This window comes from Methylobacterium planeticum (genome assembly GCF_008806345.1).
Lineage (GTDB): Bacteria > Pseudomonadota > Alphaproteobacteria > Rhizobiales > Beijerinckiaceae > Methylobacterium > Methylobacterium planeticum.
The window spans coordinates 222,777-277,555 of the sequence record NZ_VZZJ01000003.1 but is presented as its reverse complement, the minus strand read 5'-3'; the positions used below and the strand labels follow the sequence as shown (position 1 = coordinate 277,555).

Annotated in this window: 54 protein-coding genes (1 of these 54 only partly in view); 28 read left to right on the top strand and 26 right to left on the bottom strand. The window is 71.0% G+C overall.

All coding sequences use genetic code 11. The features are described 5' to 3' along the window. The 4 genes from metF to F6X51_RS05045 form a co-directional block, all read left to right on the top strand. Positions 1-33: the 3' portion of a methylenetetrahydrofolate reductase [NAD(P)H] gene (gene metF, locus F6X51_RS05060; protein ID WP_150962130.1), read on the top strand. Its footprint begins 888 nt before the window's first position; only the last 33 of its 921 coding nucleotides appear in the window; its start codon lies off the left edge, out of view; it ends in the stop codon at positions 31-33. Positions 34-242: 209 nt separating this feature from the next. Beyond that, entirely contained in the window at positions 243-3,995 is a 3,753-nt protein-coding gene (metH, locus tag F6X51_RS05055) for a methionine synthase (protein WP_150962129.1), read from the top strand. A gap of 313 nt (positions 3,996-4,308) precedes the next feature. Beyond that, on the top strand, positions 4,309-6,021 hold the full coding sequence (locus F6X51_RS05050; RefSeq protein ID WP_150962128.1) for a methyl-accepting chemotaxis protein: 1,713 nt from the start codon (positions 4,309-4,311) through the stop codon (positions 6,019-6,021). 95 nt (positions 6,022-6,116) lie between these two features. Then, positions 6,117-6,569, top strand: a complete 453-nt coding sequence (locus tag F6X51_RS05045; RefSeq protein WP_150962127.1) for a hypothetical protein — start codon at positions 6,117-6,119, stop codon at positions 6,567-6,569. Between the two features lie 6 nt (positions 6,570-6,575). Here F6X51_RS05045 and F6X51_RS05040 read toward each other — a convergent pair whose 3' ends face one another. Then, positions 6,576-6,797 carry a hypothetical protein gene (locus F6X51_RS05040; protein ID WP_150962126.1) on the bottom strand — a complete coding sequence of 74 codons (222 nt, stop codon included), beginning with the start codon at positions 6,795-6,797 and terminating at the stop codon, positions 6,576-6,578. A gap of 251 nt (positions 6,798-7,048) precedes the next feature. Here F6X51_RS05040 and fae point away from each other — a divergent pair, with 251 nt between their 5' ends. After that, the gene (gene fae / locus F6X51_RS05035; RefSeq protein ID WP_150962125.1) at positions 7,049-7,588 is read left to right on the top strand and encodes a formaldehyde-activating enzyme; all 540 of its coding nucleotides are present in this window, start codon (positions 7,049-7,051) and stop codon (positions 7,586-7,588) included. A gap of 62 nt (positions 7,589-7,650) precedes the next feature. Here the strand turns inward: fae and F6X51_RS05030 are convergent, their stop codons facing one another. The 4 genes from F6X51_RS05030 to F6X51_RS05015 all read right to left on the bottom strand — a co-directional run bounded on the left by F6X51_RS05030 (position 7,651) and on the right by F6X51_RS05015 (position 13,802). Further along, positions 7,651-8,094, bottom strand: coding sequence for a hypothetical protein (locus tag F6X51_RS05030; protein WP_150962124.1), 444 nt, complete (start codon positions 8,092-8,094; stop codon positions 7,651-7,653). A gap of 80 nt (positions 8,095-8,174) precedes the next feature. Then, a complete protein-coding gene (locus F6X51_RS05025; protein WP_246696625.1) occupies positions 8,175-11,531 on the bottom strand; it encodes an error-prone DNA polymerase in 3,357 nt (1,118 codons plus the stop codon). Continuing rightward, positions 11,528-13,099: a Y-family DNA polymerase gene (locus F6X51_RS05020; protein ID WP_246696624.1), complete on the bottom strand. Its 1,572-nt coding sequence runs from the start codon at positions 13,097-13,099 to the stop codon at positions 11,528-11,530. Before F6X51_RS05020 ends, F6X51_RS05025 begins: the two co-directional genes overlap by 4 nt. After that, entirely contained in the window at positions 13,026-13,802 is a 777-nt protein-coding gene (locus tag F6X51_RS05015; protein WP_150962123.1) for an ImuA family protein, read from the bottom strand. The genes F6X51_RS05020 and F6X51_RS05015 overlap by 74 nt, the downstream gene beginning before the upstream one ends. 287 nt (positions 13,803-14,089) lie before the next feature. Here F6X51_RS05015 and F6X51_RS05010 point away from each other — a divergent pair, with 287 nt between their 5' ends. Next, a complete protein-coding gene (locus tag F6X51_RS05010; RefSeq protein WP_191970012.1) occupies positions 14,090-15,019 on the top strand; it encodes a collagen-like domain-containing protein in 930 nt (309 codons plus the stop codon). Here F6X51_RS05010 and F6X51_RS05005 read toward each other — a convergent pair. After that, positions 15,014-16,240 carry a TIGR03862 family flavoprotein gene (locus F6X51_RS05005; RefSeq protein ID WP_150962122.1) on the bottom strand — a complete coding sequence of 409 codons (1,227 nt, stop codon included), beginning with the start codon at positions 16,238-16,240 and terminating at the stop codon, positions 15,014-15,016. The genes F6X51_RS05010 and F6X51_RS05005 overlap by 6 nt on opposite strands. 190 nt (positions 16,241-16,430) lie before the next feature. On the opposite strand from F6X51_RS05005, the gene F6X51_RS05000 reads away from it, so the two are divergent. Next, positions 16,431-17,462: a TerC family protein gene (locus F6X51_RS05000; protein WP_150962121.1), complete on the top strand. Its 1,032-nt coding sequence runs from the start codon at positions 16,431-16,433 to the stop codon at positions 17,460-17,462. Positions 17,463-17,470: 8 nt separating this feature from the next. On the opposite strand, the gene F6X51_RS04995 is transcribed toward F6X51_RS05000, so the two are convergent. The 4 genes from F6X51_RS04995 to F6X51_RS04980 form a co-directional block, all read right to left on the bottom strand. Next, positions 17,471-17,713, bottom strand: a complete 243-nt coding sequence (locus F6X51_RS04995; RefSeq protein ID WP_150962120.1) for a hypothetical protein — start codon at positions 17,711-17,713, stop codon at positions 17,471-17,473. A gap of 15 nt (positions 17,714-17,728) precedes the next feature. Further along, a complete protein-coding gene (locus F6X51_RS04990) occupies positions 17,729-18,481 on the bottom strand; it encodes a peptidoglycan recognition protein family protein (protein WP_150962119.1) in 753 nt (250 codons plus the stop codon). Further along, positions 18,478-19,203, bottom strand: coding sequence for a TerB family tellurite resistance protein (locus F6X51_RS04985; RefSeq protein WP_150962118.1), 726 nt, complete (start codon positions 19,201-19,203; stop codon positions 18,478-18,480). Before F6X51_RS04985 ends, F6X51_RS04990 begins: the two co-directional genes overlap by 4 nt. 203 nt (positions 19,204-19,406) lie before the next feature. Continuing rightward, positions 19,407-19,676: a hypothetical protein gene (locus F6X51_RS04980; RefSeq protein ID WP_150962117.1), complete on the bottom strand. Its 270-nt coding sequence runs from the start codon at positions 19,674-19,676 to the stop codon at positions 19,407-19,409. A gap of 239 nt (positions 19,677-19,915) precedes the next feature. Between F6X51_RS04980 and F6X51_RS04975 the strand changes: the two genes are divergently transcribed. Both F6X51_RS04975 and dusA read left to right on the top strand, forming a co-directional pair. Beyond that, entirely contained in the window at positions 19,916-20,617 is a 702-nt protein-coding gene (locus F6X51_RS04975) for an urease accessory protein UreE (RefSeq protein WP_150962116.1), read from the top strand. Positions 20,618-20,677: 60 nt separating this feature from the next. Beyond that, entirely contained in the window at positions 20,678-21,679 is a 1,002-nt protein-coding gene (dusA, locus tag F6X51_RS04970) for a tRNA dihydrouridine(20/20a) synthase DusA (RefSeq protein WP_150962115.1), read from the top strand. Positions 21,680-21,907: 228 nt separating this feature from the next. On the opposite strand, the gene F6X51_RS04965 is transcribed toward dusA, so the two are convergent. From F6X51_RS04965 to cobS, 3 genes are read right to left on the bottom strand one after another with little or no spacing between them, the layout of a single operon-like run. Then, on the bottom strand, positions 21,908-22,600 hold the full coding sequence (locus F6X51_RS04965; RefSeq protein WP_150962114.1) for a retropepsin-like aspartic protease family protein: 693 nt from the start codon (positions 22,598-22,600) through the stop codon (positions 21,908-21,910). After that, positions 22,597-22,815 carry a DUF1289 domain-containing protein gene (locus F6X51_RS04960; RefSeq protein WP_150962113.1) on the bottom strand — a complete coding sequence of 73 codons (219 nt, stop codon included), beginning with the start codon at positions 22,813-22,815 and terminating at the stop codon, positions 22,597-22,599. Before F6X51_RS04960 ends, F6X51_RS04965 begins: the two co-directional genes overlap by 4 nt. A gap of 58 nt (positions 22,816-22,873) precedes the next feature. Then, positions 22,874-23,707 (bottom strand): adenosylcobinamide-GDP ribazoletransferase, encoded by an 834-nt coding sequence (gene cobS, locus F6X51_RS04955; protein ID WP_150962112.1) that lies wholly within the window; start codon positions 23,705-23,707, stop codon positions 22,874-22,876. Positions 23,708-23,841: 134 nt separating this feature from the next. Here cobS and cobT point away from each other — a divergent pair, with 134 nt between their 5' ends. Next, entirely contained in the window at positions 23,842-24,864 is a 1,023-nt protein-coding gene (gene cobT / locus F6X51_RS04950) for a nicotinate-nucleotide--dimethylbenzimidazole phosphoribosyltransferase (RefSeq protein ID WP_150962111.1), read from the top strand. Positions 24,865-25,012: 148 nt separating this feature from the next. Here the strand turns inward: cobT and F6X51_RS04945 are convergent, their stop codons facing one another. Beyond that, entirely contained in the window at positions 25,013-26,542 is a 1,530-nt protein-coding gene (locus F6X51_RS04945; RefSeq protein WP_150962110.1) for a sensor histidine kinase, read from the bottom strand. A 246-nt stretch (positions 26,543-26,788) separates the two neighbouring features. Between F6X51_RS04945 and F6X51_RS04940 the strand changes: the two genes are divergently transcribed. The 5 genes from F6X51_RS04940 (at position 26,789) to F6X51_RS04920 (ending at position 31,408) form a co-directional block, all read left to right on the top strand. Further along, positions 26,789-27,244: a (2Fe-2S)-binding protein gene (locus F6X51_RS04940; protein ID WP_150962109.1), complete on the top strand. Its 456-nt coding sequence runs from the start codon at positions 26,789-26,791 to the stop codon at positions 27,242-27,244. 29 nt (positions 27,245-27,273) lie between these two features. Continuing rightward, positions 27,274-29,490, top strand: coding sequence for a xanthine dehydrogenase family protein molybdopterin-binding subunit (locus F6X51_RS04935; protein WP_150962108.1), 2,217 nt, complete (start codon positions 27,274-27,276; stop codon positions 29,488-29,490). 167 nt (positions 29,491-29,657) lie between these two features. Beyond that, entirely contained in the window at positions 29,658-30,368 is a 711-nt protein-coding gene (locus tag F6X51_RS04930) for a uracil-DNA glycosylase family protein (RefSeq protein WP_150962107.1), read from the top strand. Next, a complete protein-coding gene (gene pyrF, locus F6X51_RS04925; RefSeq protein ID WP_150962106.1) occupies positions 30,361-31,047 on the top strand; it encodes an orotidine-5'-phosphate decarboxylase in 687 nt (228 codons plus the stop codon). The genes F6X51_RS04930 and pyrF overlap by 8 nt, the downstream gene beginning before the upstream one ends. A gap of 16 nt (positions 31,048-31,063) precedes the next feature. Beyond that, positions 31,064-31,408: a DUF1330 domain-containing protein gene (locus F6X51_RS04920; RefSeq protein ID WP_150962105.1), complete on the top strand. Its 345-nt coding sequence runs from the start codon at positions 31,064-31,066 to the stop codon at positions 31,406-31,408. Between the two features lie 50 nt (positions 31,409-31,458). On the opposite strand, the gene F6X51_RS04915 is transcribed toward F6X51_RS04920, so the two are convergent. Then, a complete protein-coding gene (locus F6X51_RS04915) occupies positions 31,459-32,103 on the bottom strand; it encodes a TetR/AcrR family transcriptional regulator (protein WP_150962104.1) in 645 nt (214 codons plus the stop codon). 192 nt (positions 32,104-32,295) lie between these two features. Here F6X51_RS04915 and F6X51_RS04910 point away from each other — a divergent pair, with 192 nt between their 5' ends. Continuing rightward, positions 32,296-33,066: an SDR family NAD(P)-dependent oxidoreductase gene (locus F6X51_RS04910; protein ID WP_150962103.1), complete on the top strand. Its 771-nt coding sequence runs from the start codon at positions 32,296-32,298 to the stop codon at positions 33,064-33,066. A gap of 349 nt (positions 33,067-33,415) precedes the next feature. On the opposite strand, the gene F6X51_RS04905 is transcribed toward F6X51_RS04910, so the two are convergent. The 4 genes from F6X51_RS04905 to F6X51_RS04890 all read right to left on the bottom strand — a co-directional run bounded on the left by F6X51_RS04905 (position 33,416) and on the right by F6X51_RS04890 (position 38,342). Continuing rightward, positions 33,416-33,613, bottom strand: coding sequence for a hypothetical protein (locus tag F6X51_RS04905; RefSeq protein ID WP_150962102.1), 198 nt, complete (start codon positions 33,611-33,613; stop codon positions 33,416-33,418). Between the two features lie 297 nt (positions 33,614-33,910). Next, positions 33,911-35,713, bottom strand: coding sequence for an NADPH-dependent assimilatory sulfite reductase hemoprotein subunit (locus tag F6X51_RS04900; protein WP_150962101.1), 1,803 nt, complete (start codon positions 35,711-35,713; stop codon positions 33,911-33,913). A gap of 243 nt (positions 35,714-35,956) precedes the next feature. Next, entirely contained in the window at positions 35,957-37,729 is a 1,773-nt protein-coding gene (locus F6X51_RS04895; RefSeq protein WP_150962100.1) for a diflavin oxidoreductase, read from the bottom strand. Positions 37,730-37,838: 109 nt separating this feature from the next. Next, positions 37,839-38,342, bottom strand: coding sequence for an Lrp/AsnC family transcriptional regulator (locus F6X51_RS04890; protein WP_150962099.1), 504 nt, complete (start codon positions 38,340-38,342; stop codon positions 37,839-37,841). 226 nt (positions 38,343-38,568) lie between these two features. Between F6X51_RS04890 and F6X51_RS04885 the strand changes: the two genes are divergently transcribed. The 3 genes from F6X51_RS04885 to cysN are packed head-to-tail and all read left to right on the top strand — an operon-like array spanning position 38,569 to position 41,719. After that, on the top strand, positions 38,569-39,363 hold the full coding sequence (locus F6X51_RS04885) for a phosphoadenylyl-sulfate reductase (protein WP_150962098.1): 795 nt from the start codon (positions 38,569-38,571) through the stop codon (positions 39,361-39,363). Beyond that, the gene (cysD, locus tag F6X51_RS04880) at positions 39,360-40,301 is read left to right on the top strand and encodes a sulfate adenylyltransferase subunit CysD (RefSeq protein WP_150962097.1); all 942 of its coding nucleotides are present in this window, start codon (positions 39,360-39,362) and stop codon (positions 40,299-40,301) included. The genes F6X51_RS04885 and cysD overlap by 4 nt, the downstream gene beginning before the upstream one ends. After that, on the top strand, positions 40,301-41,719 hold the full coding sequence (gene cysN, locus F6X51_RS04875; protein ID WP_150962096.1) for a sulfate adenylyltransferase subunit CysN: 1,419 nt from the start codon (positions 40,301-40,303) through the stop codon (positions 41,717-41,719). Before cysD ends, cysN begins: the two co-directional genes overlap by 1 nt. Positions 41,720-41,816: 97 nt before the next feature. On the opposite strand, the gene F6X51_RS04870 is transcribed toward cysN, so the two are convergent. Beyond that, positions 41,817-42,095: a DUF6894 family protein gene (locus F6X51_RS04870; RefSeq protein ID WP_150962095.1), complete on the bottom strand. Its 279-nt coding sequence runs from the start codon at positions 42,093-42,095 to the stop codon at positions 41,817-41,819. Positions 42,096-42,261: 166 nt separating this feature from the next. After that, positions 42,262-43,284 carry an LLM class flavin-dependent oxidoreductase gene (locus F6X51_RS04865; protein WP_150962094.1) on the bottom strand — a complete coding sequence of 341 codons (1,023 nt, stop codon included), beginning with the start codon at positions 43,282-43,284 and terminating at the stop codon, positions 42,262-42,264. Positions 43,285-43,516: 232 nt separating this feature from the next. Between F6X51_RS04865 and F6X51_RS04860 the strand changes: the two genes are divergently transcribed. Both F6X51_RS04860 and F6X51_RS04855 read left to right on the top strand, forming a co-directional pair. After that, the gene (locus tag F6X51_RS04860) at positions 43,517-44,719 is read left to right on the top strand and encodes a pyridoxal phosphate-dependent aminotransferase (protein WP_150962093.1); all 1,203 of its coding nucleotides are present in this window, start codon (positions 43,517-43,519) and stop codon (positions 44,717-44,719) included. Between the two features lie 522 nt (positions 44,720-45,241). Beyond that, complete coding sequence (locus F6X51_RS04855; protein WP_150962092.1) at positions 45,242-45,535, top strand: hypothetical protein; 294 nt, start codon at positions 45,242-45,244, stop codon at positions 45,533-45,535. A 92-nt stretch (positions 45,536-45,627) separates the two neighbouring features. On the opposite strand, the gene F6X51_RS04850 is transcribed toward F6X51_RS04855, so the two are convergent. Beyond that, positions 45,628-46,206: a type 1 glutamine amidotransferase domain-containing protein gene (locus F6X51_RS04850; RefSeq protein WP_150962091.1), complete on the bottom strand. Its 579-nt coding sequence runs from the start codon at positions 46,204-46,206 to the stop codon at positions 45,628-45,630. Between the two features lie 151 nt (positions 46,207-46,357). Between F6X51_RS04850 and F6X51_RS04845 the strand changes: the two genes are divergently transcribed. Beyond that, complete coding sequence (locus F6X51_RS04845; RefSeq protein WP_150962090.1) at positions 46,358-46,579, top strand: hypothetical protein; 222 nt, start codon at positions 46,358-46,360, stop codon at positions 46,577-46,579. Between the two features lie 9 nt (positions 46,580-46,588). Here F6X51_RS04845 and F6X51_RS04840 read toward each other — a convergent pair whose 3' ends face one another. After that, on the bottom strand, positions 46,589-46,978 hold the full coding sequence (locus tag F6X51_RS04840; RefSeq protein ID WP_150962089.1) for a hypothetical protein: 390 nt from the start codon (positions 46,976-46,978) through the stop codon (positions 46,589-46,591). A 310-nt stretch (positions 46,979-47,288) separates the two neighbouring features. Between F6X51_RS04840 and F6X51_RS04835 the strand changes: the two genes are divergently transcribed. Both F6X51_RS04835 and F6X51_RS04830 read left to right on the top strand, forming a co-directional pair. Next, entirely contained in the window at positions 47,289-47,498 is a 210-nt protein-coding gene (locus F6X51_RS04835) for a cold-shock protein (RefSeq protein ID WP_150962088.1), read from the top strand. Positions 47,499-47,691: 193 nt separating this feature from the next. Next, complete coding sequence (locus F6X51_RS04830) at positions 47,692-47,928, top strand: AsnC family transcriptional regulator (protein ID WP_150962087.1); 237 nt, start codon at positions 47,692-47,694, stop codon at positions 47,926-47,928. A gap of 129 nt (positions 47,929-48,057) precedes the next feature. On the opposite strand, the gene F6X51_RS04825 is transcribed toward F6X51_RS04830, so the two are convergent. Continuing rightward, positions 48,058-48,879 (bottom strand): inositol monophosphatase family protein, encoded by an 822-nt coding sequence (locus tag F6X51_RS04825; RefSeq protein ID WP_150962086.1) that lies wholly within the window; start codon positions 48,877-48,879, stop codon positions 48,058-48,060. A gap of 381 nt (positions 48,880-49,260) precedes the next feature. Here F6X51_RS04825 and F6X51_RS04820 point away from each other — a divergent pair, with 381 nt between their 5' ends. Further along, entirely contained in the window at positions 49,261-49,734 is a 474-nt protein-coding gene (locus F6X51_RS04820) for a DUF6101 family protein (RefSeq protein WP_150962230.1), read from the top strand. Positions 49,735-49,740: 6 nt separating this feature from the next. Here F6X51_RS04820 and ubiA read toward each other — a convergent pair whose 3' ends face one another. Both ubiA and F6X51_RS04810 read right to left on the bottom strand, forming a co-directional pair. Beyond that, a complete protein-coding gene (ubiA, locus tag F6X51_RS04815; protein ID WP_150962085.1) occupies positions 49,741-50,691 on the bottom strand; it encodes a 4-hydroxybenzoate octaprenyltransferase in 951 nt (316 codons plus the stop codon). A 154-nt stretch (positions 50,692-50,845) separates the two neighbouring features. After that, positions 50,846-51,310: a hypothetical protein gene (locus F6X51_RS04810; protein ID WP_150962084.1), complete on the bottom strand. Its 465-nt coding sequence runs from the start codon at positions 51,308-51,310 to the stop codon at positions 50,846-50,848. A gap of 366 nt (positions 51,311-51,676) precedes the next feature. Here F6X51_RS04810 and F6X51_RS04805 point away from each other — a divergent pair, with 366 nt between their 5' ends. The 3 genes from F6X51_RS04805 (at position 51,677) to F6X51_RS04795 (ending at position 54,757) form a co-directional block, all read left to right on the top strand. Next, the gene (locus F6X51_RS04805; RefSeq protein ID WP_150962083.1) at positions 51,677-52,429 is read left to right on the top strand and encodes a 16S rRNA (uracil(1498)-N(3))-methyltransferase; all 753 of its coding nucleotides are present in this window, start codon (positions 51,677-51,679) and stop codon (positions 52,427-52,429) included. A gap of 298 nt (positions 52,430-52,727) precedes the next feature. Next, positions 52,728-54,095 carry a glutamate--cysteine ligase gene (locus tag F6X51_RS04800; RefSeq protein WP_150962082.1) on the top strand — a complete coding sequence of 456 codons (1,368 nt, stop codon included), beginning with the start codon at positions 52,728-52,730 and terminating at the stop codon, positions 54,093-54,095. 242 nt (positions 54,096-54,337) lie between these two features. Continuing rightward, positions 54,338-54,757 (top strand): hypothetical protein, encoded by a 420-nt coding sequence (locus F6X51_RS04795; protein ID WP_150962081.1) that lies wholly within the window; start codon positions 54,338-54,340, stop codon positions 54,755-54,757. Positions 54,758-54,779 lie beyond the last annotated feature (22 nt).

Genomic DNA, 54,779 nt, shown 5'->3' with positions numbered 1-54,779 from the left:
CCTGCGGTGGCGGCCGAGCGGGTGGCGGCCTAAGCCACCGGGAGATCCGATCGCGGGCATCCCGCCCGCCGATCCGGACGTCCAACCGCGGTCCGGGGCCGCGATGCGGTGCCCAAGATCCAAGAACCGCCGACGCCGATCGACACCGTGCGCCGGCAGCCGGCAACGACCTTTCCGGACCCTCTGCGGTTCCGGGCCCCGGGCGCCGCTTCCACCGCGCCGGGACGATTGTGAGAGACCTGATGACCGACTTTCCCACCGTCGACGGCACCGAGATCGAGAAGGCTCTGCGTGAGCGCGCGCAGGAGAAGATCCTCGTGCTCGACGGAGCCATGGGCACGGTGATCCAGCGGCTCGGCTACACCGAGGCCGATTTCCGGGGCGAACGGTTCAAGGACCATGGCCACGATCAGAGGGGCAACAACGACCTCCTGATCCTGACGCAACCCGACGCCATCCGGCAGATCCATCTCGACTACTTCCTGGCCGGCGCCGACGTCTGCGAGACCAACACCTTCTCGGGCACCACGATCGCCCAGGCCGATTACGGCATGGAATCGATCATCCACGAACTGAACGCGCAGGGCGCGCACCTCGCCCGCGAGGCCGCAGCACTCGCCGAGAAGCAGGACGGCCGCCGCCGCTTCGTCGCGGGCGCCATCGGGCCGACGAACCGCACCCTCTCGATCTCCCCCGACGTGAACAACCCGGGCTACCGGGCCGTCACCTTCGATCAGGTCAAGACGGCCTATGCGGCGCAGGTCCGCGGCCTGATCGATGGCGGCGCCGAGCTGATCCTGATCGAGACGATCTTCGACACCCTGAACGCCAAGGCGGCGATCGCGGCGACCTGGCAGGTCTTCGAGGAGACCGGGATCCGCCTGCCGATCCAGATCTCCGGCACGATCACGGATCTGTCCGGCCGGACGCTGTCGGGCCAGACCCCGGAGGCCTTTTGGAATGCGCTGCGCCACTGCGCGCCCCTGACCTTCGGGCTGAACTGCGCCCTGGGTGCCAAGGAGATGCGCGGCCATATCAGCGAGCTGTCGCGCGTCTGCGACACCCTCGTCTGCGCCTATCCGAATGCCGGCTTGCCGAACGAGTTCGGCCTCTACGACGAGTCGCCCGAGGCCATGGGCAAGCTCGTCGGCGAGTTCGCCGCGAGCGGCCTCGTCAACATGGTCGGCGGCTGCTGCGGCACCACGCCGGACCATATCCGGGCGATCGCCGAGGCGGTGGCCGGCAAGGCGCCGCGCAAGATCCCCGAGATCCCGCGCCTGATGCGCCTGTCCGGCCTCGAGCCCTTCACGCTGACGAAGGAGATCCCCTTCGTGAACGTGGGCGAGCGCACGAACGTCACCGGCTCGGCCAAGTTCCGCAAGCTGATCAAGAACGGCGACTACGCCGCCGCCCTCGATGTCGCCCGCGATCAGGTGGCGGCGGGCGCGCAGATCATCGACGTCAACATGGACGAGGGCCTGCTCGACAGCCAGCAGGCCATGGTCGACTTCCTGAACCTCGTGGCCGCCGAGCCCGACATCGCGCGCGTGCCCGTCATGGTCGATTCCTCGAAGTTCGAGGTGATCGAGGCCGGTCTGAAATGCCTGCAGGGCAAGGCGGTGGTGAACTCGATCTCCATGAAGGAGGGGATCGAGAAGTTCATCCACGACGCCAAGGTGTGCCGCTCCTACGGCGCGGCCGTGGTGGTGATGGCCTTCGACGAGCAGGGGCAGGCCGACAGCCTCGAGCGCAAGGTCGAGATCTGCACCCGCGCCTACAAGATCCTGACCGAGGATGTCGGCTTCCCGCCGGAGGACATCATCTTCGACCCGAACATCTTCGCGGTCGCCACCGGCATCGAGGAGCACAACCCCTACGGCGTCGCCTTCGTCGAGGCGACCCGGCAGATCCGCCGGACCCTGCCGCACGCCCACATCTCGGGCGGCGTCTCGAACCTCTCCTTCGCCTTCCGGGGCAACGAGCCCGTGCGCGAGGCGATGCACGCGGTGTTCCTCTATCACGCCATCCAGGCCGGCATGGACATGGGCATCGTCAATGCGGGCCAACTCGCCGTCTACGACGAGATCCCGGCGGATCTGCGCGACCTCTGCGAGGATGTCGTCCTCAACCGCCGCGACGATGCGACGGAGCGCCTCCTCGAATCCGCCGAGCGCTTCAAGACCGGCGGCGAGGCCAAGGCCCGGGTCACCGATCTCGCCTGGCGCGAGGCGCCGGTCGAGAAGCGGCTGGAGCACGCGCTGGTCAACGGCATCACCGAGTACATCATCGTCGACACCGAGGAGGCCCGCGCCAAGTCCGCGCGCCCGCTCCACGTCATCGAGGGGCCCTTGATGGCCGGCATGAACGTCGTCGGCGACCTGTTCGGCGCCGGCAAGATGTTCCTGCCCCAGGTGGTGAAGTCGGCCCGCGTGATGAAGCAGGCGGTGGCCTATCTCGAGCCCTACATGGAGGCCGAGAAGCTGGCCAATGGCGGCGACGGCAAGCGTCAGGCCGCCGGCAAGGTGCTGATGGCCACCGTCAAGGGCGACGTCCACGACATCGGCAAGAACATCGTCGGCGTCGTGCTGGCCTGCAACAACTACGAGATCATCGATCTCGGGGTGATGGTCTCGGCCGCCAAGATCCTCGACACGGCCAAGCGCGAGAAGGTCGATATCGTCGGTCTCTCCGGCCTGATCACGCCCTCTCTCGACGAGATGGTGCACGTGGCGGGCGAGATGGAGCGCGAGGGCTTCGACGTGCCGCTGCTGATCGGCGGCGCCACCACGAGCCGCGTCCACACCGCCGTGAAGATCCACCCGGCCTACGAGCGGGGGCAGGCCGTCTACGTGACGGATGCGAGCCGCGCGGTCGGCGTGGTCTCGAGCCTGATCTCGAAGGAGACGCGGGGCGAGACGATCGAGAAGGTGCGGGCCGAGTACCGCAAGGTGGCCGATGCGCATGCGCGCTCCGAGGCCGAGAAGCAGCGCCTGCCCCTCGCGAAGGCCCGCGCCAACGCCTTCCGGATCGACTGGACCGGCTACAAGCCGGTGAAGCCGAGCTTCACCGGCACCCGGGTGTTCCGCACCTACGAGGTCGCCGACCTCGTGCCCTATATCGACTGGACGCCCTTCCTGCAGACCTACGAGTTCAAGGGCCGCTACCCGGCGATCTTCGAGGACCCGAACCAGGGTCCGGCCGCCAAGGCCCTGTTCGACGACGCGCAGGAGATGCTGAAGCAGATCGTCGAGGAGCGCTGGTTCAACCCGAAGGCCGTGATCGGCTTCTGGCCGGCCAACAGCGTCGGCGACGATATCGCGCTCTTCACGGGCGAGAGCCGGCAGGAGAAGCTCGCCACCTTCCACGGCCTGCGCCAGCAGCTCTCGAAGCGGGATGGCCGCCCGAACACCTGCATCGCGGATTTCGTGGCGCCGGCCGGGTGCGGCATCGCCGATTACGTCGGCGGCTTCGTGGTCACGGCGGGGCTCGAGGAGGTGCGCATCGCCGAGCGCTTCGAACGCCAGAACGACGATTACCGCTCGATCCTCGTCAAGGCCCTCGCCGACCGCATCGCCGAGGCCCTGGCCGAGCGCATGCACGAGCGGGTGCGGCGCGAGTTCTGGGGCTACGCCGCCGACGAGACCCTCGCGCCCGAGGATCTCGTGCGCGAGGACTATGCCGGCATCCGGCCCGCGCCCGGCTACCCGGCCCAGCCCGACCATACCGAGAAGGTGACGCTGTTCGACCTGCTTCAAGCCGAGCCGCGCATCGGCGTGCGGCTCACGGAATCCTACGCCATGTGGCCGGGATCCTCGGTCTCGGGGCTCTACATCGCCCACCCGCAATCCCACTATTTCGGCGTCGCCAAGGTGGAGCGGGATCAGGTCGAGGACTACGCCGTGCGCAAGGGCATGGACCTCACCGAGGTCGAGCGCTGGCTCGGCCCGATCCTCAACTACGACCCGGCGCGCTACCTCGCCGCCGCGGCCGAGTGATCGCGGGCCGCGCGCCGGCCCCTGCGAGGCGATCCGGACCGGAGTTCCGAGGCGCCGTCACGGCCGCGCCAATGCCTGCGGCCGGGCGGATGCTCAACCTCGGCAGGAGATCTGCGGTGCCGGGAGCTTGGCGCTGCTTCGGCCGGCGATTGTCCTGATCGTTCATACGATTGGCACGAAAAAAATCACGTGGGTCTGCCGCTGAACCGGATTGGACATTTACGCTTGTCTTCCGACGTCCAGTCTCGGGGCGGCGGCCAAAGCTCCATTAAGTGCGCACAATCTACAACATGACTGTCGCGGGGAGATGGTCATGGCGTGGTTCAGAAACACGAGAGGCGCGGGCGGTGACGGCGACGCGCGCCTCAACTCCCTCGACCGCTCCCTGTCCACGGTCGAATTCGCGATGGACGGGACGATCCTCGACGCCAATGCCAACTTCCTCGCCCTCATGGGCTACGAGCTGGACGAGGTTCAGGGCAGGCATCACTCCATCTTCGTCGAGCCGAACACGGCGGAATCCGACGCCTACCGCTTGTTCTGGCAGAATCTGAAGCGCGGAAAGTTCCAATCCGCCGAGCACAAGCGTCTCGGCCGCGGCGGCCGCGAGGTCTGGATCCAGGCGACCTACAACCCGGTTCTGGACCGCAGCGGCCGGCCGACCCGGATCGTGAAGTTCGCCACCGACATCACCGCCGAGAAGCTGAGCAACGCCGATTTCAGGGGGCAGGTCTCCGCGATCAACAAGTCCCAGGCCGTGCTGCACATGTCCCTGGACGGCACGCTGCTGGAGGCGAACGACATGTTCCTGCGGCTGTTCGGCTACGAGCGGCAGAGTGTCATCGGCAAACATCACAGCATGTTCGTCGATCCCGGCATGATCGAGAGCTGGGAGTACGCGTCCTTCTGGCAGAAGCTCCGGGCTGGCGCGTACCAGCAGGGAGAGTTCAAGCGCGCCGGGATCGGAGGGCGCGAGGTCTGGATCCAGGCGACCTACAACCCGATCTTCGACGCCGACGGCCGGCCCTTCAAGGTCGTGAAGTTCGCCACCGACGTGACGGAGGCCAAGCTGAGGGCCGCCGATCACGGCGGTCAGTTCGAGGCGATCAGCCGCTCGCAGGCGGTGATCCAGTTCGATCTGAACGGCGTCGTCCTCGATGCGAACGAGAATTTCTGCGACGCGATGGGCTATCGGATCGGCGAGGTGCGCGGTCAGCACCACCGCATGTTCGTGACGCCGGCCTACGCGGCGAGCCGCGAGTACGAGGAGTTCTGGCAGCGCCTGCGCCGGGGCGAGTTCTTCTCCGCGATCTTCGCGCGCATCGGCCGCAACGGGCGGACGGTCTCGATCCAGGCGACCTACAACCCGATCCTCGACCTGAACGGGAAGCCGTTCAAGATCGTCAAATACGCCACCGACGTCACCGTCAACATGGAGGCGCGCGCCCTCGCCGTCGCGTCCACCGCGCAGACGCTGAGCAACGTGCAATCCGTCGCCGCGGCCGCCGAGGAGATGAGCGCCTCCGTCGCCGAGATCGCCGAGGTGATGGTCCGCTCGAAGGATGCGGTCGACGGAATTCACGGCAAGGCCCATGCCGCCGATCAGGCGCAGAGGCGCCTGCGCGCGGCGGCCCAATCGATGGACGGCGTGGTCCAGGCGATCACGAAGATCGCCGAGCAGATCAACCTCCTCGCTCTCAACGCCACGATCGAGGCGGTGCGGGCCGGCGAGGCCGGCAAGGGCTTCGCGATCGTGGCCAACGAGGTCAAGAACCTCGCGAACCAAGCCACGGTGGCGACGGCCCAGATCCTGACGGAGATCACGGCCATGCAGGCGGTCTCCGACGAGGTCGCCGACACCTTGAGCTCGATCACCCTCGGGGTCGCCTCGGTGCAGGAATTCGTCACCCAGGCCACGGCCTCGATCGAGGAGCAGAGTGCCGTCACCCGCGAGATCTCGGTGAGCATGCAGGCTGCCGCGATCGACGTCCGGAGCATCGGCGAAGGCCTCACCGCCTGGGCATAGGCGCGGGGACGGCCCATCCGGGGACCGGCTCAGGCTTGACCGCAGGCGCCCGGCCGCTTCAATGGCGGTTCGGGACGGCGCGTGGCTCGGTCGGGATGGCGATGACAGGCAAGGGGCTGACGCTCGTAGGCGCTCTCGGCTTCGCGGTGACGGGCTGCACCGGGTTTTCCTACATCTCGAAGACCTATGTCAGCCTGACCCCGCAGGTGGTCACCATCGGCTGCAACGATCCCTACGAGATCTACGATCAGCGCCAGCAGCGCCGGATGCTCGTCGTCTCGAATGCCCTGCGCGAAGTGACGGGCTGCGGCCTCGGCGGGCGCTACGAGGGGCGCGACCCGGCCGAGTCCCGCACCCAGCGCTTCCGCCTCGCGGCCCGGACCTACCTCGACGAGACCGTGCGTGAGGATTGCCGGATCACCGGCGAGACGATCTTCACCGACCTGCAGAGCGAGTTCGTCTACAGCTGCGCCGGCCCGATCGAGGCGCGCGGCGCCAAGGTCCCGCGGCTGCCCGGGCGCGGCGGCGTCGGGGTGGGCCAGCGCTGATCCGGCTCAGTCCGTCCCGCCCGGCGGGTGCGGGAACGTGCGCTCCATCGCGTCGCCCGCAGCGGCGAGCAGGGCGCGGGCGAGGTTGCGCGCCTCGTTCCGGTCGAGATCGAGCAGAGCCGTCAGCGGCCGGCCCTCCAGGTCGTTGAGGCCGAATTCCAGTCGTACCCCGTCCTCGATCGTGGCGACCGACAGGCTCCAATCCCGACTCCGCTGTGATCCGCTCATCGGCGCTGCGCCTTTCTTTTGCATCGGGTCGTCTCCGCGCGATGCCCGCCCTGCATGAACGATCGTGCCGCGAGAGGCCAGACGCCAAGACAGCGGAGGTGGTGACAGCGGAGGTGGTGACAGCGGAGGTGGTGACGACGCAGGCCCGGCTGCGGGAGGTGGACGCCCGGACGTCGTGCGCCCCGGCGATTGACGCTGCGCGCCCCGGTAGTGTTTCTGCGCGCTCGTCACACCACGAAGGGTAACAGGACATGTCCGAGATCTGGTTCCGCACCGGCGAGGCGACCGTGCTCGCCGCCGAAGGTCAGTACACGGACGCGATGCCCGAGGTTCTGATCGGCTCGACCCGCGGTCCCGCCGGCCAGGCCTTCGCGAACATGATGGGGCAGGTCCAGGGCCACACCCGCATGTTCGTGGTGCGCGACCTCAACCAGCTCGTGCGCCCCGCCACCATGATGACCACGAAGGCCACGATCCACACGGCCGAGTACGTGGAACTCCTCGGCGGCGTGGTCCAGGCGGCCACGGGCGATGCCATCGTCGACTGCATCATCGAGGGCATCCTGCCGAAGGACGGCCTCGACGAACTCTGCATGATCATCATGATCTGGCTCGACCCGCGCTGCGCCGAGGACGCCAATCTCGATCGCAAGGACCTCTACCGCACCAATTACGAGGCGACGAAGCTCGCCATCGGCCGGGCGCTCAAGGGCGAGCCGACCGTCGACGAGCTGATCGCCAACCGCAAGACGGTGAAGCACTACGCGCTGGAAGACGTGATCGAGTACTGATCCGGGCGGGACCGGCGCGCATCGGCGGGTGCGCGCGGGTTCCCTGGTCTGCGCGGCGCGCGTCAGCCCGGCGGGATCCGCCCGACCGAGCAGAGGGTGCGGATCGCCCCGGCCGTGTCGGTGTAGCAGCTCGCCGACCAGCCGTTCTGCTGGATGAAGGACTTGCGGCGCTCAGCGAGAGCGGTCTGATAGGCCTTGCCGAGCACGGATTGGACGGTGCCGGCGGATTCGCCGACGAGGAGCTGGGAGGCGACGGAGAGGTCGCGGAAGAACACGGGCGACGGGGTCGGGTCGCCGGAACTCGCCTGCACGATGGGCTCGGCCCGGCAGGTCAGGTCGAGCTTGATGCTGCCCGGGATCCGGATGTCGATGCTCGGTCCCGAGCGCCGCCCGACCTTGCCGCCGGTCGCCCCCGCGATCTGCTGCGCGAGGCCGTCGCAGGCGTCGGCGAGGGCCGCTCCGGGCACGAGGAGCAGAAGGGCGAGGGGGAGGGCGAGTCGCAGCATGGCGGCACTCTACGCGGGTGCCTCCCGTTGTCGAGGAGCGGGAGGGCGGAGGGATGGGCCCCCGGCTCGATCCCCTGCTCTCAATGGAAATCCCGGCTGCGATAGACCCGCCGGTCGATCGGGGCGCCGAAATCCGTGGTCTCGGGGGGCAGCTTCACGCCGCCCTCGCGCAGGGCCCGCAACTCGTCCGTGAGATCGCGGAAGCGCTCGGCGATCACGTGCACCACCTTGTGCACGCCCGAGCCCTCCCGCTGCACCCGGCCCCGCACGGCGAGGAAGCGGGCCGTCATGGCGACGCGGCGGTTCGCCTCGAAGACCTTGCGCCAGACGATGACGTTGGCGATCCCGGTCTCGTCCTCGATCGTCAGGAAGACCACGCCCTTGGCGGTGCCCGGCCGCTGCCGGGTGAGCACGAGGCCCGCCACGGTGACGCGGCTGTTCGGCGCCAATCCCTCGTCGAGATGGTCCCGGGCGGGCATCGCCCCGATCCGGCCCAGACGCTCGCGGAAGAACGCGACGGGGTGGCCCTTCAGCGAGAGGCCGGTGGCCACGTAATCCTCGGCCACGTGCTCGCTGAGGCCCATGGCGGGGAGCGCCACCGCCGGCTCCTGGCGGAACAGGCCGTCATCGGCATGGAAGGCGAAGAGCGGCAGCGGCGTCTCGAGGAGATGCGCGCGCCGATCCGGGCCGGCCTCGGCGGCGGCCTTCGCGGCCTTGCGGGCCGAGGTGCCCTCGAGGGTGCGCACCATCCAGAGGGCGGCGCGCCGGTCGAGGTCGAGGGAGCGGAAGGCGTCGGCCTCCGCCAGGCGCTCCAGGGCGTTGCGGGGCAGGGCGAGGGCCGCCTGCAGGCCCTCGATGCTGGCGAAGCCGTTGCCGCGCACCGCCACGAGGCGCCGCATGGCGCCCTCGGGCAGGCCGCTCACCTGCCGGAGGCCGATCCGAACCGCGAGGCGCCGCGGCACGCCGGCGGGCGGGGGATGGGCGGCCGGCTCCAGGGTGCAATCCCAGTCGCTCGCATTGACATCGGGTCCCCGCACCTCGACGCCGTGGGCGCGGGCGTCCCGCACGAGCTGGGCCGGCTGGTAGAACCCCATCGGCTGGGCATTGAGGATGGCGGCCAGGAACACGTCCGGGTGGCGGCACTTGAGCCAGGCCGAGGCATAGACGAGGAGCGCGAAGCTCGCCGCGTGGCTCTCCGGGAAGCCGTAGGTGGAGAAGCCCCGGATCTGCGCGAAGCAGCGCTCGGCAAACTCCTTCGGGTAGCCCCGCCGCGTCATCCCGCCGACGAACTTCTCCTCGAAGAAGCCGATGGTGCCGACATGCCGGAAGGTCGCCATCGCCCGGCGCAGGCCGTCGGCCTCGGCGGGGGTGAAGCCCGCCGCCGTGATGGCGATCTGCATGGCATGCTCCTGGAACAGCGGCACGCCGAAGGTCCGGTGCAGGACCGCGTATAGCTCGTCGGCCGAACCCTGGTCGGGGTGAGGGGCCGGGAAGACGACCTCCTCGATCCCGGCGCGGCGGCGCAGGTAGGGGTGGACCATGTCCCCCTGGATCGGGCCGGGACGGACGATCGCGACCTGCACCACGAGGTCGTAGAATTCCTTCGGCTTCAGGCGCGGCAGCATCGACATCTGCGCCCGGCTCTCGACCTGGAAGACGCCGACGGAATCGGCCCGGCTCAGCATCGCGTAGACGGCCGCGTCGTCCTGCGGCAGATCGGCGAGGGTCGGGTAATCCAGGCCGTAATCGCGCTCCAGGAAGGCGAGGCCGCGCTTCAAGCAGGTCAGCATGCCGAGCGCCAGCACGTCGACCTTCATCAGGCCGAGGACGTCGATGTCGTCTTTGTCCCACTCGATGAAGGTGCGGTCCGGCATGGCGGCGTTGCCGACCGGGACCGTCTCGTCGAGGCGCCCGCGGGTCAGCACGAAGCCGCCGACATGCTGCGACAGGTGGCGCGGGAAGCCGATCAGCGAGACCGCGAGATCCACCGCCTGCCGGATCGCCGGGTTGGCCGGGTCGAGCCCGGCTTCCGTCACGTGCCTGTCCGGCAGGTCCTTGCCCCAGGAGCCCCAGACCGTCTCGGACAAGGCCGTGGTGACGTCCTCGGTGAGCCCCAGCACCTTGCCGACCTCGCGGATGGCCGAGCGGGGCCGGTAATGGATCACGGTGGAGCAGATCGCGGCCCGCTCGCGGCCATACTTGCCGTAGAGGTACTGGATCACCTCCTCGCGCCGCTCGTGCTCGAAATCGACGTCGATGTCGGGGGGCTCGTCCCGGTTCTCGGAGATGAAGCGGGCGAAGAGCAGGCGGTGCTTGGCGGGGTCGACGGCGGTGATGCCGAGGCAGAAGCAGACGGCGGAGTTCGCCGCCGAGCCGCGCCCCTGGCAGAGGATGCCCTTGTCGCGGGCGAATTCCACGAGGTCGAACAGGGTGAGGAAGTAGCGCGCGTAGTTCATCTTCGCGATGAGGCGAAGCTCCTCGTGGAGCGTCGCCTCGACGCCCTCGGGAACGCCGTCCGGAAAGCGCCAGCGGGCCCGCTCGAAGGTCTTCTCCTCCAGATAGGCCTGCGGCGTCCGGCCCGGCGGCACCGGCTCGTCGGGATACTCGTAGTGAAGCTCGCCGAGGGAGAAGTCGCAGGCTTCGGCGATCTCGAGGGTGCGGTGGAGCGCGTGGGGATGCTCGGCGAAGAGGCGTGCCATCTCGGCAGGGGGCTTCAGGTGACGCTCGGCATTGGCCTCCAGGCGGTAGCCGGCCTCGGCGAGCCGGCAGCCCTCGCGGATGCAGGTCAGCACGTCCTGGAGCGGCCGGCGGTCGGGGTGATGGTAGAGCGCGTCCGAGACCGCCACGAGGGGGGCGCCGAGACGGTCGCCGATCTCCGCCAGCCCACCGAGCCGGCGCCGCTCGTCGCCCCGATGCGCGTGGCTGCCGCCGAGATAGGTCCGGCCGGGGGCCGCCATGGCTAGGGCCTCGAGATGGGCCGCGAAGGATTTCGGCGGCGTGAGCCGGCGTCCCGGCGGCATCGCGATGAAGATCTGGCCCTCGGCCGCCTCCAGCATCTCGGTGAACCCGAAGCGGCACTGCCCCTTCCACGAGCGCCGGTTGCCCGCCGACAGGAGCCGGCACAGGCGCCCGTAGGCGGTCCGGTCCATCGGGTAGGTGACCGCCTCGAACCCCTCCTCGGTGACGAGGCGCACCCCGGGCAGGAAGCGGATGTTCCACGTCTCCGGCCGGCGCGGCCCGTCCGGCTTCCCGGGCTTGACCCGGGCCGCCGCGTAGGCCCGCACAAGTCCCGCGAAGGTGTTGCGGTCGGCGATGCCGATGGCCGAGAGCCCGTAGCCGAGCGCCTGCTCCACATATTCCTGAGGGTGCGAGGCGCCCCGCAGGAATGAGAAGTTGGTCGACACCGCGAGCTCGGCATAGGCCGGCGCTGCGGTCACGCGAAGAGCCCGTGGACGTACCAGGCCGCCGGCTCGCCGGGGGCATGGGCGCCGTCCCGGTAGAGCCAGAGCCGGCGGCCGGCCTCGCACTCGACGACGTAGTAGTCGCGTGCCGGCGCCGGCGCATGCCACCACTCGGCGGCGATGCGCTCCGGGCCCTCCGCATGGGCGACGCGGTGCAGCCGCCGTCGCCAGCGGAAGCGCTCGGGCGGTCCCTCGGGCGCCAGCGCGATGACCTCGGTCGCCTCGCTGCGCTCGAACAGCACGAGGGGGCGCGGGCGCAGGCCGTCCTCCGGTCCCGGCCAGTTCAGGGTCACGCGGGTGACGGGCTCTGGGGATGGCCTCAGCCTGCCGGCCCGGTTCCGCCACGGCGCCAGCATGTCCGCCCGCTCCGGGACATGGCTCGCCCGCGGCTCCAGGCGGATCACCCGCCGGCCGGTGCGCTGGCGCAGGGCGTCCGCGAGCCGGCCGAGGGCCAGGGGCTCCGGGACCGCGACGGCCGAGAGCGCCGCCTGCCGCTCCAGCATCGCCCCGGTGCCCGTCACGTCGAGGCGCACGGTCTCGAAGCCGAAGCCCGCGTCGAGATCGGAGCCGAGCCGTTCGAGGCGCAGGCGCAGCAGGCGCGCCACGTGCTCCGCGCACCGGGTCGGCTCGGCGAAGCCGAGATCGAGGCCGCGCATCACGTCGTCGACCCGGTGCAGGGTGAGGCGCAGGCTGCAGGCGCCGAGGCCGTCGGCCGCGAGGCGCGGCGCGATCTCCCGCATCAACCGGTGCACGCAGGCCACGATGGTGTCCTGCTGGCTGATCGGATCGAGGAAGCCGCGCGTGGCCCCGTAGGCGGTCGCTTCCCCGATCGGGACCAGCGGCTCCGGCCGGTGGCCCTGCGCCTGATCGAGGCGCGTGAGCAGGACCTCGCCGAAGCGGCGTGCCAGCGGGGCGCGGGGCGCCTCGGCGAGCGCCCCGATCCGGCGCAGGCCGAGGCGCTTCAGGGCCGTGACGAGGCCGGCCTCGAGCCGCAGGGCCTCGATGGGAAGCGCCCGCAGGGCATCCGCGCATCCGCCGGGGGGCACGATGCTGCGGCCGGATCCGTGCCGGGCGAGGGCGAAGGCCGCGCCGGCCGTGTCGGCGAGCGCCAGCCGGGCCGGGATGGCGTGGGCCGAGAGCCGCCCGGCGAGATCGGCCATCAGCTCCGCCTCGCCGCCCTGGAGATGGCTCGCGCCCTCCACGTCGAGGAAGAAGCCCTCGCCCCCCTCCGGGCTCCCGAAGGGCGCGACGCAGGGCGTGTAGCGCTGGGCCCAGAGGCAGAGCCGCACCAGGGCCGCCGCATCGGCCTCCGGGTCGGCCGGATGAACCCGGAGCGGCGTGCCGATCCGCGCCCGCACCCGTCCCAGGGGCTCGCCGGACCGCAAGCCCAGCGCCCGGGCGCGCGCGTCGACCGCCGTGAGGCGCAGGCCCCCCGGACCGACGGCCGCGACGGCGAGCGGGGTCCCGTCGTCAGGAACGGCCTGCGCGCGCCGCAGGCGCGTGATCGGCCAGTGCGTCAGGCAAACCGAAACGATGCGCGGCATGATCCCACTCCAAGAGCCACGTGCCCGGCCGCCCGTTTCGGCAGCGTTCGAGATGCACCCGCCAGCGCGGGCGCAGGAGACAGCCGAACCGGTCCCGCGCGCCCTGCGCGCCGCCGATCCGCCAGCGTGTCGCCGCCCCGTTGGGCAGGTCGGCGCGGGCCGGACGCAGGACGAGGAGGAGGGGAGCTGAGGCTTCGGCGACGAGTTGCAGGCGGCGTCCCTGCTTCAAGGGCAGGCCGGCATCGAGGAACCCTGCCACCGCCCGCAGGCCCCGTGTCCGCAGGGCTTCCTCGATGGCAAGGTAGGCCTCGTCGTCGCTGCCCACCTCGAACAGCAGGATGCGGTCTGGATCGAGCCCGAGCCCGGACAATCCGTGGCCGTAGGGGGTCGGGTGTCCCGGCGCGATGACGAGAAGCGCCTCGCCTCCCGCCAGCCCGAGATGCCGGGCGATGAGGGCCAGGGTGAAGCCGAGGGCGGCCGGCTCGTCGCCCTCGGCCTCGGGCGCGACCTCGTGAGGCAGGCCGAGCCCGAGGCCGCCGGCAGGCAGCCGGTCGTCGAGGGCGGGGACGCCGAGGGGCAGGGCCGCGCCGGGATCGCGCCGCGTCCGGTCGGACGCCACGAGTTCCCGAAGGCTCGCGAGGGCCGCGGCGCGGTCCGGTCTCGGGTCGTCCTCATCCGGCTCCGCGTCACGCGACCGCTCCATTCCGACAGGCTCCGATCCGGCGGCCAGGGATGTGGGAAACTAAGAACAAAACAAGAACATACTCAATCGGTTTCCGGCGCCATGATGTTTTCCGTCCCCTGTCAGGGGCTTGGCCTGTGGAGAGGTGTGGACAGCTGTGGATTGCGGCTCGATCGCGATCGCGGCCATGGGTTGGTCCATGCAGCCTGCGAGCCCCGAACCGAGGGTTGACCCCGGCGAGGACCGGGCGGCAATGTCCGCCCCGCCCGCGCGGCCACGGCGCCGGGCCATCCATCGGGGAAATGTTCATGCACCTCGTTCGCGTCGCCACGGCCGTGCTCGGCCTGCTTCCGCTCGCCTGTGCAATCCCGGTCTCGGCGCAGCAGGAGCCGCCGGGCATGCAGGCCCAGCCCCAGGCCTCGCCCGCGCGCCAATCCCGTCCGCGGCCGCGCGGAGCCCAGCCGCGGCCGCGCGGCGTCCCGGCGCCGAGCCAGCCGATCATGGTCTACGACGCCCGCATCGAGGCGGGGGACCTCAGGATCTCCGGCTCCGTGCGCAAGGGCGGCACCGTGGTGGTGATGGACGAGGACATCTCGGTCATGGCCGACAAGCGCGGCCGCTTCCTGTTTCGCCTGCCCCATCGGCCCTCGACCTGCGTCGCCACGCTCAAGGCCGACGAGGACGAGCGCGAGGTCGTGGTGGCGAATTGTGCCCCCGAGGGGCCGGCGGGACCCGCCGGCCCCTCGGGCCCGACCGGACCCCAGGGCGTGGCCGGGCTGCAAGGCCCTCCGGGGCCGCAGGGACAGGCCGGCCTCAAGGGCGAGGCGGGCCCCAAGGGCGAGGCGGGCCCCAAGGGCGAGGCGGGGCTCAAGGGCGAGGCGGGCCCCAAGGGCGAGGCGGGGCTCAAGGGCGAGGCGGGGCTCAAGGGAGAGCCGGGTCCGAAGGGCAGTCCCGGATCGAAGGGCGAGGCGGGCCCGCAGGGACAGGCCGGACCTGCGGGTGCGGCGGGCGCGGTCGGCCTCGCGAGCGATCCGGGCCCGGCCCCGTTCCGCGCTGTCCGCACGGAGAGCTGTCCGGCGAGCGGCTGCGTCCTGTCCTGCGCGGAAGGCGAGGTCTTCGTCTCGGCCTACTGCCTCAAGGAGGGCAGCCCGGTCTTCACGCCGGGGGCAGGGGGCACGGCGAGCGCGGCCTGCCCGAGCGAGGCCACCGGCATGGTGGGGTTCTGCAGCAGGCTATGAGGCCTCCGCCTCCTTGAGCCAGGCGATCATCCCGGCGGCGGCCGCCCGGCCGCTCGCGAAGGCGCCCTGCAGCAGGTAGCCCCCGGTCGGCGCCTCCCAATCCAGCATCTCGCCGGCCAGGAAGGTCCCGGGCCGCTCCCGCAGCATGAAGCGCGCGTCGAGGGCCGCCGCGCGGACGCCGCCGGCCGTCGAGATCGCCCGCTCCATCCCTTGCGTTCCGTGAAGCCTCAGGGGCGCGGACTTGATCAGGGCGGCAAGGTCCGGGGCGGGGGGCGGCAGGGTCAGGCCGGCCGCCTCGCGCAGGAGCCCGGCCGCGACGGGGGACAGGCCCGCGGCCTTGCGCAGGCGCGTCGCCATCGACTCGCCGGGGCGCGGGGCCCCGAGGCGCCGGGCCAGGGCCGCCTCGGACAGATCGGGCCGCAGGTCGAGAACAAGTTGGGCCTCCCCGCTCGCGCGGATCCTCTCGCGCAGGAGCCGCGACAGGGCGTAGACGGCGCCCCCCTCGATCCCGTCCCGGGTGATCACCGCCTCGCCCCGCACCGTGAGGCCGTCCGCGGTGAGGGCGATCCGCTTCACGGGCTCCCCGGCGAAGCGCGACCGGAACACCTCCGACCAGGCGACCGTGAACCCGACATTCGCCGGACGCAGCTCCGAGACCGGCACGCCCTGTCCTTCGAGCAGCGGGACCCAGGCCCCGTCCGAGCCGAGGCGCGGCCAGCTGGCCCCCCCGAGCGCCAGGAGCGTCGCGCGGGGCGCAACCCTCCGGACCCCCTCCGGCGTCTCGAAGGTGAGCCGGCCGGCCTCCGCGCCGACGAGCCGATGGCGGGTGAGAACGCGGACGCCCGCCGCCCCGAGCCGCCCGAGCCAGGCGCGCAGCAGGGGCGAGGCCTTGAAGCTCCTCGGGAACACCCGTCCGCTCGACCCGACGAAGGTCGGCTCCCCGAGATCTTCGCACCAGGCCCGCAGGGCATCGGGCGGGAAGGCCGCGATCGCTTCCGCGAGGCTGCCCGCCGGGTGATAGCGGGCGAGGAAAGCCGGCAGCGGCTCGCTGTGCGTGAGGTTGAGGCCGCCGCGCCCCGCGATCAGGAGCTTGCGCCCGACCGAGGGCATCCGCTCATAGACCGTGACGGATCGTCCGGCCCCGGCCAGCACCTCGGCCGCCGCGAGCCCGGCCGGCCCGCCGCCGACGATCGCGATCCCGTCATCCGCCTGCATCTCCATCCCTGCGGAAGAAGCGAGCGTGGCGCCTGTGTCAAGGCGATGCGACCCATGAGGACGCGCCCTTGATTCGACGCTATCCGGTCCTTAACTCGCGTTGATCGGCTGCGGGCCCCTCTGGCGGGATGCACAGTGATGCTTCCGTGATGTCGGAGCCGATGCTTTCCTTTCGAAAGAAGCATCACGGTCCCGCATGGTTGATTTTCTGTATATCGCGTGGCTTGGCAAGCCGGTCTGGATGTGGCTCGGTTTCCACGCCCTGATCCTCGGACTGCTCGCCTTCGACCTCGGACTGCTCCACCGCGACAAAAATCACGAGATCGGCGTCAAGGAGAGCCTCGGGCTCACCGCCTTCTACCTGACCCTCGGATTGATCTTCGGCGGCTGGGTCTGGTGGTATCTCGGGCCCCAGGCCGGACAGGAATACGTGGCCGGCCTCGTGGTCGAGAAGTCGCTGTCGATGGACAACGTCTTCGTCATCGCGGTCATCCTCTCGGCGCTCGGCATCCCGCTGGCGGCCCAGCACCGGGTGCTGGTCTGGGGCATCCTCGCGGCGATCCTGCTGCGCGGCCTGATGATCGGCCTCGGCGCGGCCCTGGTGCATCAGGCGGCCTGGGTGCTGTCCCTGTTCGCCGCCTTCCTAATCTATGCCGGCCTCAAGATGCTGTTCTCCAAGGAGGAGGATGCGGGCGACATCCAGGACAACACCGCCGTCCGCTGGTTGCGCAAGACCCTGCGCATCACGCCCGAGCTGCATGGCCAGCACTTCATGGTGCGCAAGCCGAGCCCGACGACCGGCAAGCCCGTCCTCTGGCTGACGCCGCTCGCGCTGGCGCTGGTGCTCGTCAACGGCGCCGACGTGATCTTCGCGGTCGACAGCGTGCCGGCGATCTTCGCCATCACCACCGATACCTTCGTGGTCTACACCTCGAACATCTTCGCGATCCTGGGCCTGCGCGCCCTCTATTTCGCCCTCGCCGCCATGGTCGAGCGCTTCGCCTATCTCAAGACGGCGCTCGCCTTCATCCTGATCTTCATCGGCGGCAAGATCGTCGTGGCCGACACCTTCGAACTCGTCGACGTGCCGCCCTGGGTCTCGCTCGCCGTCACGGTCGGGCTGCTCGCCGGCGGGATCGTCTACAGCCTGTGGCGCACCCGCGGGGACGTCACCGTGAGCGCCGCGCCCCGGGTGGAGCGCGAGGCCGAGCTTCGCGGGCGGGCCTGAGCCCGCTCTCAGGGGCGGCGGGTGTAGATGCCCGTGAAGCTCACGTTCATGCCGCCGCAGCCTGTGTTGCTCTCGGCGATCAGGAGCGGCGGCGGCAGGCGCATCCGGATACCGCACGCCGTCCCGTCCGCGTCGTCGGTGGCGGCCACACCCGTCTCGCCGTCCGTGAAGGCGAGGGGGCCGCGCCCCGGGGGCTGGCCTTGCCGGCGAGCGACAGGCCCTCGCCCGCGCGCCTGATCGCGAGGTTGCATGGCGGGTTCGTCTCGTCAGCCCGGAACGGCCGCGATCAGATCGCGCAGCGTCATGATTGTCGAGGCGTCGGCGACGCCGTCCACGCGCGCCTGCCGGAAATGACGCTGGAAGGCGGTCACGACCGCGTGGGTGCGGGCATCGAAGCGCCCCGTCACCGGCAGGTCGTAGCCGTAGAGGCCGAGCATCGCCTGCAGGGCCTCGATCGGCTGACCGGAATCGCCCTGCGCGAAGAAGCGCCCGTCCCGGATCGGTGCCGGGGGGACGTGGTGCCCGAGGCCCGCATGGGCGAGCCGGTCCCAGGGGAAGACCTCCCCCGGATCCTCCTTGCGCTCGGGGGCGATGTCGGAATGCGCCAGAACCCGCTCGGGGGGGATCGCCCAGCGCCGGACGAGGTCGCGGCCGAGGGCGATCACGGAGGCGATCTGCGCCTCCGGATAGGGCGGCAGGCCGCCGACGTGGCCCGGATGGGCGATCTCGATGCCGAGGGAGCGCGAGTTGATGTCCCGCTCGCCCTTCCAGGCGCCCTGTCCCGCGTGCCAGGCGCGGCGGCCTTCCGGCACCATCTGCACCACGCGCCCGTCCTCGAACACGAAGTAATGGGCCGAGACCTCGGCCAGCGGGTTGGCGAGGCGCTGGAGCGCGACGGGCGCGCTCTCCATCCCGGTATAGTGCAGGATGAGCATGTCGGGCGGCGCCCCCCGCCGCTCGCCGTGATTGGGCGAGGGCACGACGCTTCTGGCGACGGGGCTCTCGGGCGTCGCACTCACCGCAGGCCCCGCTCTGACGCGATCCGGTCATAGGCGGCGTTGATCGCCGCGAGCCGGCGCGTCGTGATGGCGACCGCTTCCGGCGGCAACCCGCGGGCGATGGCCCGGTCCGGGTGATTCTCCGCCACGAGCTTGCGGTAGCAGGCCTTCACCTCCGCATCACCCGCCTCCGGCTCCAGGCCGAGCACGAGGTAGGCGTCGTCCGCGAGGCTGACATGGCGGGCGGCGATGCGCCGGAAGGCCACCGCGTCGAAGCCGAAGATCTCGGCCACCGCCCGGAGATAGCGCTCCTCCGCCTCGTGGATGGCACCGTCCGCCTTGGCGACGTGGAACAGGCCGTCGAGCACGTCCTCGAGGAGCGCCGGCTCGTCCTGGAAGGCGGAGGCCATCTGGTGGGCATAGGCTTCGAAGCCGCTGGCGGTCTTCTTGGCGAGGTCGAACAGGCGCACGACGCCGGGCCGCTCGCTCTCTTCGACCTGCACGACCTTGCCGAAGGCCTCGACCTCCGATTGGGTCACCACGCCGTCGGACTTCGCCATCTTGGCGGCGAGCGCGACGAGGCCGGTGGTGAACACCACGTCCCGCGGCGTCGCCCCGAAGAGCGCGCCCTCGCGGTCGACGAGGAAGTGACCGGCCACTCCCCCGGCCAGAGCCCCGAGCGGCCCACCGATCGCCATGCCGAGCCCGACCCCGCCGAGCTTGCCCCAGATTCCGGAGGTCATCGCGGCCCTCGCGGCGGGCGCGGTCTGTCGCAGGGAGGGTGGGGCATCGGTGAGCGCTAAGGGGGCTGTCGGGAGCGTGCGCCCGTCAGAGCGCCCCCCGGGATACGGATGAGAAGAACCGGCTGGATAGCCTCTCCGTTCAGCGCAAAAAAGGGGCCGGAGCGCAAGGCTCCGGCCCCCGATGCCGAAACTCGGTGCCAGGATCAGCGGCAGTAGACGTTGCCGTAGGGGTCGCGGTAGGTGCCGTAGGGGCACTGGGGCGCCGTGGCGGCACCCGCGATGGCGCCGCCGGCGCCGCCGATCGCCGCACCCGCGAGGGCGCCCCCCGCCCGACCCGTCGCGGCACCGCCGATCGCCGCACCCGCGAGGGCGCCGAGGCCGGCGCCGCCGAGCGCGCGGTCCTGGGGCGTGTTGCAGGCGCCGACGGAGAGCGCGAGGGTGGCGGCCAGGGCCGCAGCCATGATCTTCTTCATGAGGTCGAGACTCCCTTGTGCATGATCGAGTCCGGCGTTTCGCCGTGGTGCGGGGCGAGCTTAGCTATTATGGCTGGGGAATGCACGCCGTATGGCCAAGGTTCCCGCCAAGGACCGTGCGCCAAACGAAAAACCTTTCATTCGTGCGTCGCCGGGCCAACATGCCCGTGCGAGGCCCCATCCGCCCGGCCCAGGGCAGGCCGATGACCCGCCCCGGCGGGATGCTAAACGAGGACACCATGCTGCGCGCCACCACGATCGTCCGGAAGCCCGCGGTCCGCCCCGAAGGGATCGTCGACACCGTCACCCTCGACCATGCCGGCCGGGGCCGGGGCCACGCCCCTCTGACCGCCGAGGGCGGCCTCCGCTTCGACCTGGCGTTGCCCAAGGCCGCGACACTCGAGGACGGCGACGCCCTGCGCCTTGAGGACGGCCGCCTGATCGCGGTCCGGGCGGCCGGCGAGGCGCTGCTGGAGGTGCGCGCCGAGAACCCGGCGCGGCTGGTGCGCCTCGCCTGGCAGCTCGGCGGCAACCACGTCCCGGCCGAGATCGGCGCCGACGTGCTCTACGTGCCGGCCTCCCCCGCCACGGCGGAGCTCATCCGCGGCCAGGGCTGCACCGCGACGGCCGTGACCCGCGCCTTCCGCCCCGAGCGGGAGGCCCACGACCACAGCACCTGCGGGCACGATCACGGCCACCACGACCACCCGCACGATCATGACCACGCCCACGCCGATCACGGCCACGCGCATGATCATGCTCATGAAGGTCATGCCCAGGAAGGTCATGCCCATGAAGGTCATGCCCATGAGCAGGCGCACCGCCATGAGCATGCACACAGCCATGAGCATGCACACAGCCACGCGCAGGACCATGCGCAGCAGGACCACGCGCATGGACACGCTCACGTCCACGGCCCCAGCTGCAAGCACGACCACTGAGGGGCAGTCCCGCGCGGCGCCCGCGTTGATGCGCGGCCGCGCGGCCGCTATCTCGGCCCGATGATACCCGCCGACATCCGCTTCTCGGTCGCGCCCATGATGGACTGGACGGACCGGCATTGCCGGGCGCTCCACCGCGTGCTGACGCGCCGCGCCCGCCTCTACACCGAGATGGTGACGACGGGAGCGGTGCTGCATGGGCCCCGCGAGCGCCTGCTCGGCTTCTCGCCGATCGAGCATCCGGTGGCGGTGCAGCTCGGCGGCTCGAACCCGGCCGACCTCGCCGCGGCGGCGCGGATCGCCGAGGGCTACGGCTACGACGAGATCAACCTCAATGTCGGCTGCCCCTCCGACCGGGTGCAGGACGGGCGCTTCGGCGCCTGCCTGATGCGCGAGCCCGCCCTCGTGGGGGAATGCGTCGCGGCCATGAAGGCGGCCGTCTCGGTTCCGGTGACGGTGAAGTGCCGGATCGGCGTCGACGACCAGGATCCGGAAGCCGCCCTCGATGCCCTGGCGGAGGCCGTGGTGCGGGCCGGCGTCGACGGCCTCGTGGTCCATGCCCGCAAGGCTTGGCTCCAGGGCCTGTCCCCGAAGGAGAACCGCGACGTGCCGCCCCTCGATTACGGTCGGGTGGCGCGCCTGAAGCGGGCCCGGCCCGCGCTGCCGATCGCCGTCAATGGCGGGATCGGCACGCTGGCGCAGGCCCGCGCCCGCCTCGACGAGGTCGACGGCGTGATGATGGGGCGTGCCGCCTACAGCGATCCGGCCCGCCTCATCGCGGTCGATCCCGAGCTGTTCGGCGAGCCGGCCCCCGTCGCCGACGCCTTCGAGGCGATCGAGGCCTTCGCCCCCTACCTCGCCGACGCGCTGGCCGGGGGAGCTCGCCTGCACAACCTGACCCGGCACATGCTCGGCCTGTTCAACGGCCGCCCCGGCGCCCGGGCCTATCGGCGCCACCTCGCCACGCACGGCTCGCGCAACGATGCCGGGCTCGCCACGTTGCGCGAAGCGGCAGCCCACGTCTCCCAAGCAGACATCGCGCTCGAAACAACTGCAGCTTGAGCAATTACTGCAAAAACACGTAAATGTATTTGATACGAGCTTCCTCGGCGCCGGCCTGCCGACCGACCGGTCCGCCCTCGTGGCCGAGGCCGGCCTGACCTCAGGGGCCCCCGAACGCGACGCCCGGCGCCGCCGATACGGGCCGGGGTCGGCAACCGCGCCGAGACCCATGCGGTCGAGGGCAACCTCACCGATCGGTTCTGAGCGCGCGGGGGCGCTGGGCCCGGCTCAGCGCGCCTGAAGGATCAGCCGGTCGCCGCGGACCTCGTAGGAGGGCAGGCGGCTCAGGAAGCTCTGACCCAGGAGGTTGTCCGAGAGGGCGCCGGGCCGGCTCACCATGGCGGCCACGCGCCGCTCGGTGATCGGCCCGATCCGGATGCTGTCGAGGAAGATCGGGGCCGCGTAGGTCACGCCGTTCGCGGTCGCGACCCGGGTGGAGAACGCGCTGTCCGCCGGGCGGATGCCGAGCGCCGCCGCGTTCTCGGCGGTGAGCACCACCGCGCTCGCCCCCGTGTCGAAGGTGAAGCTCTGGCTCTGCCCGTTCACGTCCGCCCGCACCGCGAAGGGACCGTCGGCGCGGCGCGTGATGGTGACGGTGCCACCGGGGCCGACCGCGGCGACGCCCGGCCGCAGCTCGCCCATCACGCGGGCGCCGACCGCCTGGAACTGGTCGCGGTAGGCGTAGGCGGCGAGGCAGGCGAACCCCAGCAGCGCCCAGATCAGCAGGTAGCGCAGGTTCTCGCCCATCCGCTCGCGGAACTGGTGCCAGAACCCCGCCGCCACCAGGGCCAGGATGGTGCCGCCCCAGGCGAGCCCGGCGAGCTGGTCGGGCTCGATCAGACCTCCGGTGCGGCTGCTCCCGTCCGTCGCGATCAGCACGACGAGAACCAGCCCGAGAGCGATGAGCCCGAGATACATCATGTGGACGCCGGCACCTGCCCGCGCTTGAGACGGGCACGCGTCAACCGCGCTTCGAGACCCGCCATGATGGCGAGGCGCTGCGGCTCCGACATCGAGCCCCACAGGGCGATCTCGTCGCGGGTGCGCCCGCAGCCCTCGCAGAGGCCGGTGGCCGCGTCGAGGACACAGACCTTGGTGCAGGGACTGGAGGGCTTGGGGCGCGACGGCAGGGTCATGGCGTCCGTCCATGCCCGCAAGGCCGCCCCGCGATCAAGCCCGTCCCGCCGGGCCAGCTCACGCCGGCACCCCGGCGATCAGGCCGAGCAGGGCCGCGATCTCGGCGACCTGCTGACAGCCGCCGATCACGTCGCCGGTCTGGCCGCCGATCTTGGCCCGGGCGATCGCGCTCAGGGCGAGGGACGCCGCGAGGGCGAGGACCGGCATCAGCGCGAGGCCTCCGAGGGGCAATCCGAAGGGGAGGGCGAGGAGCGTCAGGACGAGACCGGTCCCGGCCGCGATCCCCACCGTGGCCGTGCCGGGCCGGCCGACGGCGGCACTCGCGCCACCCGGCCGCGCCGGCCCGAGCAGCACCATCGGGACAAGCGCCGCGACGCGCGACAGGCTCGCCGCGAGGACGAGCGCCGCGGCCGCCGGGACGGCCCCGGTCCGGTCGAGGAGGGTGGCCAGCGCGCCGATGCGCAGGGACAGGGTCAGCACCAGCGCGACGCCGCCGTAGCTGCCGATGCGGCTGTCGCGCATGATCTCGAGGCGCCGCTCGCGGGTCGCGCCGCCGCCGAACCCGTCGGCGAGGTCGGCGAGGCCGTCCTCGTGCAGCGCGCCCGTGACGAGGACCGCGACCGCGACCGCGAGGGTGGCGGCCAGGAAGGGGCCGAGGCCCAGCCCCTTGGCCGCGAGGAGCATCAGGCCGGCCGGCAGGGCCAGGAGCACGCCGGCCACAGGCAGCATCCGGGGCACCGTTCGAAAATCCGGGGTCGCGTGCGGGTCGGCCTCCCCCGGGAGCCGCGGCACGGGCAGCCGGGAGTAGAAGCGGAGGCAGGCGGCGAGATCGTGGGCGAGGCCGATACCGGGGATGTCGCCCTCGCCCGAGCCGCCGGAACCCTCGTGCATCGCGCCTCGCCTTCACCCCTGCCGCCGCCCCCGTTATAGCTCCCGCCCGAGGCGGCCCTCCATCGGGGCGGGGCCGCCCACAGGATTGTTCGCGCGTCGTCCCGCCACCTCACCGACCCTGACCAGAGAGCCCCATGACCCAGGAGAGCCCCTTCGCCGATATCCGCCGCCTGATCGGATCGATGCCCGGACCGGATCGCGCGGCGGCGGAGTTGATCGCCGAACGCGAGTCGAGCCTGACGAAACCTGCCGGCGCCCTCGGACGCCTGGAGCACCTCGTCGCGTGGCTCGGCGCCTGGCAGGGCAAGGGCAGCCCGAGCCTCGACCGCCCCCTCGTCTGCGTCTTCGCGGGGAGCCACGGGGTCACGGCCCGGGGCGTCTCGGCCTTTCCGGACGCGGTGAACCGCCAGATGCTCGACAATTTCGCGGCCGGCGGCGCGGCGATCAACCAGATCTGTGCCGCCTACGGCCTCGGCTTCAAGGTGTTCGACCTCGCCATCGACATGCCCACGGGCGACATCACGATAGGGCCCGCCTTCGACGAGAAGGCCTGCGTCGCCACCATGGCGTTCGGCATGGAGGCGGTGGCGGCCGGCACCGATTGCCTCGCGGTCGGCGAGATGGGCATCGGCAACACCACGATCGCGGCCGCCCTCTACGCGGCCCTGTTCGGGGGCGAGGCCGCCCGCTGGGTCGGGCGTGGCACCGGCCTCGACGAGGCGGGGATCGGCCGCAAGGTGGCGGCCGTCGAGGCGGCGCTCTCCCATCATGCGGGCCATCTCGACGACCCGCTGGAGGTGCTGGCGCGCCTCGGCGGCCGCGAGATCGCCGCGATGGCCGGCGCGATCCTGGCCGCGCGCCTGCAGCGCGTGCCGGTCGTGCTCGACGGCTACGTCGCCACCGCGGCCGCGGCGATCCTGCACGCCCTCGACCCGGGCGCCCTCGACCATTGCCTCGCGGGCCATGTCTCGGCCGAGGGCGCGCACGCGGAGGTGCTGGAGCGCCTCGGGCTGGTGCCGCTGCTCGCCCTCGGCATGCGCCTCGGCGAGGGCTCGGGGGCCGCGATGGCGCTCGGCCTCCTGAAGGGGGCGCTCGCCTGCCACCGCGACATGGCGACCTTCGCGCAGGCTGGCGTCTCCGGGCGTTCCGAGGGCTGAGGGCCTCGATCCTCGGCAATTCTCGGCGCGGTCGCCAGGCCGCCTTGGGGCCGTCAGGCCGCCTCGGATCCGCCAGGCCGCCTTGGGGCCGTCAAGCCGCCTCGGGGCCATCAGGCAGCCTTGGGACCATCAGGCCGCCTTGGGGCCGTCAGGCCGCCTTGGCCGGGGCCTTCGCCGCGTCCGCGGCGGGCTCGACGCTCACGGCCGCCAGGGTGTCCATCACGCGGGTCGCCGGCAGGGTGACGATCACCTCGGTGCCCTCGCGGGGCTTCGACTTCAGCTGGAACTGGCCGCCGTGGAGGTCGACGAGACCCTTCACGATCGGCAATCCGAGGCCGGAGCCCTGCTCGGCGGTCTTGATCGCCAGGGAGCCGCGCCCGAAGGACGACATCACCGTGCCGAGCTCGTCCTCGGGGATGCCCGGCCCGCTGTCCTTCACCGCCACGTACTGGCCGCCCGAGCTCGTCCAGCCGACCTTGATGCTGATCTCCCCCCCCGGCGGCGTGAACTTCACGGCGTTCGACAGGAGGTTCAGGACGATCTGCCGGAGAGCCCGCTCGTCGGCCCAGAGGCGGGGCAGCGAATCGTCCACGAAATCCAGGAAGGTCTGACCCTTCTGGCGGGCGCGCAGGCCCATCATGTGGCGGCATTCCTCGACGATGTGGGCGAGGAGCAGCGCCTCCTCGTTCAGCTCGTAGCGCCCGGCCTCGATGCGTGAGAGGTCGAGGATCTCGTTGATGAGGTTGAGGAGGTGCATCCCGCTGTCGTGGATGTCGTTCGAGTATTCCTGGTAGCTCGGGGCGGTGTGGGGCCCGAACACCTCGTTCTTCATCACCTCGGAGAAGCCCAGGATCGCGTTGAGCGGCGTGCGCAGCTCGTGGCTCATGGTGGCCAGGAAGCGCGACTTGGCGAGGTTCGCCTCCTCGGCGCGGCGCCGCGCCTCGTCGGAATTCGCCTTGGCCTGCTCGAGCTCGCCGAAGATCGCGTCCTTCTCCGCCCGCGACTGCAGCGCCCCGACGGTCGAGGTGTAGAGCCGCCGGGCGAGCCCCATGAAGAACAGCTGCGAGCCGAGCGCCATCGCGACGAGCAGCACGGAATCCGCGTCGCGCGAGAACAGGAGCAGCGACAGGGTGGCGACCACGAGGGGCCCGAGACCCGCCACCGCCGCCGCCGGCACGGTCGCGCCGAGCATCGTGGCGACCGCCGCCGCGATGACGAGGCCAAACAGCGCGAAGGTCCGGCCGCCCGTGGCGCCGAGCCCGATCATCATCGACCAGCACAGGCTCTGCATGCCCTCGCTGAGGACGAAGAGCCGCCGCCATCGCGCCAGCGAGACCTCGCCGGAATTCTGCCGCAGGAAGTGCCGGCTCAAGGTCGTGATCAGCGTGATGGTGACGAAGACGCAGAGCGCCCAGACCGCCGCCACCACCGGCGCGACCCAGAAGATCGAGGCCGCCGCCATCGCGACGGCGAAGAGCCCGAGGGGAATTCCGGCCCCGACCCGGTACTCGGCGTAGAGGCGCAGCAGCTCGTAATCGAAGGCGCGCTCGAGGCCCGTGGTCGAGGTCAGCTTCTCCCGGGCCGAGCGGATCTCGCGGGCGATCCCGCGACGCCGGTTCGCCTCCTCCGTCGAGGGTCCGCGCCCCCGCTGCACCATCTCCACAGTCAGGTCGGACATCAGATCAGGAAAGCTACGCGGGAGGAACCTGGGATCGGGCCATCTCAGACAGGTCGAGACGCGATGGCGTTCAGGATGGGACGGATGTGTTAAGAACGGCCTGCCAGGACCGGTAAGATTCTCCGCACCCGCTTCACCGATGCCGCCGGGCCACAATGGCTGGTGGTAAGGTGCGACGACGCACATCCTCGGTTTGCGTCGCCGGACTAGCGCTGATCGGTCAAGGCTCGATCCGAAGGGCAAGCGATGCTGAAGTTGACCGTCAACGGCGTCCCTCACGAGGTCGACGCCGATCCCGAGACGCCGCTGCTCTGGGTCCTGCGCGACCAGCTCGGCAAGACGGGCACCAAGTACGGCTGCGGGATCGCCCAGTGCGGCGCCTGCACGGTCCATCTCGACGGACAGCCGGTGCGGTCCTGCCAGACCGCGATCAAGGATGTGGGCGAGGCCAAGGTCACGACGATCGAGGGCGTGTCGGGCAGGGTCGCCGAGGCGGTCCAGGGCGCCTGGCGCAAGCTCGACGTGGTCCAGTGCGGCTATTGCCAGTCCGGCCAGATCATGTCGGCCATCGGCCTCCTGACCGACAACCCGAAGCCCACCGACACCGACATCGAGGGCGCCATGGACGGCAACATCTGCCGCTGCGGCACCTACCAGCGCATCCGCGCGGCGATCCACGAAGCCGCCCGCACCCTCGCCTGATCCCCGTTCGCCCTGACTGGAGCAACCCCATGCTGACACTCGGTCGGTCGAAGGCCGGAGCCCGCACGCCGCGCGTCTCCCGCCGCAGCTTCCTCGGCGGCGCCGCCGCCGCGACGGGTGCCATCGTCATCGGCTTCCGCCTCGATCTGAAGAACCCGGCCCGCGCGGCCGGCGGGCCCGACCTGTCCACCGTGAAGGCCATGCCGAACGCCTTCGTGCGGATCGCCGCCGACGACACCGTCACGGTGATCATCAAGCATCTCGACATGGGCCAGGGCAACACGACCGGCCTCGCGGCGATCCTGGCCGACGAACTCGACGCCGACTGGGCTCAGGTCCGCACCGAGTTCGCGCCGGCGGATGCCGCCCTCTACAACAACCTCCTGATGGGGCCCGTCCAGGGCACCGGCGGTTCCACCGCCATCGCCAATTCCTGGTTCCAGCTGCGCAAGGCGGGGGCGGCCGCGCGCGAGATGCTGGTCGCCGCGGCGAGCTACCAGTGGAAGGTCCCGGTCTCCGAGATCACGGTGGAAAGGGGCGTGCTGCGCCACGCCGCCTCGAAGAACGAGGCCCGGTTCGGAGCGCTGGCGGCCTCCGCCGCGACCCTGCCGGTGCCGCAGGAGCCGCGCCTCAAGGATCCGAGCGAGTGGCGCCTGATCGGCACCAAGGTGGCGCGCCTCGATTCGGCCGCCAAGACCGACGGCAGCGCGATCTACTCCCTCGACATCCGTCGCCCGGGCCAGGTGACCGCGATGGTGGCCCACCCGCCGCGCTTCGGCGGCACCGTGGGACGCGTCGACGACAAGGCCGCGCGGGCGATCCCGGGCGTCCTCGACGTCGTGACGATCCCGAGCGGCGTCGCGGTGATCGCCAAGGACACCTGGACCGCCCGCAAGGGGCGCGACGCCCTCGTGGTCGTCTGGGACGATTCGGCGGCCGAGGCGCGCTCCTCCGACGCGATCCTCGCCGAGTACCGCGAGACGGCCAAGCGCCCCGGCCTCGTCGCCTCGGAGCGGGGCGACCCCGCGGCGGGGATCAAGGGCGCCGCCAAGGTGCTGGAGGCGGAATTCATCTTCCCCTACCTCGCCCACGCCCCGATGGAGCCCCTGAACGCCACGATCGAGCGGGCGGCCGACGGCAGCTACGACGTCTTCGCCGGCTGCCAGCTCCAGACCATCGAGCAGGCCGTCGTGGCCGCGATCCTCGGCGTCACCACCGACAAGGTCCGGCTCCACACCCAATGGGCCGGCGGCTCCTTCGGCCGCCGCGCCACCCCGACCGCGGATTACCTCGCCGAGGCCGCCGCGATCGTGAAGGCGACGCGCGGCAGGGCGCCGGTCCACTTGGTCTGGACCCGCGAGGACGACATGACGGGCGGCTACTACCGCCCCACCGTCCTCCACAAGCTGCGGGCGGGGCTCGATGCCAAGGGGGCGATCACGGGCTGGCAGCACATGGTGGTCGGCAAGTCGATCATGATCGGCTCGCCCTTCGAGGCGATGATCGTGAAGAACGGCATCGACGGCACCACCGTCGAGGGCGCCTCGGACACGCCCTACGCCCTGCCGGCCTACCGCTTCGAGGTCCACAACGCCCGCGAGGGCGTGCCGGTGCTGTGGTGGCGCTCGGTCGGCCACACCCATACGGCGCAGGCCATGGAGGTGTTCATCGACGAGCTCGCCCACGCGGCGGGCGTCGATCCCCTGGCCTACCGCCTCTCGCTGCTGGCCTCCGCCCCCCGCCTCTCCGGCGTCCTGAAGCTCGCCGCCGAGAAGGCCAACTGGGCGGCGGCCAAGCCCGACAAGGGCCGGGCGCTCGGCATCGCCGCGCACGAATCCTTCGGCTCCTACGTCGCCATGGTGGCCGACGTCGCGGTGGAGACCGGCAAGGTCAGGGTGAACCGCATCGTCGCGGCGGTCGATGTCGGCATCGCGGTGACGCCGGACGTGATCCGGGCGCAGGTCGAGGGTGCGGTCGGCTTCGCGCTCTCCTCGGTCCTGCGCAACCGCGTCACCCTCAAGGAGGGGGTCGTGCAGGAGCGCAACTTCGATACCTACGAGCCGACCCGCATGAGCGAGATGCCGGTGGTGGAGGTGCACATCATGCCCTCGCAGGCGGCCCCCACGGGCATCGGCGAGCCCGGAGTCCCGACGCTCGCCCCCGCGATCTCGAACGCGATCTTCGCGGCCACCGGGCAGCGCCTTCGCTCGCTCCCCCTCGACCTCACGAGCCTCAGGGGCGTGTGAGGAAACGCACAGACCCGCGCCGCCGCGCGGCGCAGGGTGGCCTCATCCCAACGGTTTCGACCCGACTCGACGACGGCGCGGCACACACCGCGCCGTTCTTCTTTTCCGGCGGGGGCGGCGAAACGCGCCGTGGGCCTGCGAGGCCCCGCGCCCCATCTCAGGCGGGCATGCCCGCCCTCGGAACACCCTTCGACGCCACCGCCGCCCGCCTGCGGGCCTGCCGCCTGTGCCGGGATGCGCCGCGCTACGGCGCGCCCCTGCCGCAGGAGCCGCGCCCGATCGTGCAGGGGAGCCGCACCGCGCGCCTCTGCATCGCGAGCCAGGCCCCGGGGACGCGGGCGCACCGCAGCGGCACGCCCTTCATGGACCCGTCCGGCATGCGCCTGCGGGATTGGCTCGGCCTCGACGAGGCCGCGTTCTACGACGCGGCCCGCGTCGCCATCGTGCCGATGGGGGCCTGCTTCCCGGGCCTCGATGCGAAGGGCGGCGACCGGCCGCCGCGGCGGGAATGCGCGGAGACCTGGCGCGCCGAGCTGTTCGCGGGGTTGCCGAACCTCGAATTGATCCTGGTGATCGGGCAATACGCGCAGGCCTGGCACCTCGGCCGTCTCGCCGACGGCCTCACCGGCACGGTCCAGCGCTGGCGCGAAATCCTGGGCGAGCCCCGGCGTCCCCGCGTCCTGCCGCTGCCCCATCCGTCCTGGCGCAACAACGGCTGGCTCAAGCGCCATCCCTGGTTCGAGGCCGAGCTGCTTCCGGTCCTGAAGCACGAGGTGGCGCGGGTCATGGCCGGGCCGGGCGTCCCGGTCCCCGCATTGACACCGGCGCGCCCGCGCGGGAAGCGGTCCCCGCCTGTCCCGGAGCCTGCGCATGATTGACCCACGCGACCGCCTCATCGTCGCCCTCGACCTCGGCGACCCGCGCGAGGCCGAGGCGCTGGTCGAGCGCATCGGCGACGCCGCGACCTTCTACAAGATCGGCTACCGGCTGGCCTATGCGGGCGGCCTCGCGCTGGTGCCGAAGCTCGCCGCCCGCGGCCTCAAGGTCTTCCTCGACCTGAAGCTCCACGACATCGGCAACACGGTCGAGGAGGGCGTGCGCGCGCTGACCGATCTCGGCGCCACCTTCCTGACCGTGCACGCCTATCCGCAGACCATGCGGGCCGCCGTGCGGGGCCGGGGCGAGGCCGGGCCGAAGATCCTCGCCGTCACGGTGCTGACCTCCTACGACGAGGCGGATGCGCGCGAGGCGGGCTACGCCCTGCCGGTGCCGGACCTCGTGGCGCAGCGGGCGGCGCAGGCGGCGCAGGCCGGCCTCGACGGCATCGTCTGCAGCGCCGCCGAGGCCGCCTCCGTCCGCGACATCATCGGGCCGGACCGGCTCATCGTCACGCCGGGGATCCGGCCCGCGGGCGCCGAGGTCGGCGACCAGAAGCGCGTGATGACGCCGGGCGAGGCCCGCGCGGCGGGCATCGACCACGTCGTCGTCGGCCGCCCGATCACGGGCGCGGCCGACCCGCGCGACGCGGCGCAGCGAATCGTCGCCGACATGGCGTGATCAGGAGGGAAACGAGATGGCGCGAGGCTACTGGATCGTTCGGGTCGATGTGCGCGACACGGAGGCCTACACGGTATACGCCGCGGCGAATGGCGAGGCCTTCCGGGCGTTCGGCGGGCGATTCCTCGTTCGGGGCGGCGCGTTCGAGGCGGTCTCCGGGACCGCGCGGGCGCGCAACGTCGTGATCGAGTTCCCGACCTACGCGGACGCCCTGGCCTGTTGGCACTCGGACGCCTACCAGGCCGCCCGCGCCAAGCAGAAAGGTGGGGCGGAGACCGACCTCATCGTGATCGAGGGGTATGACGGCCCTCAGCCGAGCGAGGGCGCGCCGCCCCAGCCGGCCAACCCCGCCTCGGAGTAAGCCCGGCGGCGGGGCCGGGGACGGCGGCCCGCGCACCTCGCATCGGAGGATCACGCCGGGCTCGCCGCGCCCGGCGCGCGGGTGCCGAGCGCCCGCAGCAGAAACCCGATCATCGCCTCCAGGGGCGGTGCCGGGGCGTTCGGGTATTGGCTCACCAGGACCGGATGGCAGTAGCGCACGATCGCCACGTGCACGCACTGCCCCGCCATCGCCGGATCCTCGGCCACGAACTCGCCGGTCCGCGCCCCCTCCGTCACCACCCGCACCAGCACGCCGCTGATCCGGTCGACGTGGTGGCGGCAGACGTCCCAGCTCTCGGACATCGCCGCCTCCACCATCTCGTGGATGCGCGGGTTGTCCTGGCAGCGCTTGAGGCAGTCGCGGTGAAGGGTCCGGACGATCTCGGCGATCCGCTCCGAAGCCGACAGGCCGGGCTGGGCCGCGATGGCGGCGATCAGCGCCTCGACCTCGCGCGTGACGCGCTCGACCACCGCCTCGTTGATCGACTTCTTGGAGTCGAAGAACCGATAGACGTTCGCCGGGCTCATCCGCAGCGTCTTGGCGATGTCGGCCACGGTGGTCTTCTGATAGCCGATCTCCCGGAAGAACCGCTCCGCCGTTTCCAGAATCCGGCAGCGCGTGGTGGGAGAGCTTTCCTCGACGAGTACGAGGGCCTGATCGGCGTCGTGGTTCATGGCCGGAACCTAAGCTGGGGCGCACCCGGCGTCAAAACGATCTCGAGACCTGTACAACGCGCAGGGTCATCGGATTGTCCGTCTCGGGTCGCGCGAAAGCGCGATCCACGGAACAACGTGGCCGGGGGCGGGATTGGCTGCGCAACGGGCCGGCGTGCCCGATCCCCATTCCCCCTGCGGACACGAGACGCGATGAAGCTGCAAGGCAAGAAGGCCCTGATCACGGGCGCGGATTCCGGCATTGGCCGAGCGACCGCCGAGCTCTACGCCCGCGAGGGCGCGGATGTCGCCATCACCTACCACACCGACGAGGCCGGGGCGGCGGAGACGGCGCGCCGGGTCGAGGCCGCGGGCCGCAGGACCCTCGTGACCCGGACCGATGTCGGCGACCCGGCCTCGGTCGCGGAGACCTTCGACCGCGCGGCCAGCGCCTTCGGCACCCTCGACATCCTCGTCAACAATGCCGGCCAGGCGATGAGCGGCATGGCGGTCGCCGACATGGACGACGCCAAGCTGGAGCAGATCCTGCGGGTGAACCTGATGGGTCCGCTCTTCTGCTGCCGCGCCTTCATCAAGCTCCGGCGGGCCCAGGGCGGGCGCGGGCGCATCGTCACGATCTCGTCCGTGGCTCAGCACCTGCCGACCCCGGAGAGCGCTCCTTACGGCATGTCGAAGGCCGGCGTCGGCTCCCTGACCCGCAGCCTCGCGCGGGAATTGGCCGAGGACAAGATCAACGTGAACAACATCGCCCCGGGCCTGATCCAGACGCCGATGACGCAGGAGCGCTTCGAGGATCCCGAGAAGATCGAGGCCTCCCTCCAGAAGATCCCCTGGCACCGGGCCGGCCAGCCCGAGGAAATCGCCAAGGTCGCGCTCTTCCTCGCCTCGGACGATGCCGATTACGTCACGGGTCAGACCTGGGTCGTCGACGGTGGCCTGACCATGCAATGGGGCGGCGCCTGAGAGACCGGGCTTCCTCGCCGCTGACATGGGCTCGACCGGCGGAAGCCGCGATTTGGCGTTCGCCGTGAAGCGATCGTCACGGCCCGGTCCGGAACGACGCGAATTGCCGGAGCCTGCGCATCTTCGACGACCGCACCGGCATCACGGCCAGCGCGCTCGACGCGCCCCGCCACCGTGCGGATCTATCGCCGGGAGGTGGGGCCGGATCGTGATGGTGCGGGAGGTGGATGCCCCGATCCGCGCCGGCGGCGGCACTGGGGGCTGCCGGACGGCGTGCCGCCTCCAACGAGAAAACCCTCCCGGTCCCGAACGGGACGGAGAGGGTTCTCACACAGGGCGCTGTCTCGGCTCAGGAGCCGAATTGCGAGCCGAGCTGCTCCAGATATTCGGCGAGATCGACGCCGCCGACACGCTTGCCGTAATCGAAGCGCATGCCCTGGCGGATGTCGACGCTGGCGCTCTTGGTGGTGAGCGTGAACGGCTTCACGCAAATCCAGGCGCCGTCCCGGCGATGCTCGAAGAAGCCGAGAATCTCGTGCTTGGCCATGTGCGCCTCCGAATGAACCTGAGCTTATAACGGCGCACCCCAAGAACGGTTCACCGTTGCTCAAGCTTTTCGCTCAGATTTCGGCCAAGCTTGGCCGTAGAGGCGCCGACCGGGGCGGGTTTTGCACTGCAAGACAGCAGTTTTCGGGGGTGGGGCGCGACCGGGTTGTCCAGTTTTCCGGTCACCGTCCCGCCACCGCGTTGCGGAAGGGCCCGGGCGCGGCCGCTCGGCGTCACCCTGGGGCGGGACGGGGTGGATCGGAGGCGGCGGCCCGTGCGGCCGCCGCGGTGCCCGTGCTCAAGCGGCGCTCTTGAGCGCGCCGGTCGCCTCGTGGAAGTCCGGACCGTTGATGGTCCGGGCGACGTAGCCGGCGCGGATCAGGAAGTCGCCGAAGCGCTCGCCCTTGGTCCTGCCCGTGGCATAGGCGGCAAAGAGCGGGTCGAGGATCGGCCTGATCTCGGCGGCCGTCACGTCCTCGGCGTAGAGCTTGCCGAGGCGCGAGCCGTCGAAGGCGGCGCCGAGATAGAGGTGGTAGCGTTCGGGGCCGCGCCCGACGAGGCCGATCTCGGCGATGTAGGGACGGGCGCAGCCATTGGGGCAGCCCGTCATCCGGATCGTGATCTCGTCCTCCTGCAGGCCGTGGCCGGCGAGGCTCTCCTCGAGCTCGGTCAGGAGGTCGGGGAGGTAGCGTTCGCTCTCCGCCAGGGCGAGGCCGCAGGTCGGCAGCGCCACGCAGGCCATGGCGTTGCGCCGCAGCGCGCCCGCGCCCTTGGTCAGGCCGTACTCGGCCACCAGGGCATCGATCTCCGCGCGCTTCGCCTCCGGCACGTTGGCGATGATGACGTTCTGGTTGCCGGTGAGCCGGAAATCGCCCTCGTGCACCTCGGCGATGCGGCGCAGCCCCGAGAGGAATTGCGGTCCGCCCTCGACGTCCTTGATGCGGCCCGACGGCACGTAGAGCGTCAGGTGCTGGCGGCCGTCCTCGCCCGCGACCCAGCCGTAGCGGTCGCCGTTGCCCGTGAACTTGAAGGGTTTCGGGTCGGCGAAGCTCTTGCCGACGCGCTTCTCCACCTCGGCCCGGAAGGCCTGCAGGCCGTAGCGCTCGATCGTGTATTTCAGGCGCGCGTTCTTCCGGCTCTTGCGGTTGCCCCAGTCGCGCTGGACCGTCATCACGGCCTCGGCCACCTTCACGGCGTCGTCGGGCTCGCAGAACAGCATCAGGTCGGCGGTGCGCGGGAAGGTGTCGGTCTCGCCGTGGGTCATGCCCATGCCGCCGCCGACCGTGACGTTCCAGCCCGTCACGCGGTTCTTCTTGTCGAGGATCGCGATGAAGCCGAGGTCGTGGGCGAAGATATCGACCTCGTTCGAGGGCGGTACCGCGATCACGATCTTGAACTTCCGCGGCAGGTAGGTCTTGCCGTAGACCGGCTCGACGAAGCTCTCCTCCTCGCCGCCGACCACGCGCTCGCCGTCGAGCCAGATCTCGCGCCACGCGCCGGTCTTCGGCAGCAGGGTGTCGGAGATCGACTTGGCGAGGTCGTAGGCCGCCTTGTGGGCGCCGGTCTGAGCCGGGTTCGTGGCCGCCATGACGTTGCGGTTCACGTCGCCGCAGGCCGCGATCGTGTCGAGGAGTGCCCCGTCGATCGCCGCCATGGTCCGGCGCAGGTTCGACTTGATGACGCCGTGGTACTGGAAGGTCTGGCGCGTGGTCGCCCGCAGGGTGCCGTTGGCGTAGGTGGTGGCGATGTCGTCGAGGACGAGCCACTGCTTGGGCGTCACGACGCCGCCGGCGATGCGCAGGCGGATCATGAAGCTGTAGGCCTTGTCGAGCTTCTTCTTGGTGCGCTCCGGGCGCAGGTCGCGGTCGTCCTGCAGGTACATCCCGTGGAACTTCACGAGTTGCCCGTCATCGTCCGAGATGGCGCCGGTGGCGTGTTTGAGGAGCCCGTCGGCCAGCGTTCCGCGCAGGTAGCCGCTGGCGATCTTCAGGTGCTCGTTATGCGCGAGCCCGGCGGCGCGGGCGGCCTCCGCCTCGTCGATGGGGCGCGCGGTCGGCGGCGTCTCGTAGACGCGCTCGGGGGTCGGCTTGCGGTCGTCCATGGCGGTGATCCGGTCTTCTTTGGGGCAACCGGACCCTGCGGTCCGTCGCACCCGGATGGTGTCAGCCTGCGCTGCGATGGGGTCGGAGGAAAGGGGACCGCTTGACCCGCCTCGACCCACCCCGGAGCCCTGGCGCCGATGGCGGCCTCCGGCGCTCCGTCGAGGTTCAGGGCGATCCCTCGATCGTCCGGGCCTCCCGGGGCGGGGTGTTTTGTCGGGACGAGCCGGAGCCCTCCGTTTCCCTCAGTAAACGTCCTGCTGATAGCGATGGGCCCGCTCGAGGGCGGCGACGGCGGCCTCGGCATCGGCCTGCGACAGGCCCTTCACGTCCTGATAGGCGCGCACCACCGCCCCGCGGACATCCTTGGCCATGTTCTTGGCGTCGCCGCAGACATAGAGATGCGCGCCGCCGTCGAGCCATGCCACGAGGTCCCTGCGGCGCTCGTAGAGACGATCCTGCACGTAGATCTTCTCGGGCTGGTCGCGCGAGAAGGCCACGTCGATCTGCGTCAGCGAGCGGTCCTCCAGGGCTTCCTGCCACTCGAGCTGGTACAGGAAGTCGTGCGTGAAGTGCCGGTCGCCGAAGAACAGCCAGGAGCGGCCCGGCGCCTCGACCGCGCGGCGCTCCTGCACGAAGGCGCGGAAGGGCGCCACCCCCGTGCCGGGCCCCACCATGATGATGTCGGTGGCGGGATCCTGCGGCAGGCGGAAGTGCCGGTTCGGCTTCAGCTTCACCCGCAGCTTGGCGCCGTTGCGGATGCGGTCGGCCACATGCGTCGAGGCGACGCCCGCGCGGGCGCGGCCATGGGTCTCGTAGCGCACCGCCGCGATGACGAGGTGCACCTCGTCGCCGACATCCCGGCGTGAGGACGCGATCGAGTAGGCGCGGGGCGGGAGCGGCCGGGTGATGGTGCTGAGGTGCTCGGCCGAGAGCGCGGCCGGGTAGGTCTCGATCAGGTCGATGAGATGGCGGCCCTCGATCCAGGCCCGGACCTCGCCGCTCTCGATCAGGCGCTGGGCCTCCGCGTGGCCCGTCGCCTTGGCGAAGCGCTCGACGGTGGTGGCCGAGAGGGTGGTGATGTCGCGCTCCGACAGGAGCGCGCTCCGCAGGCCCTCGTCGCCCGTGAGCCCGGCGGCCCTCAGGATCTCCTCGACGAGCTGCGGATCGTTCTCCGGGTAGATCTCGAGGGAATCGCCGGGCTGGTAGGCCGGCGCACCGTCCTCGAAGGCCAGCGCGAGGTGGATGGTCTCCTTGTCGGAGCGCGATGAGTTCAAGTTCACGTGATCGACGACCTCGACCACGACCGGGTCGCGGCTCGGCTCGGCCTCGTCGTCGTCGGCCGCGAGGCCGCGGGCGAAATCCACCGCCACGACGTTGTCGGACGCGGAGACCGGCGGGGCGAGGGCCTTGAGGGCGCCCTTGATCCACTCGGCCGCCGGCTTGTCGAAATCGAGGTCGAGATCGGCGCGGTCGTAGGCGCGCTTGCCGCCCAGAGCCTCGAGCCGCGCGTCGAGCGCCTTCCCGATGGCGCAGAACTCCGCGTAGCTGGTGTCGCCGAGCGCGAGCACGCCGAACTCGACGCCCTCAAGGCGCGGGGCCCCGTCGCCCATCAGCGCGTCGTAGGTGCGCACGGCACGGGCCGGCGGCTCGCCCTCGCCCCAGGTCGCCGCGATGACGACGAGGCGCTTGTCCTTGCCGAGCGTCGCGAGGTCGAGATCGGCGAAGTCGACGACCTTGGGCTTGAAGCCGCTCTTGCGCGCGAGCTTGGCGACGTCGCCCGCAAGCTTCTCCGAGTTCCCCGATTCGCTCGCGTAGAGGATGGTCAGCGGCTCCGAGGCCTTCGGCGCCTGCGCCGGCGCGGCGGCCGGCTGGCCGCCCGCGGCGTCGAGTCCCGCGAGGAAGCCCGCGAGCCAGGCGCGCTGGATCGGCGTCGCCGTGCCCAGGACGGCGTCGAGGCTCGCGCGCTCGGTGTCTCCGAACGGGGCGGTGCGGGGGAGGAGTGCTTGTCGTGACATCAAGGGACCATGTCGTCTCGGAGAGGTCTCCTGTCAACGGGAATGTCCGTTTTACAGAACGCCGTCTGGGGAGAAGGAGCTGCCTGTTGTTGCGGTGCGAAAGAGAAATTTATTCTCCAACCACGGAGAGCGCCGGCATGTGGCGGCCATTCGTCGGCGGCGCCGGGAGAGGAAGCGCGGTCGTGGATTTCACCTTCTCCATCGCGAAGCGCGAGGTGACGTTCTTCAGCGGCAACGTCGCGATCAGCTGTTTGTAGAATGTGTCATAGGCCCGCATGTCGGCCACGACGACGCGGAGCATGTAGTCGACGTCCCCCGCCATGCGGTAGAATTCCAGCACCTCGGGCATCGCCGCGACGGTCGCGGCGAAGCGCTCCAGCCACTCGCGAGAATGGTCGGCGGTCTCGATCGAGACGAACACCGTGAGCCCCAGCCCGAGCTTCACCGGGTCGAGCACCGCCACGCGCCGGTCGATGACGCCGTCGGCCTCGAGGCGCTGGATGCGCTTCCAGCAGGGCGTCTGCGACAGACCCACCTTCTCGCCGATGGCGGCGATGGACAGGGTCGCGTCCTGCTGCAGCAGCGCGAGGATCTTGAGATCGATCGAATCCAAGCCGGACCTCGTTTCGTTCGGGGCGCGGGACGGCGAAGCGGGCCGAGAGCCCACGCCGCATGAGAAGGATTTTCCTTCCTCACGCAACCGGCCCACCGCCCGACGCGCTGCCCATCCACCCTTTGATGCAATGCCGGAATGCTCCGGCCGGGTGGCGCCTGCCTTGACACCGTTCGTTATAGCGAACATTTCAGGGTTCGGACAAGCAGGTATCCATCAGCGATCCATGACCCTCGAACGTGCAAAGGCCGCGCAGGCGCTCGCCGCCGCGATGGCGGGCTTGAATCTCAAGCAGCGCATCGCCCTGGTCGAGGCCGAGTTCTCCGGCCGCCTCGTCTTCACCACGAGCCTCGGCATCGAGGATCAGGCGCTGACGCACGCCCTCGCCCTGGCCAAGTCCCGCACCGAGATCGTCACCCTCGACACCGGCCGCCTCTTCCCCGAGACCTACGACGTCTGGGCGGAGACCGAGGCGGCCTACGGCATCCGCATCCAGGCCTACGCGCCGGAGCGCGAGGCCGAGGAGCGATTCGTGCGGGAGGAGGGCATCAACGGCTTCCGCCATTCCGTCGCCGCACGCCAGGCATGCTGCGGCTTCCGCAAGGTGGAGCCCCTGGGGCGCGCGCTGGACGGCGCGTCCGTCTGGTTCACGGGCCTGCGGGCGGGACAATCCGCTGACCGCGCCGAGACCCCCCTGGCCGAGGCCGACGAGGCGCGCGGCTTGATCAAGGTCAACCCGCTCGCCGACTGGACCCGGGCGGATGTCGATGCCTTCGTTCGGGACAATTTCATCCCCTACAACGTGCTGCACGATCGCGGCTTCCCGTCGATCGGCTGCGCCCCCTGCACCCGCGCCGTCCGCGTCGGCGAGCCCGAGCGGGCCGGACGCTGGTGGTGGGAGCAGGAATCCAAGAAGGAATGCGGCCTGCACGTGCATGTGCCCGAGGCCGCGGTGCAGCCCGGCCAGGAAGCGGCCGCCTTCGAGACCACGCAACACAAGACCCCGGAGCTGGCCCGATGAGCGCCTCCCCCGCGACCAGCGCAGCCTTGAGCGGCGCCGATCGTCTGACCCACCTGCAGCGCCTCGAGGCCGAGAGCATCCATATCCTGCGGGAGACGGTTGCCGAGACCGAGAACCCGGTGATGCTCTACTCGATCGGCAAGGACTCCTCGGTCCTGCTGCATCTGGCGCTGAAGGCCTTCGCGCCCGGGCGCCTGCCGTTCCCCCTGATGCACATCGACACGACCTGGAAGTTCCACGAGATGATCGCGTTCCGGGACAGGCGCGCGGCCGAGATCGGCGCGGACCTGATCGTGCACACGAACCAGGAGGGACTGGCCAGGGGCGTCGGCCCGATCAGCCACGGCTCGGAGGTCCACACCGACGTGATGAAGACGCAGGCCCTGCGTCAGGCGCTCGACAAGCACAAGTTCGACGCGGCCTTCGGCGGCGCCCGCCGCGACGAGGAGGCCTCGCGCGCCAAGGAGCGCATCGTGTCGCTCCGGACCGCCCAGCACCGCTGGGACCCGAAGCGCCAGCGCGCGGAGCCCTGGCACCTCTACAACATGCGCAAGAAGCGGGGGGAATCCCTGCGCGTGTTCCCGCTCTCGAATTGGACCGAGCTCGATATCTGGCTCTACATCGCGCAGGAGCAGATCCCGATCGTGCCGCTGTACTTCGCCAAGGAGCGACCCGTCGTCGAGCGCGACGGCCAGCTCATCATGGTCGATGACGCGCGCCTGCCGCTCGAGCCCGGCGAGACCCCGCGCAACCTGAGGGTCCGCTTCCGGACTCTCGGCGACTACCCGCTCACCGGGGCCGTCGAGAGCCCCGCCGAGACCCTGCCCGAGATCATCGGCGAGACGCTCGCGGCCCGCACCTCCGAGCGGCAGGGGCGTGCGATCGACAAGGACGGCGCCGGCGCCATGGAGCGCAAGAAGCAGGAGGGCTACTTCTGATGACGATCCATCAGTCACCCGAGGCGTTCGGCTACGAGGCTTTCCTCGCCGCGCACCAGAGCAAGGAAGTGCTGCGCTTCATCGCCTGCGGCTCCGTCGACGACGGCAAGTCGACCCTGATCGGGCGCCTCCTTCACGACACCAAGCAGATCTTCGACGACCAGATCACGGCGCTGCAGCGGGATTCCCGCAAGCACGGCACGCAGGGCGCCGAGGTCGACCTCGCGCTCCTCGTCGACGGCCTCCAGGCCGAGCGCGAGCAGGGCATCACCATCGACGTCGCCTACCGGTTCTTCTCGACCGACAAGCGCTCCTTCATCGTCGCCGACACCCCCGGCCACGAGCAGTACACCCGCAACATGGCGACCGGCGCATCCACCGCCGACGTGGCGGTGATCCTGGTCGATGCCCGTCAGGGCCTGACCCGGCAGACGCGGCGGCACGCCCTCCTCGTCTCGATGCTCGGCATCAAGCGCGTCGCGCTCGCGGTCAACAAGATGGACCTCGTCGGCTGGTCTCAGGACAAGTACGACGCGATCCTCAAGGGCTTCCACGCCTTCACGGCCGGGTTCGGCTTCTCGGACGTGCACGCCATCCCGCTCTCGGCCAAGAACGGTGACAACGTCGTGCTGCCGGGCACCGCCGCGGCCTGGTACACCGGCACGCCGCTGCTGCGATATCTCGAGGAGGTGCCGGTCCATGTCGAGGCGCAGGCCGCTCCGTTCCGCATGCCGGTGCAGTGGGTCAACCGGCCGAACTCGGAGTTCCGCGGCTTCGCCGGCCTGATCGCCAGCGGCCGGGTCCGTCCGGGCGATCCCGTCACGATCGCGCCCTCCGGCCGCAGCTCCTCCATCGCGCGGATCTACACGGCGGACGGGGACCTCGCGCAGGCGATCGAGGGCCAGTCGGTGACGCTGGTGCTCTCCGACGAGGTCGACGCGTCGCGCGGTTCCGTCATCGCGGCGGCGGAGGCGCCGATCCGGGTCACCGACACCCTCGAGGCCCGCCTGTTCTGGGCGGCCGAGACGGAGCTGACCCCCGGCGCCACGCTTCTGGCCAAGGTCGGCACCGTGACGGTGAACGCGATCGTGACGGCGATCCGGACCCGGATCGATCCCGAGACCGGTCAAGCCGGCCCGGCCGAGCGCCTCGTGGCGAACGACATCGGCGACGTGGTGCTGAGCCTCGACCGCGCCGTCGCGGTCGATCCTTATGCCCGGAACCGGGACACGGGCGGTCTCATCCTGATCGACCGCGAGACCACCGACACGGCGGCGCTCGGTCTCGTGCAGGCCCCCAACGCATCGGCCCCGACGGCCGATCTCGCCGCGCAGCCGACCCCGCAGCCGACCCCGCAGCCGACCCCGCAGCTTGGGGGCTTCCTCGCTGGCCTGCGCCGGCTGTTCGGCGGCGCCTGAGGCGCCGGCCCTTCCGAGGCAAACCCTGAACAAGGGGCCTGCCGCTCACCGTTCGGGCGGCAGGCCCTCGTCGCATCGAGGGCGGTCTCGGCCGGGCTCAGGTGGCCGGGGTGAGCGTGCGGTCGATCGCGAGGCCGAGATCCCGGCACCAGTGCGTCTGGATGGTCATGGAGACCGTGCAGAGAATCCTGCCGTCCCCGGTGCGCACCGTCGCGCTCAGGGGCTCCTCCCGCCCCTCGGCGGTGGCGATGCGCGCGAGATCGTGCAGGGTGGCGACCGCCAGTTCATGCGCGCTGAGGTCGTCGAGGACGATCACGCCCTCCAGATCCCGCTGATCCCGGACTCCGACGGCGGCGTCGATGAAGTAACGGGGCATGGCATCTCCCATTCGCGTTACCGACCGAGCTAGCGCCCCCTGCCGCGCCGTCGCATTAACGTGTGTGCAGACGGGCTGATCGGATGCGCCCCTCTGCCGAAATGGTGAGGCTTCGAGCCCGGTGCCGGGTCCGGCTGCTGATCCGGACAGGGCCGGTCCGCCGGGGTCAGGCCGGGTCCCGCGCTCCATCAAGGCCGCAGGCTTTGGCGATCAGCGCGTAGGACCTGCGCCGGGCCGCCTGATCATGGATCGCGGAGAAGATCATGATCTCGTCGGCCTGCGTCGCCTGCGCCAGGGCACCGAGGGTGGCGCGCAGGGTTTCCGGACCGCCGACATGGAGGCGGGCGCGTCCGCGCTGGACGCGGGCCCGCTCGGCCTCCGAATAGGGATAGGCCTCCGCCTCGGCGAGGCTCGGGAGCGGCGCGTACTCGCCCCGCTCGCGCCGCAGGGTGGCGAGCTGCGTGCTGAGGGCGAGGCGTTCCGCCTCCGCGTCGGTCGGGGCGCAGACCGCCGCGATCGCCAGGATCGCGTGCGGGCGTTCCCGCCAGCCCGAGGGCCGGAATAGGCGCCGGTAGGCGAGCATCGCCTCCACCGCGTCGAAGGCGGCGAAGTGCTGCGCGAAGGCGAAGCCCATTCCGATCTCGGCGCTCAGATGCGCGCTGTAATCGGACGAGCCGAGGAGGAAGAGCGGCGGCAGCGGCACACCGGCGGGCATCACCGAGATGCTGCGGAACGGGTGGCCTTCGGGAAAGCCCCCCGTCTCCCACAGCATCAGCTCCTGCAGGCGCTCGAGGAAGTCGTCGCCGCCCCGGGGCGCCTCGCGCCGCCGCAGGGCCTGCGCGGTGATCCCGTCCGTGCCCGGCGCGCGGCCGAGGCCGAGATCGATCCGGCCCGGGAACAGGGCCTCCAGCACCTTGAAGCGCTCGGCCACCATCAGGGGCGCGTGGTTCGGCAGCATGATCCCGCCCGAGCCGACCCGGATCCTGCTGGTCGCCGCCGCGATCTGCCCGATCATGATCTCGGGCGCGGGGCTCGCCACCGAGGGCAGCGCGTGATGCTCGGCGAGCCAGTAACGGGCGAAGCCGAGCCCATCGACGTGGCGGGCGAGGGCGAGGGAATCCTGCAGGGCCTGCGCGGAGGTCGCGCCGGCATTCACGAAGGACAGGTCGAGGACGGAGAGCGGTCGCATGGGCCCGAGATGGGGATCGGGCACGGGCCGTGCGAGGCGACGGGGGCGCCCCCGGCATGCGCGGCGTGCAACCTGCGCCGGGCGCACGGGCGGCCCGTCCCGAGCAACCGCCACGCATGACAAAGCGCCGATTCCCGGTGGCCCGCACCTTGCCCGTGTGGCCTGCCGCGACTAGGGTCCGCGCCGCCTCGAACAAGGCACATCTCACCAAATTCGATCGGAGTACCACCCCATGGGCTTTCTCGCCGACGCCCTCTCCCGCGTGAAGCCGTCCGCGACCATCGCGATGACGCAGAAGGCGCGCGAGCTGAAAGCGCAGGGGATGGACGTGATCAGCCTGTCGGTCGGCGAGCCCGATTTCGACACGCCGGACCACATCAAGGACGCGGCGATCGAAGCGATCCGGCGCGGCGAGACCAAGTACCCGCCGGTCTCCGGCATCACCCCGCTGCGCGAGGCGATCGTCAAGAAGTTCAAGCGCGAGAACGGCCTCGACTACAAGGTCTCGCAGACCATCGTCGGCACGGGCGGCAAGCACGTCATCTACAACGCCCTGCTCGCCACCCTGAACCCCGGCGACGAGGTCGTGATCCCGCGTCCCTACTGGGTCTCCTACCCGGAGATGGTGATCCTGTGCGGCGCGATGCCGGTCTTCGCCGAGACCGACATGGCGCACGACTTCAAGCTCCAGCCGGAGGAGCTCGAGCGGGTCATCACGCCGAAGACCAAGTGGATCATCCTCAACTCGCCGTCGAATCCGTCCGGGGCCGCCTACACGCGGGACGAGATGAAGCGCATCACCGACGTGCTGATGCGCCATCCCCACGTCTGGGTGCTCACCGACGACATGTACGAGCACCTGACTTACGGCGATTTCGAGTTCGTGACCCCGGCCCAGGTGGAGCCCGGCCTCTACGATCGCACGCTGACCATGAACGGCGTCTCGAAGGCCTACGCGATGACCGGCTGGCGCATCGGCTACGCGGCCGGTCCGGAGCAACTGATCAAGGCTATGGATTTCGTCCAGGGCCAGCAGACCTCGGGCGCCGCCTCGATCTCGCAATGGGCGGCGGTGGCCGCCCTCGACGGCACGCAGGAGCACCTCGCCCGCTTCAAGGCGGCGTTCCAGGAGCGGCGCGACCTCGTGGTCTCGATGCTGAACCAGACCAAGGGCCTGCGATGCCCGACGCCGGAGGGGGCCTTCTACGTCTACCCGTCCTGCGCCGAGACGATCGGGCGCAAGGCGCCGTCCGGCAAGACCATCGAGACGGACGAGGATTTCGTCACGGAGCTGCTTCAGGCGGAGGGCGTCGCCGCCGTCCACGGTTCGGCCTTCGGCCTCGGACCGAACCTGCGCATCTCCTACGCGACCTCGACCAAGACCCTCGAGGAAGCCTGCAACCGGATCCAGCGCTTCTGCGGCTCGCTCCGCTGAGGCCACGGGCGGCCTGAGCGCCGTCTCCCATGAAATCGGAAGAGCCCGGCCCGCGCCGGGCTCTCTGCTTATCCGGGTCCGGCCGCGCGTGCAGGCGGATCGTCACAGACGGGGCGAATCCGCAGGGATCGGTTGCCGGCTTGCCCGCGGACCCCTACATCGGCTCTCCCCGGCCACCGATGCGCCCGATGGTTTCGCGAGCCCTCTCGGGCCTGCGTGGTGGCGGGGCCGGCAGTGACGGGACGGTGCGGACCAGTTCTCTGCGCTCCTCCTGTGAGGCTTAGTGGGCCGAGTAGCTGCAGGCGTGTCGCGATCGCGGGGAACAGGAACCGCGGGTCTCGGCGCATGGCCCACCTCGATTCCCGATCCGCCGCGAACGCGAGGGCGCCCGGCCGTCCTCTGCCTCATTCCGGGACCCGCCCGTCCCGGGCCGGTGGCGACTTCATTCACGATCCTGCGGGAAGATTGCGAAGGCTGGGAAACCGGTCGCGTGCTCCTCGCGTTCTCTCGGGTTTGACCACCATGCGGCGCCTCCTCTCGGGTGGCATCAAGGCGATCCTGGCGATTGCCGCCCTCTCCACCGCGGCCCATTGGGCCATGCGCGTCCAGCGCGCCCCCGGCCAGCCGGCTCCCGCCATCGCCGCGCTGCCCGACCCCGTCACCACGGGCTCGATCGAGCCGCGGCGGGTCGAGGCCCCGGAGGCGCCTCGAGCCGAGGTCGTCACCCGCGGCCTCGACCAGAGCCACCTCTCGGCCCTGATCGCCAGCACCACGGCCGACAAGCCGAAGGCGCAGAAGGCCGTCGCCAAGCGCTGAGGCGCGCTCCATCGATCGGGGCCGTCCACGAAAAGGCCGTCCGCCCTGGGCAGGACGGACGGCCATGGCCGAGTGATGCGCGCGCGACGCGTTCAGGCGGCGAGCTGGCGCGGCTCGTGCCGGCCTTCCCGGATCTCCTCGATGATCTTGGCCGAGAAGGCGTCGAGGTCGCCGGGATTGCGGCTCGTGATGATGCCCTGGTCGGTCACGACGGCCTCGTCGTGCCAGGTCCCGCCCGCGTTGATCACGTCGGTCTTGATCGACGCGAAGGAGGTCAGGTTGCGGCCCTTGGCAGCGCCGACCTCGACGAGGAGCCAGGGCGCGTGGCAGATCGCGGCCACCACCTTGCCCGAGGTTAGGAAGCTCCTGATCAGCGCGAGTGCCTTCGGCTCGAGGCGCAGCTTGTCGGGATTGATCTGGCCGCCCGGCAGCACGAGGGCGTCGTAATCGCCCGCATCGACGCTCTCGAGATCTTTGTCGACCGCGACGTTCCTGCCCCAATCCGTCTTGTCCCAGCCGCGGATCGATTCCGCGGCCTCGCGCGATTTCGGCGCGACGACGTGCACGGTGGCGCCCGCCTGCGTGAGCTTGGCCTGGGGCACCGTCAGCTCGCTCTCCTCGAAGCCGTCGGTCGCGAGAATCAGGATCTTCGCCTGCGTGATGTCGGTCATGGCCGTTCCTCCAGATCGGTGAATCTGCAGGCGCAACAGGGGGCGATCCCCGAGGTTCCGGCGGATCGGGTCGGCCCGATGCCGCACGGAACCAGGACCGGCGGGCGATTGTTTGTCCGCAATACCCCCACATCCGAGAAGGAGGCTTCGCATGGCCAACCCTGGCCTTCCGACCCCCGAACCCACGCCCGGCGGCGGCATCCCGGGCGATCTCCCGCCTCCGCCCCAACCCGATGAGCTGCCGGATACCGGACCGACCGGTCCGCGCACGCCCTATCCGGTGAACGACCCCGGCATCGACGAGCCCGCCGGCCCCGGCTCCGAGCCGGACTACCTGCCCGGCACCCCGACGGATCCGGGCGTGCGGATGTAGCGGACCGCGTCAGTGGCCCCCGTGCGAGGCACGCACGTCGCGCGGGGCATTGAGGATCTCGGAGAGGCTCGTCGCCACGTGACGGGCCTCTTCGTCCGTCAGGCGTAGCTGGAAGGGCGGCAGCGCGCCGGCCTGGAGGGCGACGACGGCCTGACCCTGCTCGTCGGTCCCGACCTCGATTGCCGAGGAGGTGACGTCCAGCATGGCGATCTCCTCGTCGCTGAGGTCCTCCGGCAATTCGCCGTCGTCGGGTTCGTCGATGGCAGTGAGGAGTTGCCCCACGGCGCGCACGAGGGCGCGGGCGGCCCGGGCATCCATCACGACGGCGGTCGCCTGATCGTCTTTCTGAAACGAGAGCTGGATGTTCGCGCCTTCGAGGGAAACCGAGATACCCGCCATGGATCGCCTAAATGCCTCAAACCGAATTCTTATATGCACCTGAGACCGGGAAAATCACAGAGCATGCCAATGCGTTCCCCCAGCGCAGCGGTCGGGTCCGGACGGGGGCACGACCACGAGTTTCGAGGGGCCGCCTTGTTGCCGCCGCACGAATTGCCTACATAGAGGCTCGGGGGGCGAAAGCTGAGACGGGCGCTCGATGGCCCGACGTCTCACGCCCCGCCGATCCGTCACATAACGGAAGAAGCCATGGTGCTCGCGTCGAGCAGACGGGAGCTGTTGGCCAATTGGACGATACGAGGTTCTATTCGTGAATACCGGCACTGTTAAGTGGTTCAACGAGACCAAGGGTTACGGCTTCATCCAGCCCGACGACGGCGGTAAGGATGTGTTCGTTCACATCTCCGCAGTCGAGCGCGCCGGGATGCGCAATCTCATCGAGGGCCAGAAGATCTCCTACGAGATCCTGACCGACAAGCGCAGCGGCAAGGACGCGGCAGGCAACCTGCAGGCGGCCTGAGGCCTCCGACGCCAGCCTCGTCCAGGCTGGCGTCATCAGCGGCCGTCCCCCGAACGGCTCACACCGTCCGGCGCTCATCGTTCTTCAGGAACACCCGCGCCGGTCGGCCAACGCCATCACAAGAACCAGAAACGACATCGGGCTTCGCCGCTCAGGCGAATATCCGACCCTAGAGAAGACAAGAAGAAAAAATATGTTGTTCGAGTACACCCCGCGCCGCAGCGCGCGCTCGCCCGTCACCGACGCGGCGACCTTCAGGGTGGATCGCCTGAAGCAGGCCTCGACGTCCGGCAAGCCGACCGTCGATCTCAGCCACCTCATCGATCAATCCTATCATTATCATTCCCCTCGCGAACTGCGCTGGCACCTCGCCGACCGGCTCGGCCTGAAGCCCCACGCGGTGGCCTTGCGCGAGGCGGGACGCGCCTGACCGGCGAGGCAGGCCCTCCGCACCGCGCGACGCGGCGCCGGAGGGCCGGACTCGCGTGATCTCCGGGCCCCGGGCCCGGGGACGAGGGCACGGGTCCCTGTCTCGGGGGCCCGGAACACTTTCAGCGCCTCAGGCCATCGCGGCGACCGCCACGTCGCGCAGCGTGTTCGGCAGCGCGAGCAGTTCGCCATGCACCGGCTCCGGTCGGTTGTAGGACGTCGGGCGCCCCGACAGATCGCAGACCGTGCCCCCCGCCTCGCGCAGGATCAGGTCGGCGGCCGCCAGATCCCAATCCCGCGCATCCTTCGAGACGAGGCCGACATCGATCGAGCCCTCGGCCACCCGGGCGACGCGCAGGGCCAGCGAGGGCACCCGCTCGATCTGCACGAAGGCCGGGTCGGCGCCCGCGCGCGCGACCCCCCGCGTCAGCCGATCGAACATCGGTTTCGGGCCCGTCACCCGCGCCTCCGTGAGGGCGCCGCGGGCCGAGACGGCGATCGGCTCCCCGTTGCAGGTGGCGCCGGACCCCGCCACCGCCTCGTAGAAGCGCTCGCCCGCGGGCGCGTGCACGAAGCCGATCAGCGGATCCCCGCCCGACAGCAGCGCCACCGCGATCGACCAGTCGGGATGCCCCGACAGGAACGCGCGCGTGCCGTCGATCGGATCGACGATCCAGACCAGGTCGTGGCCGAGCCGGATCGGGTCGTCGCGGGTTTCCTCCGAGAGCCAGGCGGCGGCCGGCACGATCTGGCTGAGGCGCACCTTCAGGAAGGCGTCGACCGTGACGTCGGCCTCCGTCACCGGCGAGCCGCCCGCCTTCGACCAGGTTCGTGCCCGCGTCTGCGCCCCCACCCGGAAATACGGGAGGGCGAGGGAGGCCGCTTCGCGGATCGTCTCGCGCAGGACAGGCATGAGAGCCTGCGCGGCCTCGGGGGACATGGTGTCGGGCATGGAGTTCCGGTCTTCGAGGGTCAGGGACCGCCCTGGGGACGGGGGGACAAGCGGGCTTCGGCGAAATCGTTGCGGGCGCGTCGGGACGGAGGATCCGGGCGCGGTCGAGCCCGGGATCGGCCGCCCGCCCTTCACCGAGCTTAGGCTCCGGTCTGATTCGTCACAAGGATTAGTCCGCAGAGTCGGATACGGCCGTGTTGTCGCAATCACGGCAAGGAAGTGTTGAGCATTCTGGCCACAAACCCGACGTCCACTTTCGCTTAACGCTCACTCTTAAGGTGGATTGAGGGGGTTAGACGCGATTTTGCTTGGCATAACGGACGGCCCGGCAGAGGCCGCCACTTGCAACAGGGCGTCAGGCAGATGAACACTTATCAGAGCATGAACGCGCACGGTCCTGCGGAGGTCGCTTTGAGCCACTTCGCCATCACCCCCTCGCCGCTCCCCGTGATCGGCGCCCAGGCCCACGCCACCAAGGCCGCCGGCATCGCCCTCGCGTTCGCCAACGAGGCGACCGAGAGCTGTGGCGAGGACCGCTTCGACCTCCTCCTCGTCGATGCCGAGGGCGAGGTGCTCTCCCGCCTCGGTCCCTTCGCGGAGGAGGACGTGGTGGCGATCTGGCGCGACCTCGCGGCCAAGACCGGCCTGCCGCGCATGATCGTGCGGGAGGACGGCATCCTGAGCCTGGTGTCGCAGCAGCTCGGCCGCGTCGCCCTCGGGACCACCCGCCAGCGTCGCCGGACCGGCCTGCTCGGCGACCGCCGCCCGCGCTTCCTCGTGCGCCGCAAGACCGGCCGCCTGCCGGTCCGCCCGCAGATCCACCGGGGCGAGAACGAGATCATCGCCCGCTCGTGAGGCGGCTCAGCCGGGCCAGCCCTGGCCGACCGTGTCGGCGGCAAGCCCGAGGAACAGGATCAGGCCGGCATTCCGGTTCGAGCGGAACAGCGTGAGGGCACCCTGGCCGTCGCGCTCCTTGAGCCGCAGGACCTGCCGCCCGAGATGGGCGGCGAACAGCGCGATGCCGACGAACCCGACCGGCCCGACGCCGGCCCCGAGGGCGGCCAGCGCGACGCACAGGACCGCGAGCCCGTAGCAGAGCCCCACCGCGAGGCGCAGGCGGGGGCCGAACAGCCGGGCCGAGGAGCGGATCCCCGCGATCTCGTCGTCCTCGATATCCTGCACGGCGTAGATCGTGTCGTAGCCGACGACCCAGGCGATGGCGCCGGCGTAGAGCCAGAAGGCGGGCGCGGCGAGCGCGCCGAACACCGCGACCCAGCCCATCAGCGCGCCCCAGGCGAAGGCGAGGCCGAGCACGAGCTGCGGCATCGACATCACCCGCTTCATGAACGGGTAGATCGCCACGGGCAGGAGCGAGGCGATGCCGACCAGGATCGCCACCCCGTTGAACTGCAGCAGCACCGCGAGCCCGACGAGGGCCTGCCCCACCAGGAAGGCGGCGGCGGCCCTGGTGCTGACCTGCCCCGAGGGCAGGGGCCGCGAGCGGGTGCGCTCCACCTGCGCGTCGAGGTCGCGGTCGGCGATGTCGTTGTAGGTCGAGCCCGCCCCCCGCATCGCGACGGCGCCGATGAGGAACAGCAACAGGTGCCGGGGATCGGGGTAGGGGGCGCCCGCCCGCGTCGCCGCGAGGGCCGCCGACCACCAGCAGGGCAGGAGCAGCAGCCACCAGCCGATCGGCCGGTCGACCCGGGCGAGACGCAGGAAGGGACGAAGCCGCCGGGGCGCGAGGCGGTCGACCCAGTGCCCCGAGACCGCGTCCGCGACGCGCCGGTCCTCCGCCGTCCCGCCGCTCACGCGGGACGCCGGCGGGTGGGTCGGGGGGAGCGCGTCGGGATCATCGGCGGGACCGGAGGCATCGGATCATCGCCGGGAGCGGCGACGCGGAGCCGGCGCGCGGCGTCGCGGCCCGCAGGGCACAGACCGCCGGGCCCGGGTCGGGACGCGCGTCCTAGAGCGCGCCCTGCGGCATCTTGAAGGAGCCGGTCAGGCCCGGGCCGCCGAGGAGACCGCCGCCGCCGCCGTTCTGGGCCTGGGCGCGGGCCTGGGCTTCCATCTTGGAGGCCTGGGCGGCGACCGAGCAGATCTTGGTGCGGATGCCCGTCACCTTGACGTGGTCGGCCTTGAAGCCTTCCGCGAAGGATTCCGGGATCGAGCACCATTCCTTGTTGGCGGCGATCCACTTCACGCCCTCGGCCCCGTTGGCCTGCAGCTTGCCGAACAGGGCGCAGGCCTCCTGCGGCGTCATCTTCTTCTTGGTGTTCGAGGCCGCGTTGGCCTTGGCGACGAGGTCCTTCCGCGCCTGCAGGGTCTTCTGGATGTCGCCGCACTCGGCCGTCTGCGCGAAGGCCGGGCTGCCGATCAGCAGGATCCCGGCGAGCGCGCCGGCTACCGTCGCGATGTTTTTCGTGAGCATTGCCTCGATTCCTCTCTCGCCACTCTCGGCGACCGCGCCATGTGCAGGGCCCGAGGCCGCCCGCGGGCCGGAAGCCTGCCGCCCGGGACGGGCGCCGCCTTCGATGCCGCGCGGCGCCGGCCCGGGTTGCCTTGCCGAATAGTCGTACCGTTCCGTCTTGCCGAATTGTCTTTCCGAATTGTCTTGCGCCCGGTTCTGCATAGGAATGTGGCGTCATTCGAGCCGCAAACCGGCCGCTCCCTTCCCCGGTGGGCGAAATCCCAAAAACCCGCGGGCGTAACGTTTTTGCAACGTATCGGTGGGGCGGTTCCGGCGCAGGGCCGCGCCCGCGTTGACAGGCCCGCCGCCGCACGCGACGAGACCCGCATGGCCGCCTACGAGTTCACCGCGCCGCGCCTCTTCGTCGAGGCGGATCTCACCCCCGGCGCGCGCCTGCCCCTCGACCGGGCGCAGGCGAACTACCTCCTCAACGTCCTGCGCCGGAAGCCCGAGGATCCGGTCCTGCTCTTCAACGGGCGGGACGGCGAGTGGCGCGCCCATCTCGATCCGACCGGGCGCAAGAGCGCCGACCTCGTGCTCGCCGAGCGCACGCGCCCGCAGCCGCCCCGCGCCGACCTGCACTATCTCTTCGCGCCCCTGAAGAGCGCCCGCCTCGACTATCTGGCGCAGAAGGCCGTGGAGATGGGGGCGGGCACGATCCGACCCGTCTTCACCCGCTACACGCAGGGCGAGCGGCTGAAGCCCGAGCGCCTGCGCGCCAACGCGATCGAGGCGGCCGAGCAATGCGGCATCCTGGCGATCCCCGACCTGCCGGAGGCGGCCCGCCTGCCCGCCGCCCTCGCGGATCTCGAGCCGGGGCGTCTCCTCGTCGTCTGCGACGAGGACGCACCCGTCGCCGACCCGGTGGCGGCGTTGCGCGGGGCCGCCGACCCGGCGGCGCCCCCGCCGCTCGCGGTCCTGATCGGCCCCGAGGGCGGGTTCGCCCCCGAGGAGCGCGCCCTGATCCGGGAACGGCCGAACTCCGTCGTGCTCTCCCTCGGGCCGCGCATCCTGCGGGCCGACACGGCGGCGGTCGCGGCGCTCGCCCTCGTCCAGGCCGTCCTCGGCGACGCGCGCTGAGCCCGGCCGGACCGCGTGCGCCCGCGCACATCCGATGTCCGGGAGGCGGCGCGCCCCGTGTACGGCCGAGGTTTGCGCGATGAGGACGCGCACGGCGCGCGTTGTCCCGCCTTGCCGGGTAGATTAAGGACACGACATCCCGCTGAAAGGGGCTCAACCGCACCGAGAGTCTTTCGCGAAACTACCCGTGTACCAGCCTCGCCGACAGATGAGGTGCTGTGGGCGGTGGTTTGGCGAGGAGCCTGAAGGTCGGTGCAGCCTCGGCTTCCGCCCATCGATTCCGCAGACGAGGCAGCGCATGGCGCGCGATACGTCCGACACGACCCCGCTGACCACGCGCGCCGAGCTGATCGCGTGGTTCGCCGCCGGCGAGAAGCCGCGCGAGAGCTTCGCGATCGGCACCGAGCACGAGAAGATCCCCTTCTTCCGCGAGACGCGCGCCCCCGTCGCCTACGAGGGCGAGACCGGCATCCGCGCGCTCCTCGAGGGGCTCGCCCGCGAGACCGGCTGGGAGCCGATCCTCGATGCCGGCAACGTCATCGGCCTCGCGGCGGAGGCGGGGGGCGCCATCTCGATCGAGCCGGGGGGGCAGTTCGAGCTCTCGGGGGCGCCGCTGCCCGACGTCCACGCCACGGTGCGGGAACTCGACGAGCACCTGGCGGCGACGCGCCGCGCCGCCGACCCCCTCGGCATCGGCTTCCTCGACCTCGGGATGAGCCCAAAATGGACGCGGGAAGAGACCCCCGTGATGCCCAAGAGCCGCTACCGCATCATGGCCGGCTACATGCCGAAGGTCGGCAGCCTCGGCCTCGACATGATGCTGCGCACCGCCACCGTGCAGGTGAACGTCGATTTCTGCTCGGAGGCCGACATGGTGCGCAAGATGCGCGCCTCCCTGGCGCTGCAGCCCGTCGCGACCGCGCTCTTCGCCAATTCCCCCTTCACGGACGGGCGCCCGAACGGGTTCCTGTCCCGCCGCTCCGAGATCTGGCGCGACACCGATCCCGACCGCACCGGCATGCTGCCCGAGGCCTTCGAGCCGGGCTTCGGCTACGAGACCTATGTCGACTGGCTGCTCGCCATGCCGATGTACTTCGTCAAGCGCGGCGACACCTACCACGACGTCTCGGGCGCTTCCTTCCGTGACCTGATGGCCGGCAAGCTGGCGCAGTTGCCCGGCGAGTACGCCACGGTCTCGGACTGGGCGAACCACGCCTCGACGTCCTTCCCGGAGGTGCGCCTCAAGCGCTTCCTCGAGATGCGCGGCGCCGATGTCGGCGGCCCCGCGATGATCGCCGCCCAGGCCGCCTTCTGGACCGGCCTGCTCTACGACGAGGCGGCCCTCGACGGGGCCCTCGACCTCGTGAAGGGCTGGAGCGCCGCCGAGCGCGAGGCGGCGCGGGCCACCGTCCCCCGCCTCGGCCTCGCGACGCCGGTCGCCGGCCGCAGCATCGGGGCGGTGGCGGCGGAAGCCCTGGCGCTGGCCCGGGCCGGGCTGCAGAGGCGCGGGCGGCGCGACGCGTCGGGCCGCGACGAGACGATCTACCTGCAGCCCCTCGAGGCCATCGTGGCGGCCGGGCGCTCGCGGGCCGAGGAGCGGCTCGCCGATTACGAGGGCGCGTGGCAGCGCTCCGTCGACCCGGCCTTCGCCGATTGCGTGTTCTGACCCTTCGACGCCCGCCCCGAATCCCGCGAGCCTGATCGGACCGGACGCCGGGAGGCCCGGCCAGTCGGTTCGGGTCTCCGTTCGGGCCCGGGCGCGTGGGTGGATCGTCGCCGGAGGGCCCGGACCGGACGCGGGTGCGTGAGCACACCCGCGAAACGGCACGGAGCTGGGCGTAAGCGGAACGAGAAGCCCGGCTGCGCCGTTCCTAGGGCACGATGACATCCTTCACGGAGATTGCCCGCATGTCGCGCATCCTTTCCCTGGCCCTGGCTGGAACCGCCGCCGTCGGCCTCTCCGCCGCCTCCTTCACCCCCGCCGAGGCGGCGCCGCTTCCGGCGCTGAACTCGGCTCAGGTCGGCGGCCCCACGGGCAACGTCGATCAGGTCCGCTGGCGCGGCGGCTACGGCTACGGCGGCTATCGTGGCTACGGCGGCTATCGTGGCTATGGCTATCGGCGCAACGTCGGCGGCGCCCTGGCGGCCGGCGCGGCGCTCGGCCTGATCGGCGGCGCGATCGCGGCGAGCGCCGCCCCGCGCTACGGCTATTACGACGGCTATTACGGGGCCGGCTACGGCGGCTACGGCGGCTACGGCTACCCGGCCTACGGCTACAGCTACCCCGCCTACGGGTACGGCTACGGTTACCCGGCCTACGGCTACTGAGACACCCGCGGGCCGGCCGGCA

Bases quoted from the DNA above. Each gene is read 5' to 3' on its own strand.
- fae (WP_150962125.1), top strand. From the start codon at position 7,049: ATGTCCGAGATCTGGTTCCGCACCGGCGAGGCGACCGTGCTCGCCGCC.
- F6X51_RS04845 (WP_150962090.1), top strand. From the start codon at position 46,358: ATGGCCAACCCTGGCCTTCCGACCCCCGAACCCACGCCCGGCGGCGGC.
- F6X51_RS05030 (WP_150962124.1), bottom strand. From the start codon at position 8,094: ATGCTGCGACTCGCCCTCCCCCTCGCCCTTCTGCTCCTCGTGCCCGGA.
- F6X51_RS04910 (WP_150962103.1), top strand. From the start codon at position 32,296: ATGAAGCTGCAAGGCAAGAAGGCCCTGATCACGGGCGCGGATTCCGGC.
- F6X51_RS04825 (WP_150962086.1), bottom strand. From the start codon at position 48,879: ATGCCCGACACCATGTCCCCCGAGGCCGCGCAGGCTCTCATGCCTGTC.
- F6X51_RS04860 (WP_150962093.1), top strand. From the start codon at position 43,517: ATGGGCTTTCTCGCCGACGCCCTCTCCCGCGTGAAGCCGTCCGCGACC.
- F6X51_RS05010 (WP_191970012.1), top strand. From the start codon at position 14,090: ATGCACCTCGTTCGCGTCGCCACGGCCGTGCTCGGCCTGCTTCCGCTC.
- F6X51_RS05005 (WP_150962122.1), bottom strand. From the start codon at position 16,240: ATGGAGATGCAGGCGGATGACGGGATCGCGATCGTCGGCGGCGGGCCG.
- cobS (WP_150962112.1), bottom strand. From the start codon at position 23,707: ATGCACGAGGGTTCCGGCGGCTCGGGCGAGGGCGACATCCCCGGTATC.
- dusA (WP_150962115.1), top strand. From the start codon at position 20,678: ATGATACCCGCCGACATCCGCTTCTCGGTCGCGCCCATGATGGACTGG.
- F6X51_RS04965 (WP_150962114.1), bottom strand. From the start codon at position 22,600: ATGATGTATCTCGGGCTCATCGCTCTCGGGCTGGTTCTCGTCGTGCTG.
- pyrF (WP_150962106.1), top strand. From the start codon at position 30,361: ATGATTGACCCACGCGACCGCCTCATCGTCGCCCTCGACCTCGGCGAC.
- F6X51_RS04945 (WP_150962110.1), bottom strand. From the start codon at position 26,542: ATGTCCGACCTGACTGTGGAGATGGTGCAGCGGGGGCGCGGACCCTCG.
- F6X51_RS04915 (WP_150962104.1), bottom strand. From the start codon at position 32,103: ATGAACCACGACGCCGATCAGGCCCTCGTACTCGTCGAGGAAAGCTCT.
- F6X51_RS05050 (WP_150962128.1), top strand. From the start codon at position 4,309: ATGGCGTGGTTCAGAAACACGAGAGGCGCGGGCGGTGACGGCGACGCG.
- F6X51_RS05020 (WP_246696624.1), bottom strand. From the start codon at position 13,099: ATGCCGCGCATCGTTTCGGTTTGCCTGACGCACTGGCCGATCACGCGC.
- F6X51_RS04960 (WP_150962113.1), bottom strand. From the start codon at position 22,815: ATGACCCTGCCGTCGCGCCCCAAGCCCTCCAGTCCCTGCACCAAGGTC.
- cysN (WP_150962096.1), top strand. From the start codon at position 40,301: ATGACGATCCATCAGTCACCCGAGGCGTTCGGCTACGAGGCTTTCCTC.
- F6X51_RS05045 (WP_150962127.1), top strand. From the start codon at position 6,117: ATGGCGATGACAGGCAAGGGGCTGACGCTCGTAGGCGCTCTCGGCTTC.
- cobT (WP_150962111.1), top strand. From the start codon at position 23,842: ATGACCCAGGAGAGCCCCTTCGCCGATATCCGCCGCCTGATCGGATCG.
- F6X51_RS05040 (WP_150962126.1), bottom strand. From the start codon at position 6,797: ATGAGCGGATCACAGCGGAGTCGGGATTGGAGCCTGTCGGTCGCCACG.
- F6X51_RS04935 (WP_150962108.1), top strand. From the start codon at position 27,274: ATGCTGACACTCGGTCGGTCGAAGGCCGGAGCCCGCACGCCGCGCGTC.
- F6X51_RS04800 (WP_150962082.1), top strand. From the start codon at position 52,728: ATGGCGCGCGATACGTCCGACACGACCCCGCTGACCACGCGCGCCGAG.
- F6X51_RS04900 (WP_150962101.1), bottom strand. From the start codon at position 35,713: ATGGACGACCGCAAGCCGACCCCCGAGCGCGTCTACGAGACGCCGCCG.
- F6X51_RS04865 (WP_150962094.1), bottom strand. From the start codon at position 43,284: ATGCGACCGCTCTCCGTCCTCGACCTGTCCTTCGTGAATGCCGGCGCG.
- F6X51_RS04930 (WP_150962107.1), top strand. From the start codon at position 29,658: ATGCCCGCCCTCGGAACACCCTTCGACGCCACCGCCGCCCGCCTGCGG.
- F6X51_RS04870 (WP_150962095.1), bottom strand. From the start codon at position 42,095: ATGCCCCGTTACTTCATCGACGCCGCCGTCGGAGTCCGGGATCAGCGG.
- F6X51_RS04810 (WP_150962084.1), bottom strand. From the start codon at position 51,310: ATGCTCACGAAAAACATCGCGACGGTAGCCGGCGCGCTCGCCGGGATC.
- cysD (WP_150962097.1), top strand. From the start codon at position 39,360: ATGAGCGCCTCCCCCGCGACCAGCGCAGCCTTGAGCGGCGCCGATCGT.
- F6X51_RS04895 (WP_150962100.1), bottom strand. From the start codon at position 37,729: ATGTCACGACAAGCACTCCTCCCCCGCACCGCCCCGTTCGGAGACACC.
- F6X51_RS04795 (WP_150962081.1), top strand. From the start codon at position 54,338: ATGTCGCGCATCCTTTCCCTGGCCCTGGCTGGAACCGCCGCCGTCGGC.
- F6X51_RS05000 (WP_150962121.1), top strand. From the start codon at position 16,431: ATGGTTGATTTTCTGTATATCGCGTGGCTTGGCAAGCCGGTCTGGATG.
- F6X51_RS04885 (WP_150962098.1), top strand. From the start codon at position 38,569: ATGACCCTCGAACGTGCAAAGGCCGCGCAGGCGCTCGCCGCCGCGATG.
- F6X51_RS04850 (WP_150962091.1), bottom strand. From the start codon at position 46,206: ATGACCGACATCACGCAGGCGAAGATCCTGATTCTCGCGACCGACGGC.
- F6X51_RS05015 (WP_150962123.1), bottom strand. From the start codon at position 13,802: ATGGAGCGGTCGCGTGACGCGGAGCCGGATGAGGACGACCCGAGACCG.
- F6X51_RS04820 (WP_150962230.1), top strand. From the start codon at position 49,261: ATGAACGCGCACGGTCCTGCGGAGGTCGCTTTGAGCCACTTCGCCATC.
- metH (WP_150962129.1), top strand. From the start codon at position 243: ATGACCGACTTTCCCACCGTCGACGGCACCGAGATCGAGAAGGCTCTG.
- F6X51_RS04985 (WP_150962118.1), bottom strand. From the start codon at position 19,203: ATGACCTCCGGAATCTGGGGCAAGCTCGGCGGGGTCGGGCTCGGCATG.
- F6X51_RS04840 (WP_150962089.1), bottom strand. From the start codon at position 46,978: ATGGCGGGTATCTCGGTTTCCCTCGAAGGCGCGAACATCCAGCTCTCG.
- F6X51_RS04905 (WP_150962102.1), bottom strand. From the start codon at position 33,613: ATGGCCAAGCACGAGATTCTCGGCTTCTTCGAGCATCGCCGGGACGGC.
- F6X51_RS04920 (WP_150962105.1), top strand. From the start codon at position 31,064: ATGGCGCGAGGCTACTGGATCGTTCGGGTCGATGTGCGCGACACGGAG.
- F6X51_RS04830 (WP_150962087.1), top strand. From the start codon at position 47,692: ATGTTGTTCGAGTACACCCCGCGCCGCAGCGCGCGCTCGCCCGTCACC.
- F6X51_RS04980 (WP_150962117.1), bottom strand. From the start codon at position 19,676: ATGAAGAAGATCATGGCTGCGGCCCTGGCCGCCACCCTCGCGCTCTCC.
- F6X51_RS04940 (WP_150962109.1), top strand. From the start codon at position 26,789: ATGCTGAAGTTGACCGTCAACGGCGTCCCTCACGAGGTCGACGCCGAT.
- F6X51_RS04855 (WP_150962092.1), top strand. From the start codon at position 45,242: ATGCGGCGCCTCCTCTCGGGTGGCATCAAGGCGATCCTGGCGATTGCC.
- F6X51_RS04995 (WP_150962120.1), bottom strand. From the start codon at position 17,713: ATGCAACCTCGCGATCAGGCGCGCGGGCGAGGGCCTGTCGCTCGCCGG.
- F6X51_RS04975 (WP_150962116.1), top strand. From the start codon at position 19,916: ATGCTGCGCGCCACCACGATCGTCCGGAAGCCCGCGGTCCGCCCCGAA.
- F6X51_RS04805 (WP_150962083.1), top strand. From the start codon at position 51,677: ATGGCCGCCTACGAGTTCACCGCGCCGCGCCTCTTCGTCGAGGCGGAT.